Below are 57,671 nucleotides of genomic sequence, written 5' to 3' on the forward strand. Positions count from 1 at the left end.
CGTCGGTCAGGCGCAGGTTTTCGCAGCGCGGTGCCTCCCAGGGGAAGAATTCGCGGATCAACTCCACCGCCAATTCGAGGTGTTCGGCCGGGGTGCTGACCTCCCCCCAGCGGTCCATCGGGCCGCCTTCGATGCATTCCAGGTTGATAATGTCGCCGGGACCGGTATGGGTAATGCAGGGGAAATTGACGTACTCGCCAACGCCCGGATTGATGTTGATATTGAGCGCGCTGTAGTCGCTGCGTGGAAGCATGCCATGCACGTAGGTCAATGAAATGGTGCGCTGCGGACGATCAAACACGCTACGTTCGGCGTCACGCTCAAACAAGGCGCCGATCTCGCCTTTGCCGCTGGCGACGATGACCAGGTCGCTGCTCTCGGCATAACGTTCCAGTTCAGCCAGACCGGCTTCTTCGATGATCAGGTTGCCGCCATGGCGCTGAAACTCCGTCATCCAGCGTGGCATCTTGATGCGCTGGTCGACCGACTGACCAGGCGCCTGCATACGGGCCCGCCAATCCACGCCCAGGCCTTCGCCATTCCCCGCGCGCATATGCACGCCCATGGTGGGCGGGCAAATGTCATCCCACAGCGCCAGGCCCAGCTCACGCTCAAAACCCAGCGCCATGTCATACATGGATTGACTGGACAGCACCCTGCCCGCCGCGATTTGCTCGCCGGTACGGTTGGACACCAGGTTGACGGTGTAGCCCTGCTGCAGCAAACCAATGCCAAGTTGTAGACCTGCCTGCCCGGCACCGACGATTGTGATCGTTCTCATGAGGTTTCGCTCCGTTGTGGTTATGCGGACGACGCTATGCAGTCCGTACAGCCAATGTGGAGCAGCGCAGGCACAGGCAATATGCGCATTGCGCAGCGGGTATGCGTAAAGTGCGGAAATTAACGCCGAGGGTCCCGGCCCTGCATGACCCCCGACCCTCGCGCGCGAACCAGTGTTTCCCTGGGCGTCTCGGCGTAACGCCGACGGTAATCGGCGGCCAGTCGCCCCAGCTGGAAGAACCCCCAGCGCGTGGCGATTTCGGTGACGCTGTGCGACTGCCCGGGGTCGAGCAGATCCTGGCGCACGCGCTCCAGGCGGATGTCACGCAGATAGCGCATGGGGCTCAGACCGAGAAACTTTTCGAACCCGGCAAATAGCGTGCGTCCGCTGACCGCACTGACCGCCGCGAGGGTCTCGATGGTGATGGGCTGTTCCGGGTAAGCCTGCATGTAATCGACTGCCGCTTTGACATGACGCGGCAGCAGACGATGCAGGGCCTGCGCCTGCTCACAACGCAAACTGTGGGGCTGCCAGCTCAGGAGCGTGGTCATCAACGTCTGTTCGAACTGGGTACGGATCAGCGGCAGGTCAAACAACTGCGGCGAGCGTTGCATCTCGGCAAAGATATGTTGCGCGCTGCTGCTCCAGGCCGCACAGGCCGGGTGATCCAGGCTCATGGTGGGGTGAAATTCCACAGGCTTGTGCAGGCAGCGTCCGAACATGCTGGCTGCGTGTTGCTCCAGCGCCTCACGGTCGAAACGCACCACCAGCTTGCGGCAGTCGCGGCTCCAGTTCATTTCCAAGGCTTCGTCCGGCGCATGCACAGAGCCGTAGCGATGGTTGCTGTGCAGCTCACGACCGCCAATGAATTGCAAGTCGTTGCCCGCCAACGGTAACTGGACGAGGTAGAAATCCCCCAAGTTACCGGGCTCGACGTTCACTTGGGCACCGTAGCTCATCTGGCTGAAACTCAGGCGTCCCGTGCGCAGGTGCGCGTGGCGGTAGTTGAGCTGCTCCCCTCCCTTGGCCAGCAGTTGATGTTCGCAAAACATCGACGACACCATCTCGCGCACCTCGTCGAGATCGTGCGAACGCAGCGCCTGCAAGTGCTGGTACTCAAGCAACTCGGTCGAGGGCATCACATCAATACACCTTCGCTCATACCCGCTCCTCGCGAACGCCGATGGCGTAGCGCTGATCCGAAAAACTCAGTGAGTGGACAAGGGATCGTTGCACCTCATGTCAGTCGCTGCGGTCGTCGGCGATGCCAATCGCTGACCCGCTGCACCGCCATACCCGCGCGGCACAGCGTGGCTTCGCCGCCCTTGCGCCCGATGAACTGCCCGCCCATCGGCAGACCGCCTGCGGTCAGGCCAATCGGCAGGCTGATACAGGGATGACCACTGACGTTAAAAGGGGCGGTGAACTGGATCAGGCGACGGTTGGCCTCAGGGTCCGATGCCAGGCTGGACAGTTGCTCGTGGGTCGGCGCGGCATAGGGTTGAACCGGCGCCAGCAGCAAGTCCAGTTCATACAACAGCACCTCGAGCTGCCCGGTGAATCGCTGCGCGTCCAACAGGATTCGCTGATAGTCCATGCCGCTCAACTCGCGCCCGCCGTCGATCAGCCGCCGCAAGGCCGGGCCGTACTGGCTGGCGTGCAGCGGGTAGGTATCGGCATGCGCCACAGCAGTCTGTACGCCGCAGTGGGCCTCCCAATTCTGGCTGACGGCGCGCGTGTCGGGCATCCGAATGCTCAGCAACTTGCCGCCACCGTCACGGATCATCGCCATGACCTGCTGCAACGCCTGCTGGATCACCGGGTCCACGCCATCGCTGAGCCAACGCTCGTCAATCCCGACGCGCAACCCGCGAAAGCTGTCGTCGATGCCGGGAACCTCCAGGCACACGCTGGGCTGGGAGGTGGGATCGAGCAGGTCATGGCCGGCGATCGTAGACAGCAGGAACAGCGCATCGCGCGCACTGCGAGTCATCGGCCCGACGTGGTCGAGGCTGGCGGCCAGTTCAAAGGCCCCCTGGCGGCTGACTCGCCCCCAGGTCGGCTTCAATCCGGTCAGGCCGTTGGCGGCACAGGGGAAACGAATCGAGCCGCCGGTATCGCTACCGATCGAGGCGTAACACAGTCCCGCCGCGGTGGCCACGCCGCAACCGCTGGACGACGCACCGGCCCAATGCCCAGGGTGCCAAGGGTTGTTCGGTGCAGGAATGTCGGGATGGTGCAGAGCAAACGCGCCCTCGGTCATTTGCAACTTGCCCAGCATCACCGCGCCGGCGTCACGTAACCGCGAGACGACGGTGGCATCCTGATCAGGGATGCGCGACGCGTGCAACGGCATGCCTGCGGCGGTCACCACCTGGGCAGTGTCGAACAGGTCCTTGTACGCCAGGGGAATGCCATGCAGCGGACTGCGGCAGGTACCGCCAGCCAACTCTTGCTCCGCCGCTCGCGCTTGTTGCAAGGCCAGCTCCGGCGTCACCCGGGCGTAGCTGTGCAGACCTGGGTCCAGTTCGGCAATGCGTGCCAGTTGCGCTTCGGTCACCTCCACCGGCGACAACTTGCGGCTACGGATCAACAGCGACAGCTCATGCATTTCCAGGTAATGCAGATCGTTTGGCAGGTTCATTCATGTGCTCCGATAAAGCTCGAGGCCAGGCGATTGAACTCATCCGGGCACTCGCTCTGCAGGTGGTGGGCAGCGTTGCCGAATACGTGCAGGCAGGCGTTGGGCAAGCGATTGAGCATCATCATCGGCACGTCGACACCGCCAAACCAGTCATGAAGCCCCCAGCACAGTAAGGTGGGAGCCTGAACCCGATCCAGCACTGGCAGCAGGTTCTCCCACTCGCCGAATGCACCAGGGGTTTGCAGCAGTTGGATAAAGCCGGCGTTATCACTGGCCTCGAAACGCAGGCGCAGGTTTTCATCGTCCAGCCGTTCATCGCGGTGTAGCTCATAACGTCCCAGCAGCACACGCATCTTGCTGAGGCTCGGACCGTCACCCGCGAGGTAGTAGTCACTCATCAACGTCGCCGCTTGCTTGCTGAACAGCGGCAACGGTTGCAGGACACCGCGATCGACGGGCTGCGCACCGATACTGATCAGCCGACCAACGCGCTGCGGAGCGTCCACAGCCAGACGCAAAGCCACCGCGCCGCCAAGAGACTGGTTGATCAGATGCACACGCTCCAGACCAAGAGCGTCCATGAAGCCCAGCAATTTACGTGCATGCCAACTCAACACAGGCCCGTGAACCGGCACCATATCCGAGCGGCCGAACTGGGCAAAATCGAGGAAATAGCACCGATGCCGAGCCGAGAACGTCTCGGCACTCAGACGAAAATTGCTCCAGGCCGTGCTGCCCGGACCACCACCATGGGTAAATATGACGGGCAATCGAGGAGTGTCTTGGCCAACGACTTGGTAATGCAGACGAACGCCATCGACCGATAAAAACTGGCTGACTGGCGGGTTTGACTTGGGCATAGAGGGCTCCCCCGAAAGTGAGCCGGCGCGGGATGAAAAACGCCGGCTCAGTCACCTCAGTCCTCGATCTGACGGACTTTGTAGCCTGGGCGATGACCGTCGGCGGTGTCCTTGAAGATCAGGCTGGAATCCTTCACCGAACCGGCAACACCACGTCCCGGTTTAGCGATCCCGCGATTCCAGCGCGAAGCCACCTTACGCCAACTGATCGGAGAGATATCGGTCGCCACCAGTTGCTCATCGTCCCAACCGGTCCCATCGGTGTAGAAATTCTGCATGGCTTCGCGGGCATACAAATCGCAGTCGTTGAAACCGTGCAGGCAAAGAGGCTTGTACACCCGGTCGTAGCGATACTGGTTTTTCTCACGCTCTTCATCGGTGTTACACACTCGCACGAGGATTTCCCAATACTCGTGGGTGTCGTCGGTAATCGGCACATACCACTCGTACTGCGTCATGTGCTCGCTTGGCCAGTTTTCCACCATCAGCACGCCCGGCAGCACCACAGAGGTCCGGTAGAAACGGCCCTTGAGGCCATCCACTTTCAGCCCCAGAAGGTCGTTTTCCAGCACCGGCGTCCACTTGTCGGTGAACATCCATTGCATCAGCCCTTTGGGTCCAGTTTCGTTCTCGACTACGGCGATGCAGTCGTCGGAGGCCGGCAACAGGCCCAGGGGCAGCACCCAATCCATGGCGTGAACGATGGTGTTGTCCTTGTGCACCAGGATGTGAGCGTTGTCGAAACCGTTTTCACATGCGATGCGCCAGTTACCGTAGCCGGTGCGGTGCATGCCCAGGGCCACGGCATTTTCATCCAGCACGCTCGGCGAAGCCGGCCACAGCGGGTGCGGGAAGACTTCGCTGTTTTCCGGGAAGCGGAACGGCAAGTCATCGGCCAGCGGCGGCACATCTTGATCAGGGAAACTGTCTTCGCGCACGAATACGAAAATCATGCCGTTGATTTCATGCACCGGGTAAGTCGTGAGGCCGGTGGTGCCAATCAGTTTGTCGTCCGGGTTGGCGACGATGGTCACCAGGGTGCCACTCTCCAGATCGAAGGTGAAACCGTGGTACCAGCAGGAAATAGTGCTCTTGGTGAAGCACATCGGTTTTTCGGAAAGACGCACACCACGGTGCAGACACTGATCCTTGAGCGCATAGACCTTGCCGTTGACGCGACGCAAGACAATGGGCACGCCGCAAATCTGGATACCCTCAACCTGATCCTCGGCCAGCTCATGGGTGAACAGGGCCGGATACCAGTGATTGATAAAGCCCCAGGCCGCGTCTTTGTAAGGTTGGTATTGGCTTTGGGTCTTGGAGTTGTTGACACGGGCATCACTGATACCGGTTTTGACGATGCGCCGACGAATGATAGGTTGCTCGGACATACGGATTCCCTTGCTAACAGGATCGGCGCCGCCCTGTGCGGCGCTGTTGCAATCATCCTAAGAACCTCCAGGAAGACTGACGATCCCGATACCGTTTCGCCTATCCTTGCAGCGCAAGAAAGATGCAGGGCCTGCCGGATGACGGCGCGCTCAACGCGCCAGGGTTGCAGAAGGACTTTCGCCGAAACGGCGTTTGTAATCCGTCGTGAAGTGCCCCAGGTGATTGAACCCCCAGCGAAAGGCAACCGCGGTGACCGTTTCGTTGCCCGAACTCAGCCGCAGCAGCTCTTCATTGACGCGACGCAGACGTATTTCCTTGAGGTACAGCATGGGCGATGTATCGCGGTAACGCCGAAAGCCCGCGAACAACGAACGACTGCTGACGCCCGCGTGCTCGGCCATGTCGATGATGGTGATCGGTTCGTGCGCGTGGTCCTCGATGTAGCGTTCGACACGCTTGACGAACGACGGCGCAAGCGAGGGCGCGTCGGCCAAAATCTCCGCCGAATAGTTGTGCGGTTGATTGGTCAGCAGCATATGCACCAGGCCGCTTTCCAACTGGGCAGACATCAAGGGCGACAGCTCGTCATCCAGCGAAAGGCAGTCATACACCCAGCTCACCATACGCAACCAGCGTGCGCCCGATTCGCTCGCGATCGGGATGGCAGACTCGAATTCAATGTTTTTCGCCAGGGTGCGGCCCAGCAACTGCTGGCAATGCTGCTCGATCAGGCTGCGCTCGATACGGATGATCAGTTTTTCGGTGTTGGGACGGTGGTTGATCAGTGATTTCGTGTGGGCGTTGATCACCGTGCCCATGCTGGGGTTGCACACCACTTTCTGATCGCCTAACTGAATCTGCTCCTCACCGCGGATCGGCATCTGGATCAAGGCAAAGGTATCGAGTACGCCCGGCTTGATGGTCAAGGCACCGCCATAACTCATTCGGCCAATGCCGATCCCCCCCGCCCGACGGTAAAAAATGCTGGCGTCTAGCGAGGTTTTGGCGTCCAGGTTACAGAGGTGGTTTTCGCAGAATATTTTTTCGCCACATTGGCGGGCCTCTTCAATGTCACGGGTCCGACAAATTTCGTATCGCGCCAGTACGGCCTCAGGAGCAGTGACCGGGCGGAAACTAAGCTGTTCCATGAATAACCCTCTGCGACCTGGCCAGGCATCCAGATCGCACTAACACACGGTTTATAAGATCGACAGTACATGCCGCCGATCATTCTTGTTATCGCAGTCGTTGGCTGAACCCTTTGCCACCCATCCTGCGCCAATACGCACGGTTTCAGTGCGTAGCGAGGTGCAATCGTCGCAAGGCACGAGGCAATCACCTCGCAGGAACCCTGTGCGCCTCACCGTTTGAGTATCACTTGGCTCAGGTTTGGATAACCACCCCTCGAACCAAGCATTTAACGTGCCTGAACGCGCAAATATCAGTATTGAGACGACCGATGAAACACCCACTTCAGAACTTCACGCGATTGGCGCCGAGCCTAAAAATAGCCCCACATAATCAAACAGTTATAGACACCCCAGAGAACTGATCGCCCCTGACGATCTGCCCTTGGGAATGACCTGCGATCACATCAACAACGAACGGCAGCGACCATGACGAACATCACCCGTGCCGGACTGTTACCGGTGTTACGCCAGGCGTGTCGCGTCCCCATCTGCACCACCACATCACCGGCTTTGAGCAAGGCACTTTCCCCGTCATCAAGTAGCAAGGTCAGCTCGCCGTCGACAACGACGCCGTAATCAATGGTATCGGTGCGGTGAAAACCCGGCGCATCCGCCTCGAAGGTCTGCGCCAGACCCGGAACGCGCCGATTCATCTCATCGGCAGCCAGTGGATCGGCCTCCACCGACCTCTTGGTCGATTCCGGCGGAAAGCTCACGAGAATGAAGCTGGTGCCCGCCACGGCAGGCAACACCGAAGTCACATGGCTGAGAGGATCCGGCGCCTCGCCACCGACTTGCGGCTGCGCATCGGCCTTCCAGACCAGAGCGGCGCTAAAGCCCGGGATATGGGTGAAGGACTCGTCCCCGGCAATCGGGCCGTGACTGACGACGCAGGAACGACCCTGGGCGTCATGCCCAGTCACTACACGCTGTGCTCGCATCATGGCGTTCTCCACTGTGACGGGGTGACGTACACCACTGTGCCGCCCCCACTTGGATTATTGGTAAGCGATGTGAAAATTGCTGAAGCCATTGCCCTGGGTCTGGATATCGTCCAACGCATCGTTGAGACGCTCCAGCGGATAGGCGCGCGACTCGAGCAGCGACAGATCGAGGATGCCGGACTCGACCATGCAGGCCATTTCCTCGGCCTCTGCGGTGGTGAACCAGAGTGAGCCGATGTAGTGCAGTTGCGCACACATAAAGGGGTGAGGATCAATCGGGATAGGACCGGCGACGCCGCCAATCTGCACGATCCGACCGCCACGGCCGACGGCCTGCATGGCATCCACCGACAAGTGCGCAGGAGCCTTGGCCCCGAGGGTATCGAGCATCACATCAACGCCGCCCGGTACCTGCGCCAGCACTTGCTCATGGATCGCGCCGCCCCCTATCAGCACCGGTATGACACGCCGTGGATCAAGGGTCTTGAGCCGTTCCAGGGCGTCGGCATCGCGGGCGACGACCACGACCTTCGCAGCACCGAATGCCAGGGCAAGAAGGGTCGCACCGACGCCGAGGGTTCCACTTGCCCCAAGAATGAGAACGCTCTGCGAAGGGCGCAGGGCCGCCTTGCGAATGGCCGAATACGCAGTCCCCAGATAGCCAAAGCGGGTAGCGTGGGCAAAGCTCAGACACTCGGGCAGACGCACCAGGTTGTTCCCATGGGCCGTCATGTATTGGCCATAACCGCCGTAGGGATAACGCTTGAAGACCTGCTGCGAGCCCGGCCCGAATCCGAAGTAACCCATGAAGGTATAGGCCTGGCAACGCGGCGCATCCCCTTCACGACACCAGCGACACTCGCCACAGCCGATGCCCGGATTGACGTAGACCCGATCCCCGGGCTTGAACACCGTGACTGCCGAACCGACCGCCGCCACCGTTCCGGCCGAGTCCAGGCCAAAAATGGCGGGCAGTTCGGGCAGTGGTAAAAAGGGATACCACTCAGGGAAATGGGTGGTGACGTTTTTCAGGTTAGGAATGACCCCACTGGCCGCGACCTTGATCAGCACATCGTGAGGACCGGGAGAGGGCACAGGGATACGGTCAAGTATGAATCGGCCGCCTATTTCGTGAAGACGGGCTGCTTGCATCAAAGGCACACAGTACTCCTCGGGTCGCAGGAACGGCGCAAGGCCGAGGCGACCCCGTCATTATCGTTCTATTAGTAATGAACCAGGGACTCATCCATTACCCGAACCGCCAGGGGCGCGGGCAACGGACGCAGATAAAGATGGAGGGTCAGACGTCAGTGACCCGCGCCCTGCAATGCCTGCAACGAAAAGTCGGTGGGCTTGGCGACGAAGTTGGTCCGCCAACTGGAGGTGTCAATCAGCGAGACCGTCGCGTGGTTGCGCTGGTAATCAATGACTTCCCCGGCGGTGGTGCGGATATCGCCATCAGTGACGTTGGCATAGGACTGAAACTCCATGAACTTCCAGAACTCGCCCTTGCGGTTGTAAGCCTCACCGTAGTGAATACGCGGGTATTTCACATCGATGTACAGCACCTTTTTGCTGTAAGGGTGGATGGACGGCGTAATGGCTTCGATGACGTAGACTTCACGCACTTCATAGTTGTTGCCGCTCATGTTCCAGTAAGGGGGTTCGTTCTGCAGCACCGGATAACGCTCGGCGAATGTTTTACCTTCCTTGTTCCAGATATCGGTCCCGGTCTTGCTCGCAGTCACCGCCAGAATGCTGCGTTTACCCAGCAGTTTGTACTCCGGGTACCAGCATGGACGTGCGTTGAAGATTTCCAGATCGTCCTGCAACTGGTCGGATGAGCCTACCGGATCCATCCAGGCACCTCCCGACAGCTGGCGCACGCGGCGGACCGCCGGGATATAAGCCCACACGCTGTTCACTTTCGCCGAGTCATACATAACCGTGTAAGTGCCCAGCCCCTTCATGTCGGACGGCGACTTGAAGTACAGCAACTGCCGACCGCGCTCGCTGCCATCCCCTTCAACCGTGCTGCCCCCTGTCAGACGCCCCCTCATGGCGTAGCGGGTGAACTCAGCCACCGGCTCTGCGTGTACGCCTTTCTTGCCATCAATCAGTACTTGGGTGTAACCCGGCACTTGCGAGACATCGCCCACCAGTTGCCCCAAGTGCCAGTTCCAGACGATCTTCTCGGCGGCCTCCGGGTCCTTCATGTCGATGTTCGGGAACGGTGCGCCCGCCCCCCAACCGTCGATACGGCATTCCTGACGGTTGATCGAGGTCTTGCCTGCGTTGGCATTGGATGCTTTGACCCAACGGGGGTCCAGCGGCACTTCCTTGGAAGCGGCCAGCGGCAGTTTCCAGCCATCGTTGCGGATGCGCCATTCCATCTTCTCGGTCAACAGACTGGCGATGGTGTGACCTTCGAAGGTATTGCCTTTGATATGATCGAGGTTGGCCGCCGAAATAACCGTGCCCACCGGTACTTCAGCAGCCATGGCCAGGCTGGCGAGGCTGCCGAAGGCAGTGATCAGGCCGGCCAGGAACGGGGTGCGTAGGGCATGACAAAACATAGCCATCATGGAGTCTCCGATTGGACTTAAAAGAGGTAGGTCAGGCTGGTGTACAGCTGATCGCGGTTATGGAAGTAGCCAAACAGCGTGGTGGTGTCACACGTCGCCAGATTGCCCGGCTGACAGTTCTTGGAATCGTGAGACCCGCTATCCCAGAAAGCATCGTATTCGACTTTCCAGCGGACTTTGCTGGACAGCTCGAAGGTCACCGATGGCACCGCAAAACCACCGCCGTTGCTCAGATCGGCACCGAGCACGAGCTGTGGTCGAACACGCCCGTTTGCGTAGCTAAGATCAAAGATCGTGGTGCCCATGGCCGAGTGCTCCTTGACCTTGCCACCCCAGCCCACGCTGTACAGCAGTTGGTCGTCCTTATCGAAGTTCTGCACCCACTTGTCGAACAGTTGCACGGAGAAAAACATCGGTTTTTCGGTGCCCAGCCAGGTTTGCGTGGCGGCGATGTTCTTGTCCATGCGCAGCATCATCGCAACGACATCTTTCTTGGTATAGCCATCAAAACCCGGTGCGATGTACTGGCTGAGCATGGTCGGCGTCTTGGCTTGAAACTGGTACGGCGCGTCCTTGATATAAGCCACCTCGGTACTGAACACCGCGTCGGCCAGATCGGAGTAACGGCTGGCGGTGAAGCCGAAGATGTCGACGAGCGGGTAGATGATTTCACCCGCCAGGCCACGTGTCTGGTCAGTGCCTTTGGAGGTTGCGCCTGAAGAGACATCTGGCATGCCAAACAGGGCGAGGTTGTTCGACGGGTTTAGAATCGGCGCGTTGTAGTAGGTTTTCAGGTACGACAACGAGTAGTTTGCGTCGCCGTAAAGTCCGCTCCAACGAATACCACCGGTCACGTCATTGACGCTGCCTTCGTCGCTTTTGTAGTTGTACGGGTCGATATTGCGAAAATCCACGCCCGCATAGGGCTGACTCGACCAGCGCCCCCCGTAGATGTCGATTTCGGTACCGATGTCATTCTTGCGGTCCCAGCCCGGACGCACGAACAGTTCAATGCCGCCGTTGTACTCCGGCACATCGATGTTGAACTTGGCCATGATGTTGGTCTTGCGCAGCTCTTCGTTGGCCGGCTCCAAAAACGAGCGCCAGGTATCGTCGAAGCCATGCACCAGGTCGTTGGCGGCAAAGAAATCCGTCTCGCCCCAGGCGATCTGCTGTTTACCGAAGCGCAGCCTGGTGCGTTCGCCCAGCGGCAAATCCACGTACAGCTCACGGATGTCGGTTTTGTCGTAGAGGTCGGTGATATCGCCGGTGCCGTCGGCCTCGTGATAGTTATTGGCGCCCATTTTCTCCAAGTGCCTGAGGAAGTCGGTCTCTACCTCCCGCACCCCGCGCAACTTGGCGACGAAAGAGACGTCGTCGCCGGGTTGCCACTGCAAGTTCAGGCGCGCGGTGCTGCGCATCATCGACAGCTTGCCGCGGTCGTTATAACTGGGGGTGTCCTCCCAGTTTTTCATGTTCCACGACATTTCCTGGCGCAGGTAACCGTCGTAAGTGAAGGTATCGTCAGCGAGCGCGGACGTGGCAACCACGCCCAGTGCAATAGCCGTCGCGATGCTGTTGAACGAGGTCAGTGGTTGCATGCCCCGAATCGGATTGCCCATGGATGTACTCCCCAGTAAGTAATGGCAGCGGTTGAATGAATGCTCTTGTTTTTGTTTTTCGCCTCAACCCAGCTCAATCCTTGTGTTCGGCTGACTGGCGGCTAGCGACTGTCCGCGCTCACCAAAAATGAAGTGAGGACGGAACACGTAGATCAGCGATGGCATCACGAACAGCGCGCAGAACGCTGAAGCGCTTAGCCAGATCGCCATTAGCAGGCCCATTTCCGCCTGGAAGCGCAGCGACGACGCCCACCACAACAGGGTGGCCAAAATCAGCACGCTGGCCGTCACGATCACGCCCATACCGGACGAATGCAGGGAAATACGCACGGCCTCCTCGGCGCTTTTTCCGTTGGCGATTTCTTCCTTGATGCGATCGGCGATGTAGAAGGCGTAATCCACGCCAAGCCCAATCCCCAAGGCCGCGACCGGCACGGTATTGATGCTCATGCCAATACCCTTCCAGGTCATGAAGGCAAACGTCAGCATGTTGGAAATGATCACCGGCACCATGAACACCATGCCCGCCATCGAGGAGCGGTACACAACCGTGCAGATCAGGGCCAGCACCATCAGGGCCAGCGCAATGGCTTCGATCTGGCTGGAGAGGATGATCTCGTTGACCGCCGCCATGACCCCGATCAGTCCGCCCGCCAGGTGCCACTGCCCCTCGGCAAGCGGGTTTTGCGCGATGAACGCTTTGATCCGGGCCATGGCGGTCCGGATGGTCTCGCCCTGGCGATCCCGGAACATCACGGTGACGGCACCGTTGGCATAGTGGTCGTCAGCAAAACGCGAGATATCGCCCGGCTCGGACACCGAGTCGAGCATGGCCACCAGGCTGCCGTTGATCGCGCTGGTATCGCCCAATTCCAGGTAACGCGGGTTGCCTTCGCGCAGGCTGACGTTGACTTGTGGCAGCACATCGGCCAGTGAAAGCGAGCCGCCGATCTCAGGCTGCGCCTCGATAAAACGCTGAAAGCCATTCATCGCGTGCAGGGCTTCGTTGCTCTTGATCAGCCCTGGATGACCGTCTTCCCCCAGCACCACAAACATGCGGTCCACGCCTTCGAAGCGCGCGTTGATCGCCGCCGAATCGACGTTGTATTCCGACTTCGGCCAGAGGATCGGCGAACCCGGATTGGCGTCACCGATTTTCAGGTTCAGCGAATAAAGGCCCGCACACACCACCACCACGAAGGTGCTCGCCAGCACCCCGTAACGAGCGCGCGACAAGGTCACGCAGGTCGCCAGGTCAAGCACCTTATTCAGCAGCGGAATACAGTTGAGCGGATGCACCACCCCGTGCGGCCTGCGGATGAACGAGAGCATCACCGGTGTCAGGATCACGGCGCTGACGGTCAGGGTCAGCACCCACACCACCGCAAGCACCGTGAGTTTCTGCAGCATCGGGATCGGGCTCAGGGCGACGACCGCCATGCACGCCGCGTCAGCGATGACCCCCAGCATGCCGGGCCTGAACAGGTCGGCCAGGGCGACGCGAGCTGCGATTTTTGCCGTGTCCGCGTGCGCCGGCAAAAGCTGCAACTCATCATCGAAACGGTTGACGATCTGCACCGAGTGCGACACGGCACGCGAGGTGATCAACATCGCCACCACGATCACCAGGGGCTCGAAACTGATGTTCAGCAGATGGCAGATGCCCAAGGCCCAGGATGCACTGACGGCACCGGCGAGCAGCGGCAACAGCACCCCGCGCCACGTGCGCAGAAGGACGAACAGCATGACCAGAGTGACCAGCAGCGCGATGCCGACCAGCAGGAACGTTTCCGAAAGGTAGTGGCCTACCCAGCCATACAGTATGGGATCGCCCACCACGCGGATATGCACCGTGCCATCATCGACGCGGGCAATCAGGCTGTGGATTTCCTGGAAGACCTTGCTGTAGTTGACCTGATTGTCGATGAAGTCGACCGTGATCAACGTCGCCTGCAGATCCTTGGACACATAAGGCCCATAGACCAAGGGGTTGCGCAGCACGGCCTGCTTGAGCGCGGCCATGGCCTCGGCGTTGGCCGGCAGGTCCGGCCACATCAGCGGCAGGCTTTCGATCCCCGCCGTGGACGCCCGGACTTCCTTGAGTTTCTTCGAGGCCAGTGAGGTGATCTGGTACGGATTGACCGCCGAGACTTCACGCAGCCCCAATGTCACTTCACGGACTTTTTCCAATACCGAGGCCTGGAAAATATCGCCCTTATCGACCTCGAACATAATGGTGACGATGTTCGAGCCGCCAAAGGTGTCTTTGAATTTTTCGTGGGTCTGCACGTATTCATGCCGTGACGGCAGCATGTCTTCGAATACCGTGCGAACCTCGATGTGCAGGGCGAACCAGCCCAGCACCAATGTCATACCTAACAGGCCACTGGCAACCCAGGCACCGCGCCGGATGCAGAATTCGGCTATACGCTCGATCATGGAAAGCTCTCGTTTAGACTACGCAACTAGGGGTTCAGGGCTTCAGCAGGGACCAGACCTTGCCGTCCCAGCGACCGATATCGGCACCCGCCAACCAAAGGCCGCCGGCCACGGGCAGCGCCCGCACATGCCAGGACAGGTTCTGTGCATCGAGGGTCCCGGATTGCCAACCCTTGGCATCGCCACTGGCCCAGCGCCCCAACGCGCCGGTGACAAACCAAACGCCTTGCTCTTGCAGCCAGGCCACATCAAACAGGTGATCGCGCAGGCCGACGTCGATAACGTCCCAGTGCTGCCCACCGTCGCGGGTTTCCATGACAGCCCCCTCCAGGCCGACCGCCATGCCGTGCTGCGCATCGCGGAACGTCAATGCCATCAGCGAGCGGGACAGTGGCGACTCAACCTCTCGCCATTGCCCGGTCTCGAGGTTGCCGAGCAACACGCGTCCGAACTCGCCCACCAACACCAGTTGGCCGTTGTCGAGAATCGCCACGTCGTTCCACGCCACATCCTCCTCGTCACGCAGACGCTGCCAGTGGCGGCCAAAATCGCGGCTGATCAACACCGCGCCCATCTCGCCAGTGGCGATGGCCAGCCCGTCAGCGCCGAGGCGGACACGGTTGAGCTTGTTAGCCGTTTCCGAGCGCGGCACATCGACCGCCTGATCCCAGTGCAGCCCGCCATCAACACTGAACAGGATCACCCCGTCATTACCGACCGCCACCGCATGCTCGGCATCCCAGACGGCGATGTCCTGCAGGGTGTTACGGGTTGGCGTGTTCACGCGGCGGATCTGGCCATCGCGACTGATCGACAGGATCTTGCCGTATGAACCGCTGGCCAATAGCGCTCCGCCTGGCAACTCTGCCAGGCCATAGAACTGATCGCGGCGCTCGAGGGCGGACGCTGCGACGGTACCGCCCACCGGCTGTGGATGAATGAAGAGCCCGGCCCACAGCAGCGCGGCGATGATGGTCCAGGGAAGCAGCATCACGATGAGCTTCAACGGACGCGCGCCCACGCTTGGTGCGGGAACCTGCGTGAGGATGTGTTCATGGGTAGAAAGGTTCGACATGAGACGGATCCATACGTAAATCGCTATCCGGAAGCTGATAGCGAAGCTAGCGATCACATTAGGTGCCCACACCCCTACGAACTATCCGTCTACTGCTGGGCTTATCCGTCCAGTGCATGTTAATGATCCGAGTCAATTTTCAAGGCGGCGCACAGGCGTGCGAGCGTCACCCATGGACGCTCGTGCCTATTTATTTTTTGTTTTTAATCAATGACTTGAGCGAAACCTCGGGAGAGGTTGCGGCGACGCGGAATACCGCGCCACCGGGCGGATTCAGAGCTTGAAACGACTGACCAACGCGTTGAGTCGCGTGGCGCTTTGATCCAGGTCGCCACTGCGCTGATTGACCAGGCGAGCGCTCTGCGAAGCGCTTTGCGCGGAATCGGCGATCGTCACCAGGCTGCGCGACAGCAGCTCGCTGGTGGTCGCCTGCTCTTCAGTGGCCGTAGCGATCTGCTCGCTCATATGCCGCATTTGGCCGATCACCTGCGACAGCGTCTGCAAGGCCTCACTGGCCTCTCGCGCACTGACAACGTTGGCGTGAGAAGCTCCGCGACTCTTAACGATGATATCGACCACCATACGCGTGCGCTCCTGAATCAAATTGACGCTGCCGTTCACCTGCTCGGTCGAGATGTGGGTGCGCTGCGCCAGCGCCCGTACTTCGCCAGCCACCACGGCAAAACCGCGGCCTTGCTCGCCGGCTCGCGCCGACTCGATGGCCGCGTTGAGCGCCAGCAAGTTGGTCTGATCGGCAATCGTGTTGATCACCGCAACGATGGTGCCGATCGACTGGCTGGCTTCGTCCAGTTGCGTGGCCAAGCCGGACACGTGTTCGAGCGTTTGCGCTTCCTGGTTGATCGCCTCCACCAGCCGGGACACCGTGGCCTGCCCGCGCGCGACGGCCTGGTCGCCCTCGCCACTGGCCTGGGCCGCCTGCCCGGCGTTGCCGGCGACCTCCTCGATCGTCGCTGCCATCTGCTGCATGGCAGTCGCCAACTGCTCCACTTCATCGCGCTGCGCATCCACCGTCAGGCCAGAGGTGCTGCTTTCGTCCTTCAACTCGGAGGAGGTTTTCTGCAACGCGAGACTGGTGCCCTTGATCTCAAACACCAGATCAGCCATGGCACTGAGAAAATGATTGAACTCGCGCGCCAGCGTTGCCAGCTCATCATCGCCCTTGGCCGGCAGGCGCAAGCACAGGTCAGCCTCGCCGGATGCCAGTTGCTGGATGGCCTGCACCACGGTTTCCAGCGGCCGCGACAAGGCGCGCCCGAGCCAAAACACGGTAACGCCCAACACCAATGCGGCAAATCCGCCGAGCAGCATAAGCTGCAACGCCAGGGTCTTGACCCCGCCGAGCAGCGCCGAGCTGGGAAACGCGAGCCCCAGCGACCACGGCGTGCCGGTATCGCCGATCGTCACCGGCGTCACTAGCATAAAAACCTCTTGCGCCATCGCCGGCGAGATAAAACGCAGGGTCACGGCGACGCCACTGCGTACCGCGTCGGTGGCAACCTTAATATGATCGCCCAGGAAGTCGCCCTCGCTCTCAGCTTGCGTGCGCCCCACCCGGCTCGGGTCCGGGTGGGCAACCAGGGTCGTGTCATTGGCAAGCAACACCGCAACTCCGACCTCCAGTGGATGCAGTTCGGCAACCCGCTTCTGCAACTGTGCCGCATCCAGGCCAATACCCAGGCTGCCGACTACCCGTCCGTTGTCACGCACCGGAACCAGTACCGCGATCATCACCTTGTCCTCACCGGCGCTCCTCAGGTGCAGCAGCGGGACCACATTTTCCCGCTCGCCGGCGCTCTGCCCGAGAGCCGCGATCAGGGCCTGGCGCTGATCCCCCAACGCCGGGTTGAGGGATTGGCCGTCGCGCAGCCAGAGCACCGCCTGGTCGTCCGGCGAGCCGCTCGGCACCCACCAGATACCGGTGGCCTGGGGTGTGCTGCGGAGCAAGGACTCGATCATCTGGTCAGCGATGCGCCGATCCTGCAACTGGCCGTCGATCAACTCGGCCCCCAGCAGTCGGGCCGTGTTACGCGCCGAGTACAGAGAAACATTGAAATAGTCGCTGATCTCCGTCGCCTGGCGCTTTGCAATCGCGTCTACGGCGACTTCGGCAAGCGCTTCGGTGGACGCTTTGCTCGACTGATAGACCAGCAACACGGTGGCCACATAAATCAACAAGGTGATGGGCAGGACCGTCAGCAAAAGCTTTTTCGTCATCGTCAAGTTGGACAGCATCAGGACACCTCCTCTCGACCGGGACGGAACCACTGCGAGCGTCTGTGAAAAATTCTCGAAAAAAAAAGCCGTGACGAGCACGGCAAAAAGGAGCGGAGGATCAAGCGCTTCGCTTGAGAAGATCCAGAGCGACATCCACGATCATGTCTTCCTGGCCGCCGACCATGCGCCGGCGTCCCAACTCGACAAGGATGTCGAGGGTCTTCAGGCCATATTTCGCGGCGACCACTTCGGCATGGCGCAGGAAACTGGAGTACACACCGGCATAACCCAACGCCAGGGTTTCACGATCGACCCGCACCGGACGGTCCTGCAATGGACGCACCAAATCATCCGCGGCATCCATCAGGCGATAGAGGTCGGTGCCATGATTCCAGCCCAGACGCTCGGCGGCAGCGATGAACACTTCCAGCGGGGCATTACCGGCCCCCGCGCCCATGCCCGCCAGGCTCGCATCAATGCGATCGCAGCCCTCCTCCACCGCCGTAAGGGAGTTGGCCACCCCCAGGCTGAGGTTGTGGTGGGCATGCATGCCGGTTTGAGTCTCGGAGTTCAGCACGGCCTTGAAGGCACGCATGCGGGCACGAATATCCTGCATGTTCATCGCGCCACCGGAGTCGGCCATGTAGATACATTGCGCGCCGTAGGACTCCATCAGTTTGCCCTGGGCGGCCAACTGCTCGGGCTCGATCATGTGGCTCATCATCAGAAAGCCCACGGTATCCATGCCCAGTTCCCGGGCGAACTCGATGTGTTGCCTGGAGACATCCGCCTCGGTGCAATGCGTAGCCACACGCACCGAGCGCGCGCCGGCGTTATAGGCGGCCTTGAGGTCATGCACGGTGCCGATGCCGGGAATCAACAGCACGGTGATTCTGGCGTTTTCGATCACGTCCGCTGCCGCTTCGATCCATTCGAGGTCGCTGTGGGCGCCGAAGCCGTAGTTGAAGCTCGAACCCTGCAGCCCGTCGCCGTGAGTGACCTCAATGGCATCGACATGGGCCTGATCCAGGGCGCGGGCGATGTCCTGCACGTTCTGGATGGAGTACTGATGACGAATGGCGTGGCTGCCATCGCGCAGGGTCACATCGGAAATATAGAGTTTCTTGTCAGTCATGCTCATCTCCTCAGGCCTCGCCGCTCAGCATGCCTTCAGCCATGCGCTCGGCTGTCGCCATGCCGGCGGAGGTCATGATGTCGAGGTTGCCCGCATACGCCGGCAGATAGTGGGCAGCGCCCTCGACTTCCAAAAAGATGGATGTCTTGAGCCCGCAGAACCGGCCCAGGCCCGGAATGTTCAGCGGCGCGTCTTCGGGGATCACGTCGAACTGCACCTGCTGCTTGAGGCGATAACCCGGCACGTAAGCGTTGACCGCCTGTTCCATCGCCAGGATCGAGGCTTGCACGGCGACCTGATCGGCGGCCTCGGACAGCACGAACACCGTGTCGCGCATGATCAGCGGCGGTTCGGCCGGATTCATGATGATGATCGCCTTACCCTTGGCTGCACCGCCGATCACTTCGATCGCCTTGCTGGTGGTTTCGGTGAACTCGTCGATATTGGCCCGGGTTCCAGGACCGGCGGATTTCGAGGCAATGGACGCGATAATCTCGGCGTAATGCACCTTGGCCACGCGCGAGACGGCCGCCACCATCGGAATGGTCGCCTGGCCGCCGCAGGTGACCATGTTCACGTTGAGCTTGTCGACATGCTCCGCGCCGTTGACCACGGGCACGCAATACGGGCCGATGGCCGCCGGCGTCAGATCGATCAAACGAATGCCCGGCTTGATCGAACGCAGGAACGCGTCGTTCTTCACGTGGGCCGAGGCGGAGGTGGCATCGAAGACAAAGTCGATGTCTTTGAACACGTCCATTTGGGTCAACCCGACCACCCCTTGGTGGGTCGTCGCGATCCCCAGGCGCGCAGCACGCGCCAGGCCATCGGAGTTGGGGTCGATGCCGACCATCGCCGCCATTTCCAGGCGCTTGCCGTGGCGCATGATCTTGATCATCAAATCGGTGCCAATGTTTCCCGAGCCGATAATGGCAACCTTGAGTTTCTTCATGGTGATGTGCTCTTAACGTTGAGCCTGCCGATCACTCGGCCGAAAAATTGACGGCGACCTGACCAATACCTTCGATCACGGCCTCGAAACGATCACCCGCGCGGACCCCGACCATCGGCCCGAGAGCGCCAGTGAGGATGATGTCGCCGGCTTGCAATGGCTCGCCCAGACTCGCCAGGGTGCGGGCCAGCCACACGGCGGCATTGAGCGGATGCCCCAGGCATTCGGCCCCGCTGCCACTGGATACCGGTTCGCCGTTGCAGCTCATGTGCATGACCGACGTGCGCAGATCGACGCCTGCCAGGCGCACGGCTGGGCCGCCTAATACGAAGCATCCGCTGGAGGCGTTGTCGGCAACGGTGTCGACGAAGCGAATGTTCCAGTCCTGCACCCTGGAACCCACGATCTCCAACGCGGGCAATACCCAGGCGGTGGCATCGAGTACATCGGCAAACGTGGTATCGCTGCGTGGCAGCGCCTTGTCCAGGATCAACGCAATTTCCGCCTCGATCTTCGGCTGCAGCACCGCGCTAAGCGATACGGTTTCGTTGTCGCCATAGCACATGTCGGCAAACAAGGTGCCGAAGTCCGGCTGATTGACCCCAAGCTGAACCTGCACCTTGGGGTTGGTCAGGCCGATCTTGCGCCCCACGACTCGCCGACCTGCGGCCACTGCATGGGCGACGTTCAGACGTTGAATGGCGTAAGCCGCCTCTCCCGCGTCTTCACCGATCCGCTCACGCAACGGGGCAATCGCCTCGCCCGTGCGTTCGGCCGCGCGCAAGGCACCCGCCAGTTGCTCAAGGGTTTGTTGGGTCACGCTCATATTCACCTCGCGCTCAGTTGTCGGGTGATGTTAGAAACACGCCAGCGGGTCAGCGCTCCCGGGAGTTACGCCGCTATCCCGCCAGCGCTGAAATTTTGATTGGATGTTTGTGGGGAGGGGGGGAATGACGTCTCTACCGGCAGCGTCGTTGCCATCGCCGAGGGGGGGCAACGCTTGATCATCCGAAACAATGGGATGGACGCCGGCTCGGCAGTGACGAAACTACCGAGCCTTGAGCCCCCCTTTCAATGCCTCATGGCCTTCAATTCAGCGCCTTGAACTGCGCCTCGATGGTTTGTGCCTCAACACGCCACGCCTGGAAGCGCTGCTGGCGTTCGTTTGCGCTGCGCGTCACCGGTTTGTGGCGGCGCCGCCTGGTTGGTGACATACAGCACGGCGTGGGCGGTTTGCACGGCTTTCTCGATCTGGCTGACCACCAGCCCTTCGTTACCCTCGATGCCAGGCACATCCAGCAAGGCGAAGGGTTGGCCGTTCAGCTCCAGATCGTAGCGCTGGGTTTGGCGGGTGAAATCGGCACGACCGTCGCCGATGATTTCACCGTCACCCAAGGTCTGCAGGTGGGCCAGTGTGCTTTCGCAGTCCTGCGCGAGTTGTGCGCGCTGTTGTATCAGCGCGTGTTTGCCTTGCTTCGCTTCGCCGTGTTGGATACGCAACGCTTCGATAGCGCTGTCACGGGCGGTAGCCACCCCTGGCAACCGCTGCTCGGCGAGTAGCAACTGCGATCGTGAAAGTGTTCCACTCGGCGTTTGCTTGAAGCGCCTCGAGCTGTGCCGCCAAGGCGGTTTGCTGTTCGCGCAGCAGTTCTCGCGCATCTTGTTGCGCCAGATTCAATGCCGGATCGGTCGACGGGGTGTTCAGCGACTGAGTGATACGCGCCAGCTCGTCATTGACGCGCTGGTAAATATCGCTGGGCGTTTTGAGGTCGAGCGTCATGGGGCAAAATCTTTCAAGCTACTGATAACCAGACGCCCGCCGAGTGAATGACCGATCAGGTTGACCGTGTCGATGCCAAGGTGGTGATCACGCAGGTATTCGTTCAGTTGATCGAGTAGCGACTCGCCCATCTCCTCGGCTCGCGAGCGTATTTTCCAAGAATGCGAGCCCCGATCGACAGCCGCCACGGCCGCGCCGACCGGCAAAGACACCCGGCTTGAAGCGTGAAGCAGTGTTTTTGACGTGCGATTGAAACGGGAAAAATGGCTGGACGGCCAGAAAGCGAAAATGTTCGTGTGGTTCCGAATGGATTCAGGAATGCTCGCCAACAAGGTTTGCCGGTCTTCGACATTATGGCCGGCGCTATAACCGTGAATGAAGATATTCGCTTCATTCGATCCATCGCTGTCATTTCGTAGGCTGCTGAACGTAAATCGCCTGCTCATCGAGTTCTCGATATCCCTGCTGCTACAGCCATCGCTTAGCGATGACGATGATCAAGTGCGCGCACAGCGCCACACCGACCAATACCGCCAGCACTTTGGCGGCCATGAAAAAAATTCCCTGCACATCGCTGGACAAAAAACCCAGTAACAACCCCATACCGGCAATCACGCCGGAGATCAGCAACAAGCCGATATAGGGACGCAACATCCGCGAAGCGGCGCCCCGTTCAATCAGGCCGGCGAGCACCGCAAGCACCACCAAAAAAACCACAACGCCCACTATCAGGCCCATCCTTCACCCTCCATGATCCAACGACAGCGATTGATGTGGCTGCGGTCCATTTATCAAGACAGCCACAAATAATGCCATATTGACATGATCGACCACAGCCCACGTTGTCGACGCCTACCGCCGCGCCACAAACTCCGCCACCGCCGCCTCCAGCCACCCGGCCGCGCGCATTTTCAAGGCCGTGCTGCCGCACTTCGGACAGCTCGCGAACCAATCGCCGGGCATCAGCGCGTCACTGCGCGGCGCAATGGTTTTCTTCCACTTGCAGTCTTCACACACAAAGGTGAAGGGTCTGGGTTTTATCGGCATGAATGGGTTCTCCTGGATGGCGATACTGCGGATTATTCTGTGACCGGGAGCAGCGCTTGCAGCAATTCCAGCTTGCGCTGCAACTGCGCGACGTGTTCTCGCTCGGCGCGCAACGCCGACCGCAGCTCGCGGTTTTCCACTTCCCAGATCTGCGCCAAACGCAGATCCTTCTGATAATGGGCAAGCATTTTCCAAAGCTCGCTCAACTTCAAACAATGCTGTACCAGCACCAGCAGGATGATCCCCATCACCGCCAATGCCCCCGTCGAAACCACTTCCGACATACTCATGTTCACATCCTTCCATCCCTTCGAGATATTCCGAAGACAGCGACACGATATGTAGTGATTTACGACAGGTCTAGAATGTAGACTTATACAGGTAAAGTATTCACGCACATGGAGCAGGTATGAAACGCAAGCAATCCATCGAACAAGTGCGCTGGGACCTGGCACTTCGCTATCGTTTGATCGAGACCGTCGCCTGGTGGGAAGGCCGCCTGACCACGGGGCACTTGATCCAGAGCTTCGGCATCAGCCGCCAGCAAGCCTCCAAGGACATCAATACCTACATCAATGAACATGCGCCCCGAAACTTGACATATGACAAGCAACGCAAGGGCTATGTACCGAGCAAACACTTCAAGCCGCTGTTCATCGATGACAGCGCCAGTGCCTACCTGCACCTGCTTTACCAGAACAATGAACGGGCGCCGCACATCGAAGGCCTGGCCCTGGCTTATGCCCATACCAAGGTGCTCGAAGTGCCGGACCGGCCGATCCGGCCGGAGATCCTGCGCCCCTTGCTCGCGGCATGCCGCGACGGTCTGCGCCTGGAGACCGAGTACGTATCGCTCAATACCCCGAACGTGGAAATCCGCCTGATTGCCCCTCACACCCTGGTGTACACCGGGATGCGCTGGCATGTGCGCGCTTACTGCGAGAAGAATCGGCAGTACCGCGACTTTGTGCTGAGCCGCCTGCGCGGTGAGCCGGACCTGCTCGACGCGTCGCAGAACACACGGGAACTGGACGAAGACTGGAATACCGAAGTGCCGATCATCTTCGCCCCCGATGGCCGCTTGAACGCGGCGCAGCAGGCCATCATCGAAACCGACTTCGGCATGACCGACGGGCAACTGGTGGTGTCCAGTCGCAAGGCACTGGTGAAGTACGTCTTGCGCCGCTATCAGGTCGACCCGCGCAACCAGGCGACCAACCCCGAGGCCCAGCAGATCGTGGTCACCAATCTCAAAGAGTTGAGACCGTGGTTGATGCATGATTGAGGCGCATGTCCTGCCAGAGGCGCAGCGCACGCAGGCAATTGTCGATCTCGGCCGCGAGTAAGCGCTGTGCCAGTTCATGCTGGCCGTTGAGCTGAGCAATATTGCGCAGCGTATTGCCCTGGTGATTCTTCGCGCCCAGATCAAGACCGAACGTCATGGCGCGGTCGATGAAGTACTGCGCGGCCTTCAAGTGGCCATTGAGCAGCAGCCAATGCAGTGGCGTGTTCCCCAGCCCATCGCGGTCATTGAGGCTGGCACCCAGGCGGTAGCGGGCTTGCAGGGTTTTGACATTGCCGTATCGCGCAGGCAGGTGGATGTACTTGTCGTGGGGCATGAAGCTGCCCAGGCCGGCCCAGCCGCGAATCTGCGGGTTGCCCTGGGCGCCGAGTGACTCCAGCGTGTCGATCAGGCCGCTGCGGTTCAGCCGGTAAGCCATGTCCAGCGGCGTATCGCCCGCCAGGTCGCGCTGATTCAAGCCGGACGGATCGAGAGGCGGCACCTCATCGAACAGCACACAGAGGTGCCAGTCGCTGAGACCAAGCTCGGCGCGATCATCGATGCGCTCAAACAGAGTGATCGGCCGCCCCGCACACAACGTCGTGAGCGTCACGCCTCGAGCGAACATGCGCCGAAGAAACGCTCGAAGAGCGGCGTAGGCAAATGCTTGTCGTCCAGCAAACCGAAGTGCTTGCCCACGTTGCGCCCCAGGGCCATCAGTGTGTTTGCGCTGTTTTTCGTGCCGGCGTACCCGGCGCTCAAGATCGACTCGACACGCGCGTCACCGGTCGACTCTCGCTGATACGCCCGCCCCGTGATCATGACGTCTACCAGACACACACTGACGCGCTCATCGCCCAAGGTGAAAGGCTCCAGCGCCTCGCTCGCCAAGACGGCACGCAAGCCGTCCTCGCCACCGGCGACAATCCGCTCCAGCGCTTCGAGTGAGCGGTCGAAGAGGTCGAACTCCTGCATCGAAAACGCAAAACAGTAGTCCTGAGCGGTAGCCCGCGAGATCGGACGCGCGTGGTGCGGATGAGTCGACAACCAGTCAACGAACGAGGCTTTATCGCTTTTTCCACCCTGGCGACGGAACAGCAGATAGTCGTTGATGACCTGACTGAAAGGGTTCCCCGTCGGCACCCAGCCCGTGCTGTCACGTTCTTCGGGTTCCGGCAGGTCAACCACCGGCACGGCTGACTTAGGTGTCCACCCAAAGCACCGCAGGTCATAGCCAAGCACAAACAGGCTGGCCTCGAACGCATGGCACCGCGCAGGCAGCGCGCCTTGCTCGGCGAACCAGCCGGTGCGCTCGAGCACGGCGCGGATAATCCAGCCCAACCGCACTTGCCAGCGGGCCCATGTCTCATAGCTGATCGAAGAGAACTGAGGCGCGGCCAGGCCGTTCAAAAATGCTCCGGGGTTGCGGATCTGGCTGCCACGAGCGGCTCCGGACGGGAAAGCCAGCAAGGGTTTGCCGCTCCCCGTCCATTGCTGGCGAAACAGTGAATACAGCATGCCTATCGCTGCGCCGACGCGGCTGTCATAGATGGGGGAGCCCGACGAATCAAACAACGCATGAATCTTGGTCAGGCCCGCATCGAAACGCTCGACGCTGATCGCATCGAGATCATCCAGGTCATTTTTGCCGTCGAGCGACATCAACCCGGCCATCTTTTGCAGATAGCTCGACAGCTTGCCGTTTGCGGCCAGCCGGTGCAAAAACGGAATGGCGCCCCGCACACCGCCCCAACGAAGAATCTGCAGGCAGGCCTGAAGCGCTTGCTGGTCATTCCCCTGATTGACCGCACTCGTCAGCCATTCGCGAAGTTGCCCGAGAGAGCGTTGGGTTTCAGCCCAGGTGCGTGAATCCACCGAGCATTGGTGAGCATCCTGCCAGCTTGCCTTCCAGCGATAGTGCCCCAGCACCTGCTCGATGCCCTGGACATCAGCCGTCAAACCGCCAGGCACAAATTTGCTCGACTTGAAACGCAGCTTGAAGGTCAGCGTCGGCAAATTCGCTGCAAGCCATGCGATGAAGGACTCAATTTCAGGTTGCGCCAGGAACTGTTCGCGCTGCATGCAGACCACCTTGCCAGTAATATCGAATGGCCACACCCTAAGCAAAATCAGCGACCCCGTCCACGATGTTTGTCCGTACAGGTAAACAAATGGAGCAGGTTCTCAGGCCCAGGCTAGACACTTCTCGACCATCGCCAGGGTTCGGCCGAAACAGATATATGAGCTGTTCAGACACCCCGCTTCTGTTTACACGCGGCCCATCGACTTATGCATCGGCGTGCCTTTGCAACGCATGTGCGAGATCGATATGCCCGGCACCCGCAAGGATCATCAGCGGCGGTCATGCCTCGACTACGCCTAGGGCTATATGAACTATCGAATGTTGCAGATCATCTAAAATCTTCGATCTAAATCATTCTCAACAATAACAAACAATAAGTTAGCCAACTAAGCATTTAAAACAACTGTGCGAAAAGACATTCACCTGACTTCATATCGTTTTAACGACAAACCCTGGCATTCTTTTATTTGCACATATATTTTACATCCCCCTACATATGCTAATGTCATTACGACATCAGCGCTGTTCAACCAGGTTTAAGGAGTGTGTATGACCGGTGTACTGGCCTCCGTTAACAGCCGCACACAACTGGTCGGGCAGAACAGGCTCGAACTGTTGCTGTTCCGTTTCAACAACCACCAACTGTACGGGATCAACGTATTCAAAGTTCGTGAAGTTATCCGCTGCCCGAAGTTATCTTCGATACCAAAGTCGAATAGCAACATTTGTGGCGTGGCCAATATCCGAGGTGTCTGCATCCCTATTCTTGACCTGGCCATGGCAACGGGACTGCCCGGAGTCGAGGATCAGGAAAGCGCTTTTATAATACTTACGGAGTACAACAATCGCGTTCAGGGTTTCCTCGTCTACGCGGTCGAACACATCGTCAATCTGAACTGGGAAGACATCCATCCGCCGCCCAAGGGCAGTGGTGAGAACAATTACCTGACGGCCGTCACCCGCACGGACGACCGCCTGGTCGAGATCATCGATGTTGAAAAGGTGCTGACAGAAATATCGCCATCGTCCGAGGAAATATCCAGCGGCGTAATCGATCACGAAGTCACCCAACAGGCGCGACACCTGCGGGTGTTGACCGTGGACGACTCGATGGTCGCGCGCAAACAGGTGACCCGCTGCCTGGAAACCGTGGGCGTCGAGGTAGTGGCCTTGAACGATGGCCGACAAGCGCTGGACTACCTGCGCGCCATGCTCGACGAAGGGCGCAAGCCGGATGAGGAGTTTCTGATGATGATCTCCGACATCGAGATGCCGGAGATGGATGGCTACACCTTGACCGCCGAGATCCGCAACGACCCGCGCATGGCCAACCTGCACATTGTGCTGCACACCTCGCTCTCGGGGGGCTTCAACCAGGCCATGGTCAAGAAAGTCGGGGCCGACGACTTCCTGGCCAAGTTCCGCCCCGATGACCTGGCCGGCCGCGTCGTCTCACGTATCAAAGCCGTCAACACGAACTGACGCTCTACGACAACAACACTCAAGCCAAGGAGGCTGTAAGGAAACGAATAAGAACAAAATCAACAGAGGGCAAATCATGTTGAAATGTAATGAGCTCTATCATCTGGCGCCAGACAGCGGCGAGGCCAGGCCCTTCTGGCAAGGCCGCGCACGCGACGCGCAGACGGATATCCAATGCGCCATGGGCTGCGGCGCGCAGCTACCCGAGACACCCCAGTCAGCAGAGCCGTCCCCTGCGCCCGCAGCGGCGACGATCACTCCCACCTGCATGAACGACGAGCTCGTTGCCGCCCAGGAAATCTGTGCCCGCGCCAAGACCGCCGTGGTCGAGATGTTCAGCCATGTCCGCATGGGCCGCGCCCTGGAGTTGGAGAATATCAGCGTACTGGTCGACGACATTTCCGCTTCGATCGCCCGCCATCCCAACGCCTTTATCAGCCTGGCACGCCTGAAAAGCCTCGACGATTACACCTACATGCATTCGGTCGCCGTGTGTGCACTGATGATTGCCCTGGGCAACCAGTTGAACCTGCCTGCCGTGTTGATTCGCCGGGTCGGGATGGCCGGCCTGCTGCATGACATCGGCAAAATGGCCATACCGGGCGCGATCCTCAACAAGCCCGGGCGCTTGAGCGGTGACGAATTACAACTGATACGCACGCACCCGCTGGAAGGTGAGAAAACCCTGCTGGCGACTTCGCAGATGTGCGACATGGTCGTGGATGTCTGCCTGCATCATCATGAGCGGGTGGACGGCAGCGGCTACCCCCATCAGTTGGTCGGCGACCAGATCAGTCTTTTTGCGCGAATGGCCGCCGTTTGCGATGTCTACGATGCAATCACCTCGGATCGTTCCTACAACCAAGGCTGGGACCCCGCGGTCGCCATCCAGCAAATGTCGACATGGGACGGGCATTTCGACGACGAGGTGTTCCGCGCGTTTTTGAAGTCCGTGGGTATTTATCCGGTGGGGTCTATCGTTCAGTTGAAAAGTGGCAGTATCGGCGTGGTGATCGAACAACACCCCGACTCTTTATTGACGCCAAAGATTAAGTTGTTCTTCGTGCCGGTGTTGAATATTTATATCACCCCCAAAATAATCGACCTGAGTGATCCCGAACAAACCGATCGCATCATTGCGCGCGTGCCGTCACAGCGTTATGGCTTTAAAAACACCGAACGTCTCTGGCTCGACGATGAGGCGTCCGAGCAGAACTAAGCGATGCCCCAGCTGTACTGCATTTATATGCTCAAGCAGCCCATGATCAAGCAGTAAGCCTTGCGAACAAAAAAAACTGAAATGCCGCCATCCAATTATGTCGGCAACTACTAGCGTGGGCAGGAAATACCATGAAATTCAACTCATTACAGACTCGGATTTGCTTCACCGCCGGACTCTGCCTGTTAATCTCTTGCGCAAGCCTGGTGTTATATGGGTTGTACTCCTCAACCGCCAATCAAGCCTACGTGGGCACCGAAGTTTCAACATTGATCGAAAGCGGCACCATCCGCGAAGTACAAAACCTGGCGGAGTCCCGTGCCAATGCGATCAGGGCGAAACTGCAAAATGCCTTGGACTCGGCACGCACGCTGGCCAATACGCTGGGCGCGAGTAAAAGTGCGCAAAGCCCGCTGGCACTGGGCCGCGATCAAATCAATACAATGTTGCTCAGCGTGCTCAAGGACAACCCCGACTTCAACGGCACGTATTCGTGCTGGGAGCCGGATGCGGTGGATGGCCAGGACCAAGCGTTTCGTAACAACGAAGGCGGCAACAACCCGTTGACCGGCCGTTTCACGCCCTATTGGACACGCGGCTCGGACGGCCATATCGCCGTGCAACCGCTGGTCGAATACGACTCCGATGCACGCCACCCCAATGGCGTGCTCAAGGGCGGCTGGTACAGCGGCCCCCGGGATACCCTGAAAGAAAGCGTGCTCGACCCCCTTCCCTACGTGGTGCAAGGCAAAAATGTGTGGCTGACCACGCTCTCGGTACCGATCACCGCCAATGGCAAGTTTTACGGCGTGGTCGGCGCAGACTTCGACATCTCGTTTATCCAGAAACTCAGCGAGCAAATGTCCGCCGACCTCTACGGCGGCAAAGGTTCGGTGTCGATCCTGAGCAACCAGGGCTTGGTGGTCGCCGACAGTAAACGGCCGGAACTGATCGGCCAGTCATTGAAGGCATTGCTACCCGACACCTGGGATAAGGTGCTGGCTAATGTGCAGAAAGGCCAGGGCGACAGTCGCCTCAACCAGGACTCCCAGGAAATCGAAGTACAGATGCCGATCATCCTGGGCCGCACCGAAAAACCCTGGGCCATCTTGATCCACCTGCCCAAGGCGGTGGTCATGAGCCAGGCGATTGCCCTGGAGAAGGAACTGCAATCCCGTGGCGTCAGCAGCAGTATCTGGCAGGTCTCGGTCGGCCTGGGTATCTCGGTACTGGCATTGCTGGCGCTGTGGTTCGCCACCGCAAAAATCGTCGGGCCGATTCGTGAAGCCGCCGCCTTGGCTGCCACTATCAGCCTGGGGGATTTCTCGCGTCGCCTGGTGCAAAAATCCGACGATGAAGTCGGCCAGTTGTCCTTGGCCTTGAACGAGATGTCCGAAAGCCTGCAGCGTCAGGTCCGTGTGGCTGAACGTATCTCCGAAGGCGATCTGGACCTGGAAGTGCGTTTGTCTTCCCCCAACGACACGTTGGGCAAGTCCCTGGAAAAAATGGTCGGCAACTTGAACACCTTGATTTCCCAAGTGCAGGCCAGCGCCACGCAAATCACCGGCAGCTCCGCACAGGTCACCGAGTTGAGCCAGTCGTTGTCCGATGGTGCGTCCAACTCGGCGTCGTCCATCACTGAGATCAGTGCCGTCATGACGCAAATGGCCGCGCAGACCACCGACAACGCCGCCAACGCGAAAAAGGCCGACGAACAATCCCAGGCCTCACGCGCCGACGCCGGGGAAAGTGACAAGCTGATGAGCGAACTGATCGCCGCCATGACCGAAATCGACAACTCGGGCAAAGACATCACCGCGATCATCACCACCATCGACAACATCGCCGCCCAGACCAACCTGCTGGCCTTGAACGCGGCGATCGAGGCGGCACGCGCCGGTGAATTGGGCCGTGGTTTTGCCGTCGTCGCCGATGAAGTCAGGAGCCTCGCCGCCCGCAGTGCCGAAGCGGCCCAGCAAACCGCGGCGCTGATCGCCGACTCGTCGACCAAGACACAGCGCGGCATGGTCATCGCCGGTCGCACGGCCGACTCGTTGCGAAACATCGTCACCGGCACCAGCACCGTTTCCAGCCTGGTGTCGTTGATCTACCAAGCCTCGAGTGAACAGGCGTCCGGCTTGCAGCAAGCCAGTATCGGCCTGGAGCAGATCGACGAAGTCACCCAGCAGAATCAGGCCAACTCCCAACAATGCGCGGTGGCTGCCCGCGACCTGTCGGAACGGGCCAGCTCCATGCAACAAGGGCTGAGCCGGTTTAAAGTCAAAGCGACATAACCCCCATCCGCAATGAAGCCGGGCGGAAATAAACCACCGCCCCGGTCCCGCTGCACAAACCTCGTACCCATTCATGAAATATTAAGAATCGCCCCCCTATACTCACCGATTGCGAGCCGTTCCCTCGAACGGCCCCCTGCCCCGGTAACCAGCCCCCATGACGCGTCCCGTTCCTCTGCTGCTCCTGCTTGCTGGCCTGTTGTTCTTCTTCGCCCTTGGTAACCATGAACTGCAAGGCTCCACCGAAGCCCGCGTCGGCGGGATCGCCATGGCCATGCACCTGGACAACGACTGGGTGGTGCCACGGCTGTTCCGTGAGCCGTTCCTGGAAAAACCGCCCCTGAGCCTGTGGCTCGACGCCGGCGCGATCCGCCTGTTTGGCGGCACGCCCGGGGCCGTGCGCCTGGCCTCGGCGTTCGCCGGGTTGTTCAGCGTGATGCTGCTTTACGGGATGCTGCGCACGTTCGGGCGGCCAAAGACACTGGCGTTCTGCGCGGCGTTGATCCTGGCGACCATGGCCAGTTACTGGAGCAATGTGCGCGGCGTCGGTGAAGATGCATTGCTCAGCCTGGGTGTGACCACCGCGCTGCTGGCGTTCTACCAGGCCATGCGGCCGGCGTCCGAGCGCCAGGGCTCAACCGCCTGGGCGTGGGCCCTGTTCACCGCCGGGATGGTGATCGCCACCCTGAGCAAAGGCGTGCTGGGCCTGGCGATGCCGGGCATCGTGATCTTTGTGTACCTGGCCTGCACCAGTTGGATGGACAAACGCCTGCGCATCGGCGACTGGCTGCGGCCGGCACTGTTTACCCTGCTGGCCTTGGTGCCACTGCTGATCTGGCTGGGGTTTCTGTTCCAACGCGGCGGGCTGCAGGCGGTGGGCGAAGTGCTGTGGACCAACAGCGTCGGGCGGTTCAGCGGCTCGTTTGTCGAAGCCGGGCACTACGAACCCTTCTACTACTACATCGCCAAACTGCCCGAAGCCTTTTTGCCGTGGAATATCCTGGTGTACCTGGGGTTGTGGCACTTCCGTAAAAGCCTGGTGCGCAACCGCTACCGTCTGTTTTTCTGCGTCTGGCTGGTGGCGCAATTCACCCTGCTGACCCTGGCTTCCAGCAAGCGCACCGTATACCTGATGGCGCTGACGCCAGCCGCCGCCGTACTGGCTGCGGAATATGCGCAGGTGCTGCTGCACTGGCTGAAAGATCACAAACCGGCGCTGTATAAGCGGCATAAAATCGTGATTGGCGGCGTGTTCACCGTGCTCATCGCCTGCTACCTGAGCGCTGCTTTCTGGTTCGCGCCAAAAGCCGACAAAAAACAGTCCTTCGTGCCCGTGATGAGCCAGATCCAGGCGCTACAGGCCGAAGGCAAAAAGGTCGCGTTGTTTCGGCCCAACGAGCGCATCGACGGCGCCAGCGTGTTCTATCTGCAGGCCTACTTGCCGATTCTGCAAACCGAGCCCGAACTGCACAGTTACCTGGACGCCGCCCCCGGCAACGTCGCGCTGCTGGATAACACGGAGCAACTGACCGGCAAGGTCACGGTGATCAAGGAGATGGCAATCAATCGCCAGCCTTACTACTTCATCGGGCAGTAAGGCCGGCGCGGGGATCAGTGCTTGGTGAGTTTGTCCAGGTAACCCATGGCGAACGCCGAGACCACAAAGGTCATGTGGATGATCACGTACCACATCAAATGCTGCGGATCGACGTTCTTGGCATCCATGAAGATGCGCAGCAGGTGGATGGAGGAAATCGCCACGATGGAGGCGGCCACTTTCATCTTCAGCGAGGAAGAGTCCATGGTGCCCAGCCAGTTGAGCTTTTCCTTGTTTTCATCGATGTCCAGCTGCGAGACGAAGTTCTCGTAGCCGGAGATCATCACCATCACCAGCAGGCCGCCGACCAGTGCCATGTCGATCAACGACAACAGCAGCAGGATCACTTCCGATTCGAGCATGCTGAAGATATTGGGAACGACGTGAATGATTTCCTGGAAGAATTTCAATGCCAGGATCAACAAGCCCAGGGACAACCCCAGGTAGATCGGCGCCAGCAACCAGCGCGAGGCGTACATCGTATTTTCGATAAAGCGTTCCATTGAATCTCACACAGCGTGGTTAGAAATGACGGTGAGTATACCAGCCGCTACCCAACACCTGTGACCGCGAGAAAACTGACCTGAGTGGCATCTGTAAGAGCGTTTTTCTGCTAGTGTCGAGGCCATCAACTCGGCTCAAAGACGTCGGACAGGAAAACTCAAGATGATGGATGTGCGTTCCCCTTGGGCCAGCATCGGCCTGTGTGCGGCATTGCTGCTGGCCGGTGGCTGTTCTCCCAGCGACGAGCAAAAGCAGACCACCCTTGAAGAGAAAACCAAGCAGTTCGAACAGTCGCTCGACAGTATCCAGGACCCCAAACTGCGCGACGCCATCACCGACCTCGGCGGTTCGCTGTTGTTGCTGGAACGGGCGCGGGTCAAGCTCGCCAGCAAGCCCATCGAAGCCGAATACGGCGAAGACAGCCTGGCCCTGCTCAAGCACTACCCCACGCCCCAGGCCCTGGTCGACACCTACATCAATGGCCTGTTCGTGCTGCGCAAGACCTCCCACTCCGACTACCTGACCGATCTGCAGCCGGTGTTCCCGTTCAACTTCAACACGCCCGACCAGTTCCCGTTCCCCCATGGCCTGGAATGGCAGTCGGTGACCTTGAGCAACAGCAAAGTCATCCCCTTCCAGCCGGAATGGTCGGAAACCGATCCCGGCATCCAGTTGAGCCCCAGCAGTTCCAACCTGACCAACCCCGATGACCTGACGGTGACCTACCCGTTCATCGACGGCATCGAGACCGACAACAAGAGCCAGCCGCAGCCCGTCAGCCTCAAAGGTACGGTCGAGGTGGTCGCGCCGGGCAAGGTGCTGACGTTCGACCTGTCGAAAAAAGACCTCGGCCACCCACGCACCGAGGGCAATATCACCCTCAACCTGCTGAGCCTGGAAAAAAACTACGCCGAGATCGAACTGACCAACCACGAACCGCTGGCGGCGGAGGTCGGCGACGAATCACCGGACCCGTTGCTGGTGCAGGCCCGCGACAGTACCGGGCAGTTCCTCACGCGCTCGGGCTCGATCAATGAAAATGCCGCGCAAGTGGCGTTCTACGAGAAACAACTGGCGCAGATGCAAAAGCAGAAAGCCTGGTCGGACGCGTTTGAGAAACAACTGACGGACGAGCAGAAAGCCTTCGAACACCAGCAAAGCAGCCATTACGCCAAGGTCTACTTCAATGGCCTGATCGACACGCTGCAGGTCGACGTGCTGGACTTTTCCAAGGCCACGCTGACCCGCAAGGACCTCGACCTGCCCGTATTGCGCTTCGACAAAAACAGCCTGCAGAAAACCGTGCAAGCCTTGCCGATGGCGGTAACGGTGTATGACGACAGCACCGCCAGTTGGCTGAAAACCGCGACGATGACCGAGGACCAGCTGAAAAACAGCGTGACCATCAGCCAGTCCGTCGAAGATGCCAGCGCCGCGCATATCGTGTTTGACCACCCCTACACCTTCAACGACGAATTGGCGGGCACCGAACGCAACAGCGACGAAGCCCCGGTGACGTTTTTCACAGCCAATGAAAAAGGCGAGCGCGGCGAGCCCATCGAGTTGCCGAGCGAAGCCTTCGAGCTGAACCCTGCACGCGGCACGCTCACCTACGACCTCAACCTGTTCCCGGAGAACCCGGCGTTTGTGGTGGGCTCGATTCCGCTGTTCCTGACCAGCATCGACCAAGCCACGATCGACGTGGCCAAGCTGCCCAAGGGCCTGTCGCTCAAGGACAACGCGCTGATCGTCGACCAGGCGCAGTTCCCGTCCGACAGCTGGCGCTTCTATGCCAAGGACGCCAGCGGCAACTACCTCAAGGAAATCCTCGGGGTCAGCCACCACGCCGAGGAATACGGCACGGCGTTGTTTGATGTGCACTACTTCTACGGCCAGCCGACCCAGTTGGAAAGCTACCAGCGTACCAACCTGAGCACCGTGCAATACGGCTTCGAGGTCAAGCTGGACAAGCCCGAAAGCAAATAACCGGGCCTACAGGGCCAGGCATTCCTGCCCGTTATTGAGCTGGCGCAGGTGGGCCTGCAGATGCAGGCACCAGATCTGCGGCTCCTGCGCCAGCTCGTAGCCTTGCTGGGTCAGGTTTTCGACGATCGATTGCAGGAAGGTTTCGGCCACGAACGGCCCGGGAAACGGTCCCTGGGATTTGATGGTCGAAGGCTGCTCGCCGGTCATTCCAGCGGCAAACAACAACGTCCACATCCCGTTATCCCCCGCGAGAGGGCGAATGGAGCATTCGATGCGAGTGCCCAGGCCCAGACACTGGCGGGTCAGGCAAAGGTTGCGCGGCATGGCGGCGACCCTCGGTAGATCGGCGTTCAGCCTCAAGCACGGCGAGACTGTTTCTATCCTGCGACTCCGGTGGATATCCCTAGTGCTCAGAATAGAAGAAAAACGCGATAAACCAAGGTTGTAGAGACCAACGGGCGTTGGCCCCCAACCTGGAGTCAATTTAGTGGCGGGCTAACCGATCAGCTCGGTTTGGCTTCCGCCTGCGCGTGCAGCGCCAGTTCCTTCTCAGCTTCCTTCAAGTCTTCCTCGCTGATCATCTCGGCAATCGCGCGCAAACGCTCGACCACACGCGCATTCACCGTGCCTTCGGGGAATTGCCCTTCTGCGTCCGGCTCACCGGCCGGCTCGCCGACCAGCAGGCTCAACGCCTCATCCGCCTGGCGCACCGCATAGATATGGAATTGCCCGGCGCGCACGGCCTGCAACACCTTCTCATCGAGCATCAGCGTGGCGACGTTGGCCTGCGGAATGATCGCGCCTTGTTCGCCGGTCAGCCCACGCGCTTCGCAGAGGCGGAAGAAACCTTCGATCTTCTCGTTGACCCCGCCCACCGCCTGCACTTCACCAAACTGGTTGATCGAACCGGTGATGGCAAAACACTGTTTGAGCGGGGTTTTCGACAAGGCCGAAATCAAGGTACAGGCCTCGCCCAGGGACGCGCTGTCGCCGTCCACATAACCGTAGGACTGTTCCAGCGCGATACTCGCCGAGATCGCCAGCGGGAATTCCTGGGCATAACGGCTGCCCAGGTAACCGGTGAGGATCATCACGCCCTTGGAGTGTATCGGCTGGCCGAGGTTGACCTCACGCTCGATGTCGACGATGCCGCTGCCGCCCGGGTACACCGTGGCGGAAATCCGCGCCGGCACGCCGAACGCCGAATCGCCGACTTCCAGCACCGTCAGCCCGTTGCACTTGCCGACCGCCGCGCCGGCGGTGTCGATCAGGATCACCCCGGCGAGCATGTCGTCGAGAATCCGCGCCGACACCCGCCCGGTGCGCGTGGCCTTGGCCTTCAGCGCACGTTCGATGTGGCCGGCGTCGGTCATTTCGTCGCCCGCCAGGTGGCGAATGAAATCCGCCTCGCTGACCAGTTGGAACAAGTCGCCAATGCGCGCCGACAACCGCCCCTGGTGTTCGGCCAGGCGTGCGCTATAAGTGGCCAAGCGCGCCACCGCGTCCGAGGTCAGCGGCGCCATGCCCTCTTCCGAGGTGCGGGTTTTCAGCAACTGCGCGAACTGCTCGAGGCTTTCGTCGACCATCGGGATGTCTTCGTCGAAATCCACCAGCACGCGGAACATTTCCTGGAAGTCCGGATCGGCGTCCTGCAACGCGTAGTACAACTGGCGGGAACCGATGATGATCACCTTGACCTGCAACGCGATCATCTGCGGGTTGAGCGTCACCGTGGCCAGGCGGCCCAGCTCGCCCAGCGGCGACTCCATCTTCAGCTTGCGCGACTGCAGGGAACGCTTGAGGGCGTCCCACACAAACGGCTCGCTGAGCATCTTCTCGGCTTCGAGGATCAGGAACCCGCCGTTGGCCCGGTGCAAGGCGCCCGGACGCAACTGACGATAGGTCGTGTAGAGCGCGCCCTGATCGGTGCTGTATTCGATCCGGCCGAACAGGTTGTCGTAGGTCGGGTGCGGTTCAAACACCACCGGGGCGCCGCCGTTGACCGGATGGCCGACCACCAGGCTCGGGCAGTACTGTTCTTCGAGCAGCTTGCGGGCCTGGGCGTCGGTCTTGGCATCGTCCACCAATTGCTCGACCACGGTTTTCAGCAAGTACACCTGCATGGCTTGCAGGTAACCGCATACGGCAGCGTTTTCTGCGTACTTTTCCGACAACGGTGACAGCAATGGCTGTAGGGCCAGGGTGATGGTTTCTTCGTTGAACTGACGCAGTTGGTTGTTCGACTCACGCTTCCACTGCGGCAGGCTGGCCAGCTCTTCGTTGAGGCGTTCTTCCAGTTCGGAAATATCGGTGTGGAAGCGCTCGCGATCGACTTCCGGCAACTGCGAGAACTCGGCCTCGTCCAGCGCCTTGCCGTCGAGCATCGGGGTGAACGCGATGTTGGAACTGTCGCGGTACAGCGCCACGTCCTTTTCCAGGGCCAGGCGTTCGATCACGTCCAATGCCTTGTCGTAACGCTGGTTGAACGCGCGGTCGATAGCGCTTTTGCGTTGTTGATACGTCGGGTGTTCGAACACTGCCGGGAAGGTCGCCACCAGGTTGTCGATCAAGCCGTTGATGTCGCTGATGAACGCCGCGGCGCCGCCTGCCGGCAGTTCCAAGGCGCGGGGTTCGCGGGGTTCATCGAAATTATTCACATAGACCCAGTCCGACGGGGTCTGCAGGCGTTTGCCTTCGGCCTTCAGGTAGCGTTTGACGAACGAAAAGCGACCGGTGCCCGGCTCGCCCATGACAAACACGTTGTAACCGGGGCGTGGCATGGCCACACCGAACTGCAAGGCTTCAACCGCACGTTCCTGGCCAAGCACACCGCGAAAGGGCTCCAAATCATTGGTGGTCGAGAAGCTGAACTGTTCAGCGGAGAAAGGGCGAGTCAGCGCTTCGGGCGCTAGACGCAAGCTGGCAGCAACAGGATCAGGCATCGGGCTTCCTTACATCAGGCGGGGCAGATGGCGGCATTCTGGCTCTCTGTTACGCGCTCTGGCAAGGCGCGCCTGAGGTAAAGCATAGACACGGGCTGCGTCCTACAAAAAAATCGAGATATCTCTGATTGTTTTATTAAAAATCACGGAACCCCTGGAACCTGCCTAAACTCCAAACTGCGCGGGCTGGACTAATAACCGGCCCCTAAGGCGCGTTACTGCGCCTGAACCCTTGTCCATTGGTTTGCACACAAAGAGAACAAAGCTATGAAACGGATCCTTCTCGGTACTCTCTTCACCGTCGTTTCCCTCAACGCAATGGCTGAATCACCCGGTGGCCCGAACTGCGGTTGGGGCAACATGCTGTTCGAAGGCCAGCGCGGCACGCCGGCGCACTTCCTGGCGTCCACCACCAACGGCACCTCGGGCAACGCTACCTTCGGCATGACCTCGGGCACCAACGGTTGCAGCACCAACAGCGCCCTGACCTACGGCGGCAAATCGTGGATTGCCATGAATGGCATGATGAACGAGCTGTCCGAAGACATGGCCAAAGGCAATGGCGAAGCGCTGACCACCTATGCCGTGGTACTGGGCGTTGCACCGGAAGATCGCGAGCACTTTTCTGCCGTGACCCACGAACACTTCCAGCAAATCTTCAGCAAGGCCGACGTGACCGCTGAGGATGTCCACAACAACACCCTGGCTGTACTGAAAAGTGATGCCCGCCTGGCGAAATACGCAACCCAGGCTTAAGCTCGAGCCGCCCGCGCCCTCCAAGGCGCGGGTCTTATTTTTGGACCCGCCTCCCCGCTTGGGTCTCACTTTTTCCGACTTAAGTTGCCCCTATGCTCAAACGCCTTGCCTGGATGGCACTCTTCGCCTGCGCCCCGTTGTATGCGGCGCCGCATCTTGATGATCAACGTTTGCAGCAATTGGCCAACGATCCGTTCTGGTTGTCCTTGGGCCATTACGAAGCCGGCAAAGTCAGTGGCTGGCGCAGCTATGTCAGCGACAAAAAATTCTTCCTCGCCGCCGATGGCGCCCATCACCCGGATGCCGAACTCAAGGCCACCGTCGACGCGCTCTACGCGCCGGCCAGCCTGGGTGAAAAACATGCGCAATGCGTTTACCCCGCACGTACCCGCTGGCTCAAGGACCGGTTGCAACTGACCGACCTGCCCGCCGTGGGCTGCAACGAATTCAAGCAATGGTTCAAGGACGTCGCGCCCCATAGCGCGGTGATGATCTTCCCGGCGGCCTACCTCAACAGCCCTTCATCGATGTTCGGCCACACCCTGCTGCGCATCGACCAGGCTGACGTGCAGAGCAACAACACCGCGCTGCTCAGCTATGCGATCAACTTCGGCGCGTACATCGAAGGCTCGGACAACAGCATCCTCTACGCCTGGAAAGGCCTGATGGGCGGCTACCCCGGCCTGTTCGCCCTGGTGCCCTACCAGGAAAAACTCTCCGAATACCGCAGCCTGGAGAACCGCGACCTGTGGGAATACCGCCTGAACCTGACCCAGGTCGAGACCGAGCGCATGGTCGAGCACGTGTGGGAACTCAAGCAGATCCAGTTCGACTACTTCTTCTTCGACGAAAACTGCTCCTACCGCCTGTTGGAGTTGCTGCAAGTGGCCCGCCCCGGCCTGCGCCTGACCGAGCAATTCCCGCTCACTGCAATCCCCACCGACACGGTCAAGGCCGTGAAAGATGCCGGCCTGGTCGAGAAGATCGACTATCGCCCGTCCCGTGAGCGCGAGTTGCTGGAACGCGCCAAACCGCTGGACAGCGACGAGCAGCAATGGGTGCTGAAAGTCAGCGACGACCAGAAACAACTGCAGGCGCCCGCGTTTAAAGCGTTGCCGCGCGAGCGCCAGGCGCTGATCATCGACGCCGCCTACCGCCTCGGCCGCTACCGCGCCAATGGCCTGGAGCGCGACACCGAACGCTCCCAACGCAGCTTCGAACTGCTGCGTGCAATCAACCAGAACCCCGCGCCCGACCTGAAGATCACGCCCCCAGGCCTGCCGGAAACCGGCCATGAATCACGCACCTGGCAAGCCGGCATCGGCACGCGTGGCGACAAAGCCTTCGGCGAATACGGCCTGCGCATGGCCTACCACGACCTCAACGACAACGCCGAAGGCTTCCCCCTCGGCGCGCAGATCGAGATCCTGCAAATGAAACTGCGCCAGTACGAAGGCAACCACTGGCAACTGCAGCAACTGGACCTGGCCACCATCCGCTCCCTGACTCCGCGCAACGCGTTGCTGCAACCCTGGTCATGGCAAGTCACCGGTGGCCTGGAACGCGTGCCGGGCAAACACGACGATGAAACCCTGGTCGCCCACGTCAACGGCGGCGCCGGCGGCACCTGGCAACTGCGCGACGACATGCTCGGCTTCGCCCTCGGCACCGTGCGCGTGGAACACAACAACGACTTCAGCGAAGCCATCTCCCCCGCTGCCGGTTTCAACACCGGCGTACTGTGGAAAAACCCGCTGGGCAACCTGAGCCTGGAAGCCAAGGGAGATTTCTTCACCAATGGCGAAGTACGGCGCAGCATCAGCCTGAACCAGCAGTGGGAATTGTCGCGCAACCTCGGCCTGCGCCTGAGCGCCCAGCGCGAGTACAGCCACTTGTCGACGCCGGTGAATGAGGTAATGCTTGAGATGAAGTGGTATCACTATTGACCAACGCCCAACCAGAATCAGGAGTTCACTCAACATGGCCGTTACCTGCACCACCCTTGAAGAAGTCCGAAGCAACATCGACCGCCTCGACCAGCAAATCGTCAGCCTGTTGGCCGAACGCGGCCACTACGTTTCCCAGGCGGCACGCTTCAAAAAAGACACCGACGGAGTCAAGGCACCACAGCGCGTCGAACAGGTGATCAGCAAAGTGCGCAATCTGTCCCAAACGGTCGGCGCCAATCCCGACGTCACCGAACAGGTGTACCGCGCGATGATTGCGGCGTTTATCCAGCAAGAATTGGCTGAGCATGCTGCGCTGGCCAGCCATCAGACGACATAGCACCCAACACCTTTCTCACCCCCCTTTCACATCCCCCCGACGAATCCCCTTCTAAACTTCCCCTATCAGCCGTGAAACGGCCAGGGAGCAAGTAATGTGGCGGTATGCAGTAATGCTGTGTGCGGTGCTGGGGTTGTCGGGTTGCCAATCGACCCATCAGGAGTTGCTGGCCAAGGGTTATCCACCGGCGTTTGCCGATGGCTTCGATGACGGTTGCAGCAGTGGTCGCCAGGCAGCGGGGGTGATCACCGGGGAGTTTCGTAAGAATGTGCCGCGTTATCTGAAAGACCGCGTATACGCCGAAGGCTGGGAAGATGGCTTTCGCCAGTGCAAGGCCATGCGCGAAAACGAAGGGTTGCGCGACTACAAAGATCGTCACTGGGACGAGCGCGAGCGCGCCTGGCAGCAGGAGAAGGATCGCGACGCAGCCAAGGCTTATCGCTCGCAATAGGTCGCTTTCAGACATTCGTCGAAACTTAAGTGCGGCGAACATGGCCCAAACGCTATAGAGGGAGCCTGTCATGAGCCGAGCTTTTGTGAATGAAGACAGCGCCGCCGCCCAGGCCGACCCACCGGTCGAGCGTCAGGTCAGCGAGCAACCCAATCGCCTCACCGCGCGCGGGTTGGCGCAGTTACAGGCCAAGGTCGCGCAGTTGCAGCAGGAATACAGCGTCGAATCCGCCAAGGGCGAACAGGCCGACAAACAGCGCCAGGCCGACCTTGAGCGGGATTTGCGTTACTTCAACCAGCGGCTACAGAGTGCCCAGGTGGTGGCGCCAGCCGTGTCCACCGACAAGGTGCAGATCGGCAGTTGGGTGACCTTTGCCAATGAGCAGGACGAGCAACAACGCATTCAGTTGGTCGGTGAAGACCAGGCCGATGCCGGTGCGGGCCTGATCAACTGGGGTTCGCCCCTGGGTCGGGCGCTGCTCGGGGCCCGGGTGGGCGACGAGGTGCTGTGGCAGCGCCCCGTCGGCGATCAGTTGATCGAAGTGCTGCGCATCGAGGCCGAGACCTAGACGATGCCTTGGGCCAGCATCGCGTCGGCGACTTTGACGAAGCCGGCGATATTCGCGCCTTTCACGTAGTTGATCCGGCCGTTTTCCTCACCGTAATGCACGCACGCGTGGTGAATCGACTGCATGATGTTGTGCAGTTTGCTGTCCACCTCACCGGCGGTCCACAGCAGGCGCATGGCGTTCTGCGACATTTCCAGGCCACTCACCGCCACGCCGCCAGCGTTGGACGCCTTGCCCGGGGCGAACAGAATGCCTGCGTCGATAAAGATATCCACAGCCTCCAGGGTGGTCGGCATGTTGGCGCCTTCGGCCACGCAGAGGCAGCCGTTGCGCAACAGGGCGCGGGCAGCGTCGGCGTCGAGTTCGTTCTGGGTGGCGCATGGCAGCGCGATGTCGCACGCCAGTTCCCACGGGGTTTTACCGGCGCGGAACTCCAGGCCGTAACGGGCCGCCAGTTCGCTGATGCGACCGCGCTGGACGTTTTTCAGCTCCAGCAGCGCCGACCATTGCTCCTCCGTCAACCCGTTTTCGGCGTACAGGGTGCCTTCGGAGTCGGACAACGAAATCACCTTGCCGCCCAGGTCCATGACCTTGCGCGCCGCGTATTGCGCCACGTTGCCGGAGCCGGAGACCGCCACGCGCTTGCCCTCGACCCGCAGGCCATCGCGCTTGAGCATTTCTTCAGCGAAGTACACGCAACCGAAACCGGTGGCTTCGGGGCGGATCAAGCTGCCGCCGTAGGTCATGCCTTTGCCGGTCAGCACGGAGGTGAACTGGTTGCTCAGGCGCTTGTACTGGCCGAACAGGAAGCCGATCTCGCGGGCGCCCACACCGATATCGCCGGCCGGGACGTCCACGTCGGCGCCGATATGGCGGTACAACTCGCTCATGAACGCCTGGCAGAAGCGCATCACTTCGGCGTCGCTCTTGCCCTTGGGGTCGAAGTCCGAGCCGCCTTTGCCGCCGCCCATGGGCAACGAGGTCAGGGAGTTTTTGAAGGTCTGTTCGAAGGCGAGGAATTTCAATACGCCCAGGTTGACCGACGGGTGAAAGCGCAGGCCGCCCTTGTACGGGCCGATGGCACTGTTCATCTGGATACGGAAACCGCGGTTGACCTGAACCTTGCCGTGATCATCGACCCACGACACCCGGAAAGTAATCGCACGTTCCGGCTCGCAGATGCGCTCCAGGATGCCCGAGGTCAGGTAGTGAGGATTGGCTTCAAGAAACGGCCACAGGCTGCGTAGGACTTCTTCTACGGCCTGATGGAATTCCGGCTGGTCGGGGTCGCGTTTCTTCAGGCGGGCAAGGAAGGATTCAACGGATTCGATCATGAAAAGTCTCGGCAAATTTATTGTCGTTAAGGGCGATTGAGCCGGACTTTATCAATTCATGTCGCACCGCGACAGGGCAAAATGTCGCCTTTGTGAATTTAAATGGTGCATTTGATATAAATAAACCTGAAAAACAGGCATTTATCGCACCTAAAAGGGGATTTCAAAACGGCGCCATGCACCAACTGAAAAACCGCTATCGGGGGCAAGCCCCCTCCCACATTTGATCGATGTTCGTCAGGAAGCAATGGGCAAAAAAAACGGAGCCCGAAGGCTCCGCTTTTTCCAAACCGACCCGAATCAGGCCAGTTTCTTGTGCCGTACACGGTGCGGCTGGGCAGCGGCTTCGCCCAGGCGTTTCTTGCGATCCGCTTCGTACTCGGTGTAGTTACCTTCGAAGAACACCGCCTGCGAGTCATCTTCATACGCGAGGATGTGGGTCGCGACGCGGTCGAGGAACCACCGATCGTGAGAGATCACAATGGCGGCGCCCGGGAAGTCCAGCAGGGCTTCTTCCAGGGAACGCAGGGTTTCAACGTCGAGGTCGTTGGACGGTTCGTCGAGCAGCAGGACGTTGCCACCCTCTTTCAGGGTCAGGGCCAGGTGCAAGCGACCACGCTCACCACCGGACAGGTCCTTGACGAACTTCTGCTGGTCGCCACCCTTGAAGTTGAAACGGCCGACGTAGGTGCGCGACGGGATTTCATAGTTGCCGATACGGATCTGGTCGGAACCGTCGGAAATCTGCTGAAACACAGTTTTGCTGCCGTCGAGGTCTTCGCGGCTTTGGTCCACGCAGGCCAGTTGCACGGTTTCACCGACTTCGATGGTGCCCGAGTCCGGGGTTTCCTTGCCCATCAGCATGCGGAACAGTGTGGATTTACCCGCACCGTTACCGCCGATAACGCCGACGATCGCGCCTTTTGGCATGGAGAACGACAGGTTGTCGATCAACACGCGGTCGCCATAGCCTTTGGACACGTTCTTGAATTCGATGACCTTGTCACCCAGGCGCGGACCGGCCGGGATGTAGATCTCGTTGGTTTCGCTGCGCTTCTGGAATTCCTGCGACTGCATTTCTTCAAAGCGTTGCAGACGTGCCTTGGATTTGGACTGGCGGGCCTTGGCGCCTTTGCGCACCCACTCCAGTTCTTCCTTCATGGCTTTTTCGTGGGCCGATTGCTGCTTGGATTCGGCGGCCAGACGGTCGGACTTGGCTTCGAGCCAACCGGAGTAGTTGCCCTCGTAAGGGATGCCGGCGCCACGGTCGAGTTCGAGAATCCAGCCGGCGACGTTGTCCAGGAAGTACCGGTCGTGCGTGATCGCAACCACGGTGCCCGGGAAGTCGTGAAGGAAATGTTCCAGCCAGGCGACGGAATCAGCGTCCAAGTGGTTGGTCGGTTCGTCGAGCAGCAGCATGTCGGGAGCCGACAGCAGCAGGCGGCACAGGGCCACACGGCGCTTCTCACCACCGGACAGGTGTTCGACCTTGGCGTCCCACGCCGGCAGGCGCAGCGCATCGGCGGCGACTTCCAGCTGGCGATCGAGGTTGTGACCGTCGCCAGCCTGCAGGATGGCTTCGAGCTTGGCCTGTTCGGCGGCCAGCTTGTCGAAGTCAGCATCCGGTTCGGCGTAGGCGGCGTAGACTTCGTCCAGGCGGGCCTGGGCGTCCTTGATCACGCTGACGGCTTCTTCGACCACTTCGCGCACGGTCTTGGCCGGGTCCAGGATCGGTTCTTGCGGCAGGTAGCCGATGTTCAGATCGGGCATCGGGCGGGCTTCGCCTTCGAACTCGGTATCGACGCCGGCCATGATTTTCAACAGGGTGGATTTACCCGAACCGTTGAGGCCGAGCACGCCGATCTTGGCGCCGGGGAAAAAAGACAGCGAAATGTTTTTCAGGATTTCCCGCTTCGGCGGAACAACTTTGCCCAGCCGATGCATGGTGAAGACGTATTGAGCCATGGTGAACCTAGCGTCAGTGACTGATGAATTGAGCGGGCGAAGCCCGTGCCAGACCATGCGCCGCGCGGGCCGTTGACCTTGATCAATGCCTGCGAGCGGAAAAAGCCTGATTGTCTGGGGCTGGAACGCCCCCGCGTAACCGGCAAAGCTACCTGAATGCGCCAGGGCAGTCCAGCCAGGCAGGACTGGCACTTTGCCACAAGTCAAGGCATGCTAGCCGCCCTCCGGGCGCCCGGCTTATAGTGCATGTCGCGCGCCAGTCCAGCCAAACCGCAGGATCACAGTTTGTCCAACGTCACGCCGCCTACTCCCCTGCGCGCCGCTCACATAGCGCCGGGAGCGCCCCTGCACGGCACCCTCAAAGGCGCATTGGCGACGCTTGTCCTCATGTTGCTCGCGTTATTGTTCTGGCAACTGCTCGACCAACTGCAGCAGAACCAGAAAAACCAGCAGCAATACACCATCGACTACAGCGCCGACCTGGCGGAACAGATCAGCCTGAACATGGCCCTGAGCGCACAGATCGCGCTGAATCTGTTGCCGATGGTCGAGCCGCCGCGCAACGACGAACAGCAACAGGCGTTGATGCTCAGCTTGCAACGCTCTCTGCCGGAACTGCGCAGCTTCGCGCTGCTCGCCCCCAGCGGCGCGATGATCCGCGACACGGCCAAAGACAGCCAGGACAGCGACTTCCTCGAGGAACTGGTCAAGCGCAGCCATTCCCAGCCCTACTACCTGAGCAACGACAACAACGGCACCATCATCTATCTGCTGCTGCATCAGCCCAGTGGCGATTCGAAAATGTACTGGGCGCTGCGCCTGGCGCCGAACTACCTGGCCAACCTTACCCGCCAGGATGGCCAGGGCCAGCGGCCGATGTGGGCCGTCGAGAATCGCCTGAACCACCACGTGGTCAGCCGTGACAGCGGCATGCCAACACAGTTGGCCGCCGCCCTGACCCCGGACGAGTTGAAAAAAAGCGTGCTGGTCACGCCACTGAGCAAAAGCGACTGGCAACTGCGCGGCCTCTTCGACCGTAACGCCGTGCTGGAACAATTGCTGCCGGCGTTTATCGGCAAGTGCCTGCTGGGCCTGGCCTTCTCGTTGGTGCCGGTGATCGTGCTGTTGAATATGCGCCGCCGCCAGCGCCAGGTGAACGAAGGTCGGCGGCGTTATCAGGATATTTTCGAAGGCACCGGCGTGGCCCTGTGCGTGCTTGACCTGTCGGGGCTCAACGCGTTCTTCGACAAGGCCAAGATCCGCACGCGCGAGCAATTGCACGGGTGGCTGCAGGGCAACCCCGAAGCGCGTCGCCAGTTGCTCAAGGAATTGCGCGTCACCGAGGTCAACCAGGTGGCGGTGCGCCTGTTGAACGTCAGCTCGTGCGAGCAAGCCTGGGAACGCTTGATCGATGACTGCCCACGCAACGCCACGGCCATCGGCTATCAGGTGCTCGAGGCGGTGCTGACCCAACAGAACCAGTTGGAACTGGAAATCCAGCTCAACGATGTGCTCGGCAACAACCAATACCTGTGGCTGGTGATGCGCCTGCCGGAACAGCGCGACGACTTCAAGGCGGTGATCCTCAGCATCAGCGACATCACCAGCCGCAAGCTGATCGAACTGTCGCTGGTGGAGCGCGAAAGTTTCTGGTCGGACGTGGTGCGAACCGTGCCCGATCACCTGTATGTGCAGGATGTGATCAGCCAGCGGATGATTTTCAGCAACCACCACCTGGGCCACACCCTCGGCTATAACAAGGCCGAATTGCAGCAAATGGGCGAGTACTTCTGGGAAATCCTGCTGCACCCCGAGGACGCCGAGCATTACCACGACTTGCGCCAGCAGCAGCGCCAGGCCGGTTATTCGAGCCAACTGCAATGCCAGTTGCGCTTTCGCCACCGCAACAATCAATGGCGCCGCTTCGATATCCGCGAGCAAGCCCTGGCCGGGGACAAGACCGCGCAGGTCACGCGCATCATCGGCGTGGCCAAGGACATTACCGATCAGATCGAGGCCAGCGAATCCCTGCGTGACAGCGAACAGCGCTACCGCATGCTGGCCGAAAGCATCAGCGACGTGATCTGCTCCACCGACAGCCGCCTCGCCCTCAACTACATCAGCCCCTCGGTCAACGCCGTGCTGGGGTATGACGTGGACTGGGTGTTCAAGAATGGCTGGCAGTCGATCATCGCCAACCCACAGCAATTGGCCGGCATCTACAGCCTGGTCGAGCAAGTCAGCCGGGCCTTGGGCGACGCCGAGGCGCTGGCCAAGCTGCGCGATGACATCCACACCCAACTGTACCTGTTCGACTGCCTGCGCGCCGACGGACGTAAAGTTCCGATCGAGCTGCGCCTGGTGCTGGTGTGGGACGAGCACGGCGCCTTCGAGGGCATCCTCGGCGTCGGCCGCGATATCAGCCAGCAGCGCCGCGCCGAGAAAGACCTGCGCATGGCCGCCACGGTATTCGAGCACTCCACGTCGGCGATCCTGATCACCGACCCGGCCGGCTATATCGTGCAGGCCAACGAGGCGTTCAGCCGCGTCAGTGGCTACGCCGTGGCGGACGTGCTCGACCAGTTGCCGAACATGCTCACCGTCGACGAGCAGCAGGAAGCCCACCTGCGCTATGTGCTCAAGCAGTTGCACCAGCACAGCACCTGGGAAGGCGAAGTGTGGCTTAAGCGCCGCAACGGCGAGCATTACCCGGCCTGGGTCGGCATTACCGCCGTGTTCGACGATGAAGGCGACCTGGCCAGCTACGTCTGCTTCTTCAGCGATATCAGCGAGCGCAAGGCCAGCGAACAGCGCATCCACCGCCTGGCCTATTACGACGCCCTGACCCACCTGCCCAACCGCACGCTGTTCCAGGACCGCCTGCACACCGCGCTGCAGTCGGCCGAACGGCAGAAGTCGTGGGTGGTGCTGATGTTCCTCGACCTCGACCGCTTCAAACCGATCAACGACTCCCTGGGCCACGCCGCCGGCGACCGCATGCTCAAGGAGATGGCTACCCGCCTGCTCGGTTGCGTGGCCGAAGACGACACCGTGGCGCGCATGGGCGGTGACGAGTTCACCCTGCTCCTGCAGCCGCGGATCAGCCGCGAAATGGCGCTGAACCGCGCGATTCACGTGGCCGAGCAAATCCTCGCCAGCCTGGTCAGACCGTTCGTGCTGGAAGGCCGCGAGTTTTTCGTCACCGCAAGTATCGGCATCGCCCTCAGCCCGCAGGACGGCAACGAGCTGAGCCAGTTGATGAAAAACGCCGACACTGCGATGTATCACGCCAAGGAGCGTGGCAAGAACAACTTCCAGTTCTACCAGGCCGACATGAACGCCAGCGCCCTGGAGCGCCTGGAGTTGGAAAGCGACCTGCGCCACGCCCTCGACCAGAACGAATTCGTGCTCTATTACCAGCCGCAATTCAGCGGCGACGGCAAACGCCTGACCGGCGCCGAAGCCTTGCTGCGCTGGCGCCACCCGCGCCGTGGCCTGGTGCCGCCAGGGGACTTCATTCCAGTGCTGGAAGAGTTGGGCCTGGTGGTGGATGTGGGCGACTGGGTGATCAGCGAAGCCTGCCGTCAGCTCAAGAGCTGGCACCAGAACAAGGTGCGGGTGCCGAAAGTCTCGGTGAACATCTCGGCGCGGCAATTCTCCGATGGTCAGTTGGGTGAGCGCATCGCCAGCATCCTCGAGGACACCGGCCTGCCGCCAGCGTGCCTGGAGCTGGAGCTGACCGAAAGTATCCTGATGCGCGAAGTCAACGAAGCCATGCAGATCCTCGCCAGCCTGAAAAACCTCGGCCTGAGCATTGCGGTGGACGACTTCGGCACCGGTTATTCGTCGCTCAACTACCTCAAGCAATTCCCCATCGACGTACTCAAGATCGACCGTACCTTCGTCGACGGCCTGCCGTCCGGCGAGCAGGATGCGCAAATCGCCCGCGCGATCATCGCCATGGCCCACAGCCTCAACCTGGCGGTGATCGCCGAGGGCGTGGAGACCCATGAGCAACTGGACTTCCTGCGCGAGCATGGCTGCGATGAGGTGCAAGGTTATCTGTTCGGGCGGCCGATGCCGCCGAATCGGTTCGCGGCGCAGTTCAGCAATGATGCGCTGTTCATGTTCGACTGAGAGTTTGTGGTGAAGCCGCTGGCCTCATCGGGAGCACGTCGAATCGTCGCACCGCCCCTCCCACACTTCGATTTGTTAATACATTCAAATGTGGGAGGGCGCTTGCTCCCGATGGCAGCGGCACAGTCCCCCCCGCCAGATGAACACCACTTGTCCGCGACATGACGTCCTTTCATATGCCATCTAAAACCCATTAGGTTAGAATGCCTTCCTTTTCTGCCCCCCGATCCTTGAGGACCGCCATGTTCAGCCGTGATTTGACCATTGCCAAGTACGACGCCGATCTCTTCGCCGCCATGGAGCAAGAAGCCGTGCGCCAGGAAGAGCACATTGAGCTGATCGCTTCGGAAAACTACACCAGCCCTGCGGTAATGGAGGCTCAAGGTTCGGTTCTGACCAACAAGTACGCCGAAGGCTACCCAGGCAAGCGCTACTACGGCGGCTGCGAATACGTCGACGTGGTCGAGCAACTGGCCATCGACCGCGCCAAGCAACTGTTCGGCGCCGATTACGCCAACGTCCAGCCACACGCCGGCTCCCAAGCCAACAGCGCCGTGTACCTGGCCCTGCTGCAAGGCGGCGACACCATCCTGGGCATGAGCCTGGCCCACGGCGGTCACCTGACCCACGGCGCCAGCGTTTCGTCCTCCGGCAAGCTGTACAACGCCGTTCAATACGGTATCGATGCCAACGGCCTGATCGACTACGACGAAGTCGAGCGCCTGGCGGTCGAGCACAAGCCAAAAATGATCGTGGCCGGTTTCTCTGCCTACTCGCAGATCCTCGACTTCCCACGTTTCCGCGCCATCGCCGACAAAGTGGGCGCGTACCTGTTCGTCGACATGGCCCACGTGGCCGGTCTGGTCGCCGCTGGCGTCTACCCGAACCCGGTGCCGTTCGCTGACGTGGTCACCACCACCACCCACAAGACCCTGCGCGGTCCGCGTGGCGGCCTGATCCTGGCGCGCGCCAACGCCGAGATCGAGAAGAAGCTCAACTCTGCGGTATTCCCAGGCTCCCAAGGCGGCCCGCTGGAACACGTGATCGCCGCCAAAGCGGTCTGCTTCAAAGAAGCCCTGCAACCTGAGTTCAAGACTTACCAGCAACAAGTGGTGAAAAACGCCAAGGCCATGGCCGAAGTGTTTATCGCACGCGGTTTTGACGTGGTATCCGGTGGGACTGAAAACCACCTGTTCCTGCTGTCGCTGATCAAGCAGGACATCTCCGGTAAAGATGCTGACGCCGCCCTGGGCAAAGCCTTCATCACCGTGAACAAAAACTCCGTGCCGAACGACCCACGTTCGCCGTTCGTCACCTCGGGCCTGCGTTTCGGCACCCCGGCCGTGACCACTCGTGGCTTCAAGGAAGCAGAGTGCAAGGAACTGGCCGGCTGGATCTGCGACATCCTGGCTGACCTGAACAACGACGCCGTGATCGACGCGGTCCGTGAGAAGGTCAAGGCCATCTGCAAAAAGCTGCCGGTGTACGGCGCTTGATTGCAGTTGCTTGAATAAGAAGCCCGGCTCTTGAGCCGGGCTTTTTTATGCAGATCAGGATTTGGAATACCGGCCAATGTGGGAGGGGGCTTGCCCCCGATGGCGGTGGGTCAGTCGACACATGTATGGCTGACACACAGCTATCGGGGGCAAGCCCCCTCCCACATTTTTGATCGCATTTCCAAGTTAGGCTTGATAGACCTTCGCAAAACCCTCGCGAATCTTGTCTTCCGGCAACTCATCGGCAATAAACACGATCACACTCTCCCGCGTTTCGCCCTCGGCCCATTCGGTATCCCAATCGAAACCGTAGAGCTTCAGCACGCCCTGGAACACCATGCGCCGGTCGTCGCCGGCGATGTTCAGCACGCCCTTGTAGCGCAGCAGTTGCTTGCCGTGGTCTTCCAACAACTCGTTCATGAACTCGCTGAGGCGGTCGATATCCAGCGGCTGTTCGGTGCGCAGCACCAGGCTGGAGATGCGGTCGATGGACGGCGCGGTGCTGACCGGGCGCAGGTTCATGCCGGCGTTGAGGTTGAAGCCGCGCACGTCGAGCAGCTCGGCCAGGTCGATGGCGCCGTGGTCGACCACGCGAATCGGCGCGCGGCGGTTGATGCGGGTCAGGCGCTGGCTGAGGGCATCGAAGCTAGCGTCGTCCACCAGGTCGCGCTTGCTCACCAGCAGGCGGTCGGCAAACCCGATCTGTGCCTGGGCGATGGTTTGGGTTAGGTGGTGCTCGGCGTGGGCCGCGTCCACCAGGGTGATGATGCCGTCGAGGATGTAGCGCTCGCGCAGCTCTTCATCGATGAAAAAGGTCTGGGCCACGGGGGCCGGGTCGGCCAGGCCGGTGCATTCGATCACCAGGCGGTCGAAGGCGATTTCGCCGCTGTCCAGGCGCTCCAGCAGCAGGTACAGGGCTTTGGTCAGATCGGTGTGGATGGTGCAGCACACGCAGCCGTTGGACAGGGTCATGACTTGCACGGGCTCGTTGCCCAATAGCTGGGTGTCGATACCGGCGTCGCTGAATTCGTTTTCGATCACGGCGATTTTCAAGCCGTGCTCGGCTTTGAGCAGGTGACGCAGCAACGTGGTCTTGCCGGCGCCGAGGAAGCCACTGAGGACCGTGACGGGAATGGGAGAGGACAAAGACAGTTCTCCTGAAAATGGGGAGGTAAAAACAACTGTAGGAGCGCGCTTGCTCGCGAAGAACGTCAACGATAACCCGTGCTAACTGGATGCACGTGGTGTCCTTGCGTTGTTCGCGAGCAAGCTCGCTCCTACAGGTAAAGCGGTTTTACCAACTTAGCAGCACTTGGGCCCACCCTTGCCGCCGTAACGGGCTTCCTGGCGTTCCCGGAAGAACGTCTTGTAGTCCATCATCGGCTTGTCCGGGTGTTTGGTTTGCATATGCTCGACGTAAGTGTCGTAGTCGGGCATGCCGACCATCAGGCGCGCGGCCTGACCGAGGTATTTACCGAGGCGACTGATGTCATTGAACATGGCTGCAATCCTCGATCATGCGTCCGGTACGGCCTGGAACGGGGCTTCTTTATCCGTGCGCTCTTTGTTGCCCCAGGCGGCGACGCCGACTTTGAGCGCATAGAACAGGATACTGAAGACCACGAACAGGAACAGCGCCGTCAGCGTTGCGTTGGTGTAGGCGTTCCAGATCACATGCTGCATCTGGTCGATGCTCTTGGCCGGGGCGAGGATCTGGCCGTTGGCCAGCGCATCGCTGTACTTCTTCGCCAGCGACAGGAAGCCGATCGCCGGGTTGGCGTCGAACAGCTTGATGAAGCCCGCCGTGGTGGTGCAGATCAGCAGCCAGACGGCCGGCAGCATGGTCACCCAGATGTAGCGTTGGCGCTTCATTTTGATCAGCACGACGGTCGCCAGCATCAGCGCGATACCTGCCAGCATCTGGTTGGAGATACCGAACAGCGGCCACAAGGTGTTGATGCCGCCCAGCGGGTCGATCACGCCTTGATACAACAGGTAACCCCACATCGCCACACAACCGGCGGTCGCGATCAGGTTGGCCGTCCAGGACTCGGTGCGCTTGAGCGCCGGCACGAAGGAGCCCAGCAGGTCCTGCAGCATGAAGCGCCCGGCACGGGTACCGGCGTCGACGGCCGTCAGGATGAACAGCGCTTCGAACAGAATCGCAAAGTGGTACCAGAACGCCATGGTGTTTTCACCCGGCAGCACACTGTGCAGGATCTGCGCGATACCCACCGCGAGCGTCGGCGCACCGCCGGCACGAGCCAGCACGGTGGTTTCGCCGATGTCATGGGCAACGGCCGACAGCGCCTCAGGCGTAATCGCAAAGCCCCAGCTGCTGACGGTTTGAGCGACGGTGACCACGTCCGAGCCGACGATCGCCGCCGGGCTGTTCATGGCGAAGTACACACCCGGCTCGATCACCGAAGCGGCAACCATCGCCATGATGGCCACGAACGACTCCATCAACATGCCGCCATACCCGATGTACCGGGCGTGGCCTTCACTGGCCAGCAACTTCGGCGTGGTGCCCGAAGAGATCAGCGCGTGGAAGCCCGAGACCGCACCGCAGGCAATGGTGATGAACAGGAACGGGAACAGACCGCCCTTCCACACCGGGCCGGTGCCATCGATGAACTGGGTCAGCGCCGGCATTTTCAGGTCGGGCATGGTCACCAGGATACCGATGGCCAAGGCGACGATGGTGCCGATTTTGAGGAAGGTGGACAGGTAGTCACGCGGGGCCAGGATCAGCCACACCGGCAGTACCGCCGCGACGAAACCGTAGCCGATCAACATCCAGGTGATCTGGATGCCGGTGAAACTGAAGACCTTGGCCCAGACCGGGTCGGCGGCAATCTGCCCGCCCAGCCAGATCGAACCGAGCAACAACAGCACGCCGACGATCGAAATCTCACCGATGCGGCCCGGGCGGATGTAGCGCATGTAGATGCCCATGAACATCGCGATCGGGATGGTCGCCATCACCGTGAAGATGCCCCACGGGCTTTCGGCCAGGGCCTTGACCACGATCAGCGCCAGCACCGCGAGGATGATGATCATGATCAGGAAGCAGCCGAACAGCGCGATGGTCCCGGGAATGCGGCCCATCTCTTCGCGGACCATATCCCCCAGGGAACGGCCGTTACGACGGGTAGACAGGAACAGCACCATGAAGTCCTGCACCGCACCGGCCAGTACCACGCCGGCGATCAGCCACAGGGTTCCGGGCAGATAACCCATTTGCGCCGCCAGCACCGGGCCGACCAAGGGGCCAGCACCGGCAATCGCCGCAAAGTGGTGACCGAAAAGGATGTGTTTGTTGGTCGGTACGAAGTCCAGACCGTCGTTATTGACCACTGCGGGGGTGGCCCGTCGTGGATCGAGTTGCATCACGTTATTGGCGATGAACAGACTGTAGTAGCGATAGGCGACCAGATAGATCGCCACTGCTGCGACGACGATCCACAAGGCATTGATCGCCTCGCCGCGGCGCAGGGCCACTACGCCCAGGGCGCACGCACCTACTATGGCCAGTACCAGCCAGGGTAAGTGGCGTAGCAGGCTATTATTATTTTTCATTTTTTGTATTCCAGCCAGGGTGGACAGAAAGGACAACCAGCTCGAGTTTAGCGCTACTGGCCTTAAAGGCCAGCCCCCTACATTGGTCTAGAGCCTTCCCATGGCAAAAAAAGCAGAAATAAAGCCTCAATAATGGCGTAGGGCTACAATCCCTTCATCCACAGAGGGTTTCACCATGACCGAACATGCGTCTGACCGCCGTCGTTTTCGCCGGATTGCCTTTGATGCCAAGACCGAACTCCGGCAGAACGGTCGGAAATGGTCGGTGCAACTGGTGGACTTATCGCTGAAGGGCTTGTTGGTGCAGAAACCGACGCCCTGGCACAGCATCGGCACCGAGTCGTTCGATGTGGATATCCACCTGGACGCCAATACCGATGTGCAGATGCAGGTCAGGCTGACCCATGACCAGAACGGTCACCTGGGGTTTGAATGCGAGCACATCAGTCTGGAATCGATCAGCCATTTGCGCCGCTTGATCGAGTTGAACCTGGGGGATCAGGCAGAACTGGAGCGGCAGTTGGGCGCTTTGCTGGAGCACTGACCACCGGTGGGAGGGGTTTGCGCCCTCCCACAGGTGTACTGCGGTGTTGCGGGCTACTCGAAAAGTGCATCCAACGCCTGCTCCAGCCGCGTCACCGCGATCACCTGCAACCCCGGCGGCGCTTCCTTCGGCGCGTTGCCCTTGGGCACGATCGCGCGCTTGAAGCCGTGTTTGGCCGCTTCCTTCAAACGCTCCTGACCGCTGGGCACCGGGCGCACCTCGCCCGACAGGCCGACTTCGCCGAACACCAGCAGGTCGTGGGGCAGCGGCCGGTTGCGCAGGCTGGACATCACCGCTGCCATCAACGCCAGGTCGGACGCGGTCTCCAGCACCTTGACCCCGCCCACCACGTTAAGGAACACGTCCTGGTCATGGGTCGGGATGCCGCCGTGTCGGTGGAGTACCGCAAGCAGCATTGCCAGGCGGTTCTGGTCCAGGCCCAGGGTCACTCGACGCGGGTTGGCCAAATGGCTGTCGTCCACCAGCGCCTGCACTTCCACCAGCATCGGGCGGGTGCCTTCCCACGTTGCCATCACCACACTACCGGGGACTTCTTCCTGGGCACGGGTCAGAAAAATCGCCGAGGGGTTGGAGACTTCTTTCAGCCCGCGGTCGGTCATGGCGAATACGCCCAGCTCGTTCACCGCACCGAAGCGGTTCTTCACGGCGCGCAGCAAACGCAAACGACCATCGGACTCGCCTTCGAAATACAGCACGGTGTCGACCATGTGCTCCAACACCCGTGGCCCGGCCAGCGCGCCTTCCTTGGTCACGTGACCGACCAGGAAAATCGCCGTGCCGCTCTGCTTGGCATAGCGCACCAGCAGCGCCGCGCTCTCACGCACCTGGGACACGCCGCCCGGGGCCGATTGCAGTTGTTCGGTGAAAATCGTCTGGATCGAGTCGATCACCATGACCTTGGGTTTTTCGATCCGCGCAGTGGCGATGATGCTTTCGATGCAGGTTTCGGTCATCACCCGCAGTTGGTCCTGGGGCAAGCCCAGGCGGCGTGCGCGCATGGCCACTTGTTGCTGGGATTCTTCGCCGGTGACGTACAACGCCGGCATGCGGCTGGCGATGCTGCACAGGGTTTGCAACAGGATGGTCGACTTGCCGATACCTGGGTCGCCGCCGATCAGCACCACCGAACCGTCCACCAGGCCACCGCCCAGCACGCGGTCGAGCTCACCGGACGCGGTGGAGAAACGCGGGACTTCCTCGACGCTGACTTCGGCCAGGGTCTTGATCTGCGCCTGTTGCCCGGTCCAGCCGGCACGGCCGCTGGGGGCCGCGGCGCCGCCGCTTTCGATCATGGTTTCGGTGAGGGTGTTCCACGCCCCGCACTCGGTACACTGGCCGGCCCACTTGGGAAAGGTCGCGCCGCACTCGGTGCAGCCGTACATGCGCTTGGCCTTTGCCATTTGAGAACCTCCAACCGAAAAACCGCGATGATAGCTCAGCGCGGCGCCGGGGTCCGGATTTCACCGCTGGCCAATCGTGAAGCACTGTTGCCGATCGGGTCTTCGGCATTCAGGTCGGCGCCTTTGGCCTTCAATTCGTCGAGCAGTTCGAGACGCTTGAACAGCCCGGCGTACATGGCGGCGGTCTGCCCGGCGCCGTTGCGCTGGTCGGGGTTGCAGTCGGTGGCCAGCAGGCGCTGGGCAATCTTCAGCTCGCCCTTGAAAATCGCGCCCATCAACGCGGTGTTGCCGCGCTTGTCCTGCACACAGGCATCGGCGCCGGCGGCGAGCAGACGCTCAACGTAGGCGCTTTCGCCGTGGTAGGCGGCGAGGATCAGTGCGGTGTAGCCCTTGTCGTCCTGGGTATTGAGGGGGAAGCCGGCGTCGATGAAGGTATCGAGCATGGGCAGGTCGCCGCGACGTGCGGCATCGAAATAGTAGCCTTGCAATTGCGCCTTGAGCGCCGCTGCGTCATTGGGCGCAGGCTGCCCGGCAACCCCGCTCAGCGACCAGCAGGCCAGCAGCGCCCCGATGAAGGTACGCATTGATTCAACTCCTCTACAAAACCCTTGTAGGAGCGAGCTTGCTCGCGAAGATCTGCCAGGCAACACGTACATCCAGGATATACGCGTCATCGTTGACGTTTTTCGCGAGCAAGCTCGCTCCTACAGGGGGGGGTGGGGTTAGTCGGTGAGTTTTTGTGCCAGCGCTTTCACGCGGGCCAGGTCACCTTTGGCGACCTTGGTCACGCCGGCGCCGTATTCCGGGTCGGCTTTATAGAGGAAGGACAGGATGATGTGCTTGCTCTCGTCGTCGGTGGTGGCCAGGGAGCCGCCGAAGTTGTCGATCAAGTCCTGACGTTCTTTCTTGCTGTAGGAGCGATACAGATCACCGGCCTGCTTGAAGTTCTGCTCACGCTGGATCTTCGCCTGCTGGGTACTGCCCGCCAGCGGCGACTGGCTGTAGCGTGCGGTTTGCGGCTCTTCCCGTGGCAGCAGGCGGCTTGGCTGGTAGTTCACGCC

General features: G+C 60.4%; 49 protein-coding genes and 1 pseudogene (2 of these 50 cut by a window edge). 15 read left to right on the forward strand and 35 right to left on the reverse strand.

Annotation, left to right across the window (positions count from 1 at the left end):
* From AC07W0_RS00530 to AC07W0_RS00635, 22 genes are all read right to left on the reverse strand, one after another.
* Nucleotides 1–781, reverse strand: partial view of a styrene monooxygenase/indole monooxygenase family protein gene (locus AC07W0_RS00530; RefSeq protein ID WP_102616949.1) — the 5' portion only. Its footprint begins 452 nt before the window's first position; 781 of the gene's 1,233 nt are visible here — the first part of the coding sequence; the start codon lies at nucleotides 779–781; the stop codon falls past the left edge of the window.
* A gap of 119 nt (nucleotides 782–900) precedes the next feature.
* A complete protein-coding gene (locus tag AC07W0_RS00535) occupies nucleotides 901–1,920 on the reverse strand; it encodes an AraC family transcriptional regulator (protein ID WP_102616950.1) in 1,020 nt (339 codons plus the stop codon).
* A gap of 98 nt (nucleotides 1,921–2,018) precedes the next feature.
* Nucleotides 2,019–3,425 (reverse strand): amidase, encoded by a 1,407-nt coding sequence (locus AC07W0_RS00540; protein WP_102616951.1) that lies wholly within the window; start codon nucleotides 3,423–3,425, stop codon nucleotides 2,019–2,021.
* A complete protein-coding gene (locus AC07W0_RS00545; protein ID WP_102616952.1) occupies nucleotides 3,422–4,285 on the reverse strand; it encodes an alpha/beta fold hydrolase in 864 nt (287 codons plus the stop codon). Before AC07W0_RS00545 ends, AC07W0_RS00540 begins: the two co-directional genes overlap by 4 nt.
* 56 nt (nucleotides 4,286–4,341) lie before the next feature.
* Entirely contained in the window at nucleotides 4,342–5,676 is a 1,335-nt protein-coding gene (locus AC07W0_RS00550) for an aromatic ring-hydroxylating dioxygenase subunit alpha (protein WP_102616953.1), read from the reverse strand.
* 150 nt (nucleotides 5,677–5,826) lie between these two features.
* Complete coding sequence (locus tag AC07W0_RS00555) at nucleotides 5,827–6,825, reverse strand: AraC family transcriptional regulator (protein ID WP_102616954.1); 999 nt, start codon at nucleotides 6,823–6,825, stop codon at nucleotides 5,827–5,829.
* Between the two features lie 446 nt (nucleotides 6,826–7,271).
* On the reverse strand, nucleotides 7,272–7,811 hold the full coding sequence (locus tag AC07W0_RS00560) for a cupin domain-containing protein (RefSeq protein ID WP_256580759.1): 540 nt from the start codon (nucleotides 7,809–7,811) through the stop codon (nucleotides 7,272–7,274).
* Between the two features lie 54 nt (nucleotides 7,812–7,865).
* Nucleotides 7,866–8,906, reverse strand: a complete 1,041-nt coding sequence (locus tag AC07W0_RS00565; RefSeq protein ID WP_309474169.1) for an alcohol dehydrogenase catalytic domain-containing protein — start codon at nucleotides 8,904–8,906, stop codon at nucleotides 7,866–7,868.
* Nucleotides 8,907–9,118: 212 nt separating this feature from the next.
* Nucleotides 9,119–10,396 carry a DUF1329 domain-containing protein gene (locus AC07W0_RS00570; RefSeq protein WP_226925946.1) on the reverse strand — a complete coding sequence of 426 codons (1,278 nt, stop codon included), beginning with the start codon at nucleotides 10,394–10,396 and terminating at the stop codon, nucleotides 9,119–9,121.
* A 17-nt stretch (nucleotides 10,397–10,413) separates the two neighbouring features.
* Entirely contained in the window at nucleotides 10,414–12,018 is a 1,605-nt protein-coding gene (locus tag AC07W0_RS00575; RefSeq protein ID WP_102616956.1) for a DUF1302 family protein, read from the reverse strand.
* 63 nt (nucleotides 12,019–12,081) lie between these two features.
* Nucleotides 12,082–14,457 carry an efflux RND transporter permease subunit gene (locus AC07W0_RS00580; RefSeq protein ID WP_102616957.1) on the reverse strand — a complete coding sequence of 792 codons (2,376 nt, stop codon included), beginning with the start codon at nucleotides 14,455–14,457 and terminating at the stop codon, nucleotides 12,082–12,084.
* A 34-nt stretch (nucleotides 14,458–14,491) separates the two neighbouring features.
* Nucleotides 14,492–15,532, reverse strand: a complete 1,041-nt coding sequence (locus tag AC07W0_RS00585; RefSeq protein WP_102616958.1) for a YCF48-related protein — start codon at nucleotides 15,530–15,532, stop codon at nucleotides 14,492–14,494.
* A 273-nt stretch (nucleotides 15,533–15,805) separates the two neighbouring features.
* A complete protein-coding gene (locus tag AC07W0_RS00590) occupies nucleotides 15,806–17,785 on the reverse strand; it encodes a methyl-accepting chemotaxis protein (RefSeq protein WP_102616959.1) in 1,980 nt (659 codons plus the stop codon).
* Nucleotides 17,786–17,885: 100 nt separating this feature from the next.
* Entirely contained in the window at nucleotides 17,886–18,902 is a 1,017-nt protein-coding gene (gene dmpG, locus AC07W0_RS00595) for a 4-hydroxy-2-oxovalerate aldolase (RefSeq protein ID WP_102616960.1), read from the reverse strand.
* A 10-nt stretch (nucleotides 18,903–18,912) separates the two neighbouring features.
* Nucleotides 18,913–19,854, reverse strand: a complete 942-nt coding sequence (locus AC07W0_RS00600; RefSeq protein WP_102616961.1) for an acetaldehyde dehydrogenase (acetylating) — start codon at nucleotides 19,852–19,854, stop codon at nucleotides 18,913–18,915.
* A 31-nt stretch (nucleotides 19,855–19,885) separates the two neighbouring features.
* Entirely contained in the window at nucleotides 19,886–20,680 is a 795-nt protein-coding gene (gene mhpD / locus AC07W0_RS00605; RefSeq protein ID WP_102616962.1) for a 2-keto-4-pentenoate hydratase, read from the reverse strand.
* Between the two features lie 302 nt (nucleotides 20,681–20,982).
* On the reverse strand, nucleotides 20,983–21,387 hold the full coding sequence (locus tag AC07W0_RS00610; protein WP_102616963.1) for a GTPase: 405 nt from the start codon (nucleotides 21,385–21,387) through the stop codon (nucleotides 20,983–20,985).
* Nucleotides 21,371–21,634, reverse strand: a complete 264-nt coding sequence (locus AC07W0_RS00615) for a hypothetical protein (RefSeq protein ID WP_102616964.1) — start codon at nucleotides 21,632–21,634, stop codon at nucleotides 21,371–21,373. The genes AC07W0_RS00610 and AC07W0_RS00615 overlap by 17 nt, the downstream gene beginning before the upstream one ends.
* Complete coding sequence (locus tag AC07W0_RS00620) at nucleotides 21,631–22,080, reverse strand: lipase family protein (protein ID WP_146013154.1); 450 nt, start codon at nucleotides 22,078–22,080, stop codon at nucleotides 21,631–21,633. The genes AC07W0_RS00615 and AC07W0_RS00620 overlap by 4 nt, the downstream gene beginning before the upstream one ends.
* Nucleotides 22,081–22,102: 22 nt before the next feature.
* Nucleotides 22,103–22,372, reverse strand: a complete 270-nt coding sequence (locus AC07W0_RS00625) for a hypothetical protein (protein WP_102616965.1) — start codon at nucleotides 22,370–22,372, stop codon at nucleotides 22,103–22,105.
* A gap of 114 nt (nucleotides 22,373–22,486) precedes the next feature.
* On the reverse strand, nucleotides 22,487–22,681 hold the full coding sequence (locus AC07W0_RS00630; protein ID WP_017847332.1) for a hypothetical protein: 195 nt from the start codon (nucleotides 22,679–22,681) through the stop codon (nucleotides 22,487–22,489).
* A gap of 32 nt (nucleotides 22,682–22,713) precedes the next feature.
* Nucleotides 22,714–22,971, reverse strand: coding sequence for a hypothetical protein (locus AC07W0_RS00635; RefSeq protein ID WP_102616966.1), 258 nt, complete (start codon nucleotides 22,969–22,971; stop codon nucleotides 22,714–22,716).
* Nucleotides 22,972–23,090: 119 nt separating this feature from the next.
* On the opposite strand from AC07W0_RS00635, the gene AC07W0_RS00640 reads away from it, so the two are divergent.
* Nucleotides 23,091–23,966 carry a BrxR family helix-turn-helix transcriptional regulator gene (locus AC07W0_RS00640; RefSeq protein WP_017847330.1) on the forward strand — a complete coding sequence of 292 codons (876 nt, stop codon included), beginning with the start codon at nucleotides 23,091–23,093 and terminating at the stop codon, nucleotides 23,964–23,966.
* Here AC07W0_RS00640 and AC07W0_RS00645 read toward each other — a convergent pair.
* Complete coding sequence (locus AC07W0_RS00645) at nucleotides 23,932–24,591, reverse strand: ankyrin repeat domain-containing protein (protein WP_219730793.1); 660 nt, start codon at nucleotides 24,589–24,591, stop codon at nucleotides 23,932–23,934. The two genes, AC07W0_RS00640 and AC07W0_RS00645, sit on opposite strands and share 35 nt — an antisense overlap.
* Nucleotides 24,573–26,045: a hypothetical protein gene (locus AC07W0_RS00650; protein ID WP_046487695.1), complete on the reverse strand. Its 1,473-nt coding sequence runs from the start codon at nucleotides 26,043–26,045 to the stop codon at nucleotides 24,573–24,575. Before AC07W0_RS00650 ends, AC07W0_RS00645 begins: the two co-directional genes overlap by 19 nt.
* A gap of 550 nt (nucleotides 26,046–26,595) precedes the next feature.
* Between AC07W0_RS00650 and AC07W0_RS00655 the strand changes: the two genes are divergently transcribed.
* The 5 genes and pseudogenes from AC07W0_RS00655 to AC07W0_RS00675 all read left to right on the forward strand — a co-directional run bounded on the left by AC07W0_RS00655 (nucleotide 26,596) and on the right by AC07W0_RS00675 (nucleotide 32,638).
* On the forward strand, nucleotides 26,596–27,528 hold the full coding sequence (locus AC07W0_RS00655) for a chemotaxis protein CheV (RefSeq protein ID WP_017847327.1): 933 nt from the start codon (nucleotides 26,596–26,598) through the stop codon (nucleotides 27,526–27,528).
* Complete coding sequence (locus AC07W0_RS00660) at nucleotides 27,476–28,747, forward strand: HD-GYP domain-containing protein (RefSeq protein WP_305886822.1); 1,272 nt, start codon at nucleotides 27,476–27,478, stop codon at nucleotides 28,745–28,747. Before AC07W0_RS00655 ends, AC07W0_RS00660 begins: the two co-directional genes overlap by 53 nt.
* Nucleotides 28,748–29,190: 443 nt before the next feature.
* Nucleotides 29,191–30,141: pseudogene (locus tag AC07W0_RS00665) on the forward strand (PDC sensor domain-containing protein); the annotation flags it as partial.
* Between the two features lie 111 nt (nucleotides 30,142–30,252).
* Nucleotides 30,253–31,041: a methyl-accepting chemotaxis protein gene (locus AC07W0_RS00670; RefSeq protein ID WP_442439546.1), complete on the forward strand. Its 789-nt coding sequence runs from the start codon at nucleotides 30,253–30,255 to the stop codon at nucleotides 31,039–31,041.
* 157 nt (nucleotides 31,042–31,198) lie between these two features.
* A complete protein-coding gene (locus AC07W0_RS00675) occupies nucleotides 31,199–32,638 on the forward strand; it encodes an ArnT family glycosyltransferase (protein WP_017847324.1) in 1,440 nt (479 codons plus the stop codon).
* Between the two features lie 14 nt (nucleotides 32,639–32,652).
* Here AC07W0_RS00675 and AC07W0_RS00680 read toward each other — a convergent pair whose 3' ends face one another.
* Nucleotides 32,653–33,141, reverse strand: coding sequence for a TIGR00645 family protein (locus AC07W0_RS00680; RefSeq protein ID WP_017847323.1), 489 nt, complete (start codon nucleotides 33,139–33,141; stop codon nucleotides 32,653–32,655).
* Nucleotides 33,142–33,304: 163 nt separating this feature from the next.
* On the opposite strand from AC07W0_RS00680, the gene AC07W0_RS00685 reads away from it, so the two are divergent.
* Nucleotides 33,305–35,128, forward strand: coding sequence for a hypothetical protein (locus tag AC07W0_RS00685; RefSeq protein WP_102616967.1), 1,824 nt, complete (start codon nucleotides 33,305–33,307; stop codon nucleotides 35,126–35,128).
* 6 nt (nucleotides 35,129–35,134) lie between these two features.
* Here the strand turns inward: AC07W0_RS00685 and AC07W0_RS00690 are convergent, their stop codons facing one another.
* Entirely contained in the window at nucleotides 35,135–35,452 is a 318-nt protein-coding gene (locus AC07W0_RS00690) for a PA4575 family protein (RefSeq protein ID WP_017847321.1), read from the reverse strand.
* A 179-nt stretch (nucleotides 35,453–35,631) separates the two neighbouring features.
* Nucleotides 35,632–38,070: a Lon protease family protein gene (locus AC07W0_RS00695; RefSeq protein WP_017847320.1), complete on the reverse strand. Its 2,439-nt coding sequence runs from the start codon at nucleotides 38,068–38,070 to the stop codon at nucleotides 35,632–35,634.
* Between the two features lie 267 nt (nucleotides 38,071–38,337).
* Here AC07W0_RS00695 and AC07W0_RS00700 point away from each other — a divergent pair, with 267 nt between their 5' ends.
* The 5 genes from AC07W0_RS00700 (at nucleotide 38,338) to AC07W0_RS00720 (ending at nucleotide 42,131) form a co-directional block, all read left to right on the forward strand.
* Entirely contained in the window at nucleotides 38,338–38,826 is a 489-nt protein-coding gene (locus AC07W0_RS00700) for a DUF3015 domain-containing protein (RefSeq protein WP_017847319.1), read from the forward strand.
* Nucleotides 38,827–38,918: 92 nt separating this feature from the next.
* The gene (locus AC07W0_RS00705; protein WP_046381989.1) at nucleotides 38,919–40,772 is read left to right on the forward strand and encodes an Lnb N-terminal periplasmic domain-containing protein; all 1,854 of its coding nucleotides are present in this window, start codon (nucleotides 38,919–38,921) and stop codon (nucleotides 40,770–40,772) included.
* 34 nt (nucleotides 40,773–40,806) lie between these two features.
* Nucleotides 40,807–41,112: a chorismate mutase gene (locus tag AC07W0_RS00710; protein ID WP_079444759.1), complete on the forward strand. Its 306-nt coding sequence runs from the start codon at nucleotides 40,807–40,809 to the stop codon at nucleotides 41,110–41,112.
* 94 nt (nucleotides 41,113–41,206) lie between these two features.
* On the forward strand, nucleotides 41,207–41,563 hold the full coding sequence (locus tag AC07W0_RS00715; protein WP_102616969.1) for a hypothetical protein: 357 nt from the start codon (nucleotides 41,207–41,209) through the stop codon (nucleotides 41,561–41,563).
* A 70-nt stretch (nucleotides 41,564–41,633) separates the two neighbouring features.
* On the forward strand, nucleotides 41,634–42,131 hold the full coding sequence (locus AC07W0_RS00720; protein WP_017848264.1) for a GreA/GreB family elongation factor: 498 nt from the start codon (nucleotides 41,634–41,636) through the stop codon (nucleotides 42,129–42,131).
* On the opposite strand, the gene gdhA is transcribed toward AC07W0_RS00720, so the two are convergent.
* Nucleotides 42,128–43,465, reverse strand: coding sequence for an NADP-specific glutamate dehydrogenase (gene gdhA, locus AC07W0_RS00725; protein WP_017848265.1), 1,338 nt, complete (start codon nucleotides 43,463–43,465; stop codon nucleotides 42,128–42,130). The two genes, AC07W0_RS00720 and gdhA, sit on opposite strands and share 4 nt — an antisense overlap.
* 300 nt (nucleotides 43,466–43,765) lie before the next feature.
* Nucleotides 43,766–45,430 carry an energy-dependent translational throttle protein EttA gene (ettA, locus tag AC07W0_RS00730; RefSeq protein ID WP_017848266.1) on the reverse strand — a complete coding sequence of 555 codons (1,665 nt, stop codon included), beginning with the start codon at nucleotides 45,428–45,430 and terminating at the stop codon, nucleotides 43,766–43,768.
* 285 nt (nucleotides 45,431–45,715) lie between these two features.
* On the opposite strand from ettA, the gene AC07W0_RS00735 reads away from it, so the two are divergent.
* Complete coding sequence (locus AC07W0_RS00735; RefSeq protein WP_102616970.1) at nucleotides 45,716–49,567, forward strand: sensor domain-containing protein; 3,852 nt, start codon at nucleotides 45,716–45,718, stop codon at nucleotides 49,565–49,567.
* Between the two features lie 242 nt (nucleotides 49,568–49,809).
* On the forward strand, nucleotides 49,810–51,063 hold the full coding sequence (glyA, locus tag AC07W0_RS00740) for a serine hydroxymethyltransferase (protein ID WP_017848268.1): 1,254 nt from the start codon (nucleotides 49,810–49,812) through the stop codon (nucleotides 51,061–51,063).
* 186 nt (nucleotides 51,064–51,249) lie between these two features.
* Here glyA and yjiA read toward each other — a convergent pair whose 3' ends face one another.
* The 3 genes from yjiA to AC07W0_RS00755 all read right to left on the reverse strand — a co-directional run bounded on the left by yjiA (nucleotide 51,250) and on the right by AC07W0_RS00755 (nucleotide 54,645).
* Nucleotides 51,250–52,209, reverse strand: a complete 960-nt coding sequence (gene yjiA / locus AC07W0_RS00745) for a GTPase (RefSeq protein WP_102616971.1) — start codon at nucleotides 52,207–52,209, stop codon at nucleotides 51,250–51,252.
* A gap of 156 nt (nucleotides 52,210–52,365) precedes the next feature.
* Nucleotides 52,366–52,563, reverse strand: a complete 198-nt coding sequence (locus AC07W0_RS00750; protein ID WP_017737420.1) for a YbdD/YjiX family protein — start codon at nucleotides 52,561–52,563, stop codon at nucleotides 52,366–52,368.
* Nucleotides 52,564–52,578: 15 nt separating this feature from the next.
* Nucleotides 52,579–54,645, reverse strand: a complete 2,067-nt coding sequence (locus AC07W0_RS00755; protein ID WP_017848270.1) for a carbon starvation CstA family protein — start codon at nucleotides 54,643–54,645, stop codon at nucleotides 52,579–52,581.
* Nucleotides 54,646–54,820: 175 nt separating this feature from the next.
* Between AC07W0_RS00755 and AC07W0_RS00760 the strand changes: the two genes are divergently transcribed.
* Entirely contained in the window at nucleotides 54,821–55,189 is a 369-nt protein-coding gene (locus AC07W0_RS00760; protein WP_017848271.1) for a PilZ domain-containing protein, read from the forward strand.
* A gap of 53 nt (nucleotides 55,190–55,242) precedes the next feature.
* Here AC07W0_RS00760 and radA read toward each other — a convergent pair whose 3' ends face one another.
* The 3 genes from radA to katB form a co-directional block, all read right to left on the reverse strand.
* Nucleotides 55,243–56,610 carry a DNA repair protein RadA gene (gene radA, locus AC07W0_RS00765; RefSeq protein WP_017848272.1) on the reverse strand — a complete coding sequence of 456 codons (1,368 nt, stop codon included), beginning with the start codon at nucleotides 56,608–56,610 and terminating at the stop codon, nucleotides 55,243–55,245.
* A 35-nt stretch (nucleotides 56,611–56,645) separates the two neighbouring features.
* Nucleotides 56,646–57,194 carry an ankyrin repeat domain-containing protein gene (locus AC07W0_RS00770; protein ID WP_046381982.1) on the reverse strand — a complete coding sequence of 183 codons (549 nt, stop codon included), beginning with the start codon at nucleotides 57,192–57,194 and terminating at the stop codon, nucleotides 56,646–56,648.
* Nucleotides 57,195–57,332: 138 nt separating this feature from the next.
* Nucleotides 57,333–57,671, reverse strand: partial view of a catalase KatB gene (gene katB, locus AC07W0_RS00775; protein ID WP_017848274.1) — the end only. It continues 1,203 nt past the right edge of the window; the window shows 339 of its 1,542 coding nt (coding positions 1,204–1,542); its start codon lies off the right edge, out of view; it ends in the stop codon at nucleotides 57,333–57,335.

This window comes from Pseudomonas sp. GW704-F2, assembly GCF_059423025.1.

Bases quoted from the DNA above. Each gene is read 5' to 3' on its own strand.
- AC07W0_RS00535 (WP_102616950.1), bottom strand. From the start codon at position 1,920: ATGCCCTCGACCGAGTTGCTTGAGTACCAGCACTTGCAGGCGCTGCGT.
- AC07W0_RS00540 (WP_102616951.1), bottom strand. From the start codon at position 3,425: ATGAACCTGCCAAACGATCTGCATTACCTGGAAATGCATGAGCTGTCG.
- AC07W0_RS00545 (WP_102616952.1), bottom strand. From the start codon at position 4,285: ATGCCCAAGTCAAACCCGCCAGTCAGCCAGTTTTTATCGGTCGATGGC.
- AC07W0_RS00550 (WP_102616953.1), bottom strand. From the start codon at position 5,676: ATGTCCGAGCAACCTATCATTCGTCGGCGCATCGTCAAAACCGGTATC.
- AC07W0_RS00555 (WP_102616954.1), bottom strand. From the start codon at position 6,825: ATGGAACAGCTTAGTTTCCGCCCGGTCACTGCTCCTGAGGCCGTACTG.
- AC07W0_RS00560 (WP_256580759.1), bottom strand. From the start codon at position 7,811: ATGATGCGAGCACAGCGTGTAGTGACTGGGCATGACGCCCAGGGTCGT.
- AC07W0_RS00570 (WP_226925946.1), bottom strand. From the start codon at position 10,396: ATGATGGCTATGTTTTGTCATGCCCTACGCACCCCGTTCCTGGCCGGC.
- AC07W0_RS00575 (WP_102616956.1), bottom strand. From the start codon at position 12,018: ATGGGCAATCCGATTCGGGGCATGCAACCACTGACCTCGTTCAACAGC.
- AC07W0_RS00580 (WP_102616957.1), bottom strand. From the start codon at position 14,457: ATGATCGAGCGTATAGCCGAATTCTGCATCCGGCGCGGTGCCTGGGTT.
- AC07W0_RS00585 (WP_102616958.1), bottom strand. From the start codon at position 15,532: ATGTCGAACCTTTCTACCCATGAACACATCCTCACGCAGGTTCCCGCA.
- AC07W0_RS00590 (WP_102616959.1), bottom strand. From the start codon at position 17,785: ATGCTGTCCAACTTGACGATGACGAAAAAGCTTTTGCTGACGGTCCTG.
- dmpG (WP_102616960.1), bottom strand. From the start codon at position 18,902: ATGACTGACAAGAAACTCTATATTTCCGATGTGACCCTGCGCGATGGC.
- AC07W0_RS00600 (WP_102616961.1), bottom strand. From the start codon at position 19,854: ATGAAGAAACTCAAGGTTGCCATTATCGGCTCGGGAAACATTGGCACC.
- mhpD (WP_102616962.1), bottom strand. From the start codon at position 20,680: ATGAGCGTGACCCAACAAACCCTTGAGCAACTGGCGGGTGCCTTGCGC.
- AC07W0_RS00615 (WP_102616964.1), bottom strand. From the start codon at position 21,634: ATGACGCTCGACCTCAAAACGCCCAGCGATATTTACCAGCGCGTCAAT.
- AC07W0_RS00620 (WP_146013154.1), bottom strand. From the start codon at position 22,080: ATGAGCAGGCGATTTACGTTCAGCAGCCTACGAAATGACAGCGATGGA.
- AC07W0_RS00625 (WP_102616965.1), bottom strand. From the start codon at position 22,372: ATGGGCCTGATAGTGGGCGTTGTGGTTTTTTTGGTGGTGCTTGCGGTG.
- AC07W0_RS00630 (WP_017847332.1), bottom strand. From the start codon at position 22,681: ATGCCGATAAAACCCAGACCCTTCACCTTTGTGTGTGAAGACTGCAAG.
- AC07W0_RS00635 (WP_102616966.1), bottom strand. From the start codon at position 22,971: ATGAGTATGTCGGAAGTGGTTTCGACGGGGGCATTGGCGGTGATGGGG.
- AC07W0_RS00640 (WP_017847330.1), top strand. From the start codon at position 23,091: ATGAAACGCAAGCAATCCATCGAACAAGTGCGCTGGGACCTGGCACTT.
- AC07W0_RS00645 (WP_219730793.1), bottom strand. From the start codon at position 24,591: ATGTTCGCTCGAGGCGTGACGCTCACGACGTTGTGTGCGGGGCGGCCG.
- AC07W0_RS00650 (WP_046487695.1), bottom strand. From the start codon at position 26,045: ATGCAGCGCGAACAGTTCCTGGCGCAACCTGAAATTGAGTCCTTCATC.
- AC07W0_RS00655 (WP_017847327.1), top strand. From the start codon at position 26,596: ATGACCGGTGTACTGGCCTCCGTTAACAGCCGCACACAACTGGTCGGG.
- AC07W0_RS00660 (WP_305886822.1), top strand. From the start codon at position 27,476: ATGACCTGGCCGGCCGCGTCGTCTCACGTATCAAAGCCGTCAACACGA.
- AC07W0_RS00670 (WP_442439546.1), top strand. From the start codon at position 30,253: ATGGTCGGCAACTTGAACACCTTGATTTCCCAAGTGCAGGCCAGCGCC.
- AC07W0_RS00675 (WP_017847324.1), top strand. From the start codon at position 31,199: ATGACGCGTCCCGTTCCTCTGCTGCTCCTGCTTGCTGGCCTGTTGTTC.
- AC07W0_RS00680 (WP_017847323.1), bottom strand. From the start codon at position 33,141: ATGGAACGCTTTATCGAAAATACGATGTACGCCTCGCGCTGGTTGCTG.
- AC07W0_RS00685 (WP_102616967.1), top strand. From the start codon at position 33,305: ATGATGGATGTGCGTTCCCCTTGGGCCAGCATCGGCCTGTGTGCGGCA.
- AC07W0_RS00690 (WP_017847321.1), bottom strand. From the start codon at position 35,452: ATGCCGCGCAACCTTTGCCTGACCCGCCAGTGTCTGGGCCTGGGCACT.
- AC07W0_RS00695 (WP_017847320.1), bottom strand. From the start codon at position 38,070: ATGCCTGATCCTGTTGCTGCCAGCTTGCGTCTAGCGCCCGAAGCGCTG.
- AC07W0_RS00700 (WP_017847319.1), top strand. From the start codon at position 38,338: ATGAAACGGATCCTTCTCGGTACTCTCTTCACCGTCGTTTCCCTCAAC.
- AC07W0_RS00705 (WP_046381989.1), top strand. From the start codon at position 38,919: ATGCTCAAACGCCTTGCCTGGATGGCACTCTTCGCCTGCGCCCCGTTG.
- AC07W0_RS00710 (WP_079444759.1), top strand. From the start codon at position 40,807: ATGGCCGTTACCTGCACCACCCTTGAAGAAGTCCGAAGCAACATCGAC.
- AC07W0_RS00715 (WP_102616969.1), top strand. From the start codon at position 41,207: ATGTGGCGGTATGCAGTAATGCTGTGTGCGGTGCTGGGGTTGTCGGGT.
- AC07W0_RS00720 (WP_017848264.1), top strand. From the start codon at position 41,634: ATGAGCCGAGCTTTTGTGAATGAAGACAGCGCCGCCGCCCAGGCCGAC.
- gdhA (WP_017848265.1), bottom strand. From the start codon at position 43,465: ATGATCGAATCCGTTGAATCCTTCCTTGCCCGCCTGAAGAAACGCGAC.
- ettA (WP_017848266.1), bottom strand. From the start codon at position 45,430: ATGGCTCAATACGTCTTCACCATGCATCGGCTGGGCAAAGTTGTTCCG.
- glyA (WP_017848268.1), top strand. From the start codon at position 49,810: ATGTTCAGCCGTGATTTGACCATTGCCAAGTACGACGCCGATCTCTTC.
- AC07W0_RS00750 (WP_017737420.1), bottom strand. From the start codon at position 52,563: ATGTTCAATGACATCAGTCGCCTCGGTAAATACCTCGGTCAGGCCGCG.
- AC07W0_RS00755 (WP_017848270.1), bottom strand. From the start codon at position 54,645: ATGAAAAATAATAATAGCCTGCTACGCCACTTACCCTGGCTGGTACTG.
- AC07W0_RS00760 (WP_017848271.1), top strand. From the start codon at position 54,821: ATGACCGAACATGCGTCTGACCGCCGTCGTTTTCGCCGGATTGCCTTT.
- radA (WP_017848272.1), bottom strand. From the start codon at position 56,610: ATGGCAAAGGCCAAGCGCATGTACGGCTGCACCGAGTGCGGCGCGACC.
- AC07W0_RS00770 (WP_046381982.1), bottom strand. From the start codon at position 57,194: ATGCGTACCTTCATCGGGGCGCTGCTGGCCTGCTGGTCGCTGAGCGGG.